Here is a 54,023-nt window from a genome sequence, read left to right as displayed (position 1 = left end):
TCCTTCGCGGACTGGTCCTTCCTGCCGCAATGGGGCAGCGTGGCGGACCTCAGCCTGGAGTCCACCCTCCTGGGCGGGCCCGTCGCCATGCCCCTCACGCTGTCCCCCACGGGCGGCACCCGGCTGTTCCACCCGCAGGGTGAGATCGCAGTGGCCCGCGCCGCCCGCTCGGCCCGGGTCCCCTACGGACTGGCGCATCTGAGCACCACCACCATGGAGGATGTCAGCGCGGCCACACCAGGCCTGCGGCGCTGGTTCAACATGGAGCCGATCGGAGACCGCGGGCTGCTGGACGCAGTGCTGGAACGGGTGTCCCGGGCCGGGTACGAAGCGCTTCTGCTGAACGTGGACTGCCGGGGCATCGGCCACCGGGAGCGGGACTACCGCAACGGATTCACCGCTCCTCCGTCGATCAAGCCCCGCACCGTGGTCGAGGGGCTTCTGCACCCTTCCTGGTCCCTGGGCTTCCTGCTCAACGACGCCATCGCGTTCCCCAATCTCGATGCCGAAGTTCCCGAAGGCCCCTTGGCGAGTACACCGGACATGTGGCGGACCCTTCTGGCCGGCTCCTACGAGCCCACGGACTGGAACGACATCGAGCATCTGAGGTCCCGCTGGGACGGACCGATCGTGTTGAAGGGATGCGTCAACCCGGACGACGTGGACCGGGCCGCAGGGATCGGCATCGACGCCATCCAGGTGAGCAACCACGGGGGCCGCCAATTGGACCACATGGCCTCGCCCATGGACGTCCTCCCCGAACTGGTGCGGCGCGCGGACGGACGGCTGGAGCTGATCGTCGACGGCGGTGTGCGTCGCGGCTCGGACGTCATCAAGGCGATCGCCCTGGGGGCCGATGCCTGCTCGATCGGCAGGCCGTACCTCTACGGCCTGGCCGCCGCGGGCGAGGCCGGCGTGGCCCACGTCCTCAACCTCTTCGCCCAGGAGATGGAACGGACCATGACGCTCCTCGGAGTCGCCAGCATCGCCCAACTGCACGCCGACGGCCCGGCTCTCATCCGACACCGTGCCGAGATGTTCGAGCGCAGCACCACGCCGGCAAGGCCTCGGATCGCCGCCGTTCCCGACGAGCTGAGGAGCAGGGCATGAACACCTCGATCATCCCCGTGCAAAGGCCGGGGTCGCGGAGGCCGGGGTTCCGGCGAGTGCTCGCAGCAGCAGCCACGGCAGCCGTCGTCATGGCAGCCTCCGCCTGCAGCCAGACCGGCGCAGCGACGTCGTCCGCTTCGGCGGGCGCCATCACCACGGAGGTACCGCCGCTCGCAGTGGACTCCGCGGCCGCGGCCCTCCTGCCGCAATCCGTGAAATCCTCCAAGACGCTCCGCGTGGCCATTCCGACCAACGAACCGCCGACGCAGTTCTACCAGGAGGGCACACAGAACATGGTGGGGCTCAACCCCGACGTCGCACGACTCCTGGGTCAGGCACTGGGCGTTCAGGTGCAGATCGACGTGGCCAACTTCGACTCGATCATCCCGGGCATCGCTGCCGGGCGCTATGACGCCACCGTCTCCTCCATGTCCCCCACCGCCGAGCGCGGCAAGGTTCTGGACTTCGTCGATTACGCCCAGTTCGGCAGCGGCGTGGCTGTTCCCCAGGGCAACCCCCTCGGCCTGAACGAGAAGTCGCTGTGCGGCAAGAAAGTCGGGTTCCTCACCGCCTCCTACCAGCTGCGCACCGACGTCCCGAAGTTCGACGAGGCCTGCCTCGCAGCAGGCAAGGAGAAGATCCAGAGCAACGAGTACCAGGACACCCGCCAGGCGATCTCAGCGCTGAGCAGTGGCCGCCTGGATGCAGTGCTCGCGGACTCGCCCATTCTCAACTATGCGGCCACCCAGAATCCGGCAATCCAGATCGGGGCCAGCTACGACGTCGCAGAGGTCGGGATCGGGGTGGCCAAGGGCGAGAACCTGGTCAAGGCCGTCGCCAAAGCCATGCAGACGGTACTCCGCAGCGAGGCGTACGGCGCCGTGCTGAAGAAGTACGGCCTCTCCACCAGCGCCATCCCCGACGCACGAGTCAATTTCTTCCAGTGAGCGTGATCGATATGAATGTGAACCCCGCGGTCCCCGCAGACCCGGAGCAGCTGAACGCCGGCGACAAGCCGACAGCTTTGAGTTCCGGCCGGGGGCAGCCATCAGCCAGTTCAGCCTCGGAGCCACCGTCCGAAGCCATTCCGGTCGTCCCTCTCCGGCATCCGGGCCGGGTGGCCATGGCGGCGATCCTGCTGATCGTCGCCGCCCTGGCGGCCATGGACATCGCAATGAACCAGCGGTACCACTGGGACGTCGTCGTCTCCTTCCTCTTCGCGCCGCAGATCATGACCGGAGCGGGTCTGACCCTGCTGCTCACGGTGGTCTCCATGACGGTCGGCATCGCCCTGGGCACAGGTCTGGCGGTCATGAGGCTCTCCGCCAACCCGGTGCTGAGGACCATCAGCCGCGCCTACATCTGGTTCTTCCGCGGGACTCCCCTGCTGGTGCAATTGATCTTCTGGTACAACATCGCCGCCCTGTACCCCGTGATCGCCCTCGGTCTGCCCTTCGGCGGACCCTCCTGGGTGATCGGCTCGGCGAACGTCCTCATCACCCCATTAGGGGCGGCTCTGCTGGGGCTTTCGCTCAATGAGGCGGCCTACATGGCCGAAATCATCCGCGGAGGCATCTCCTCCGTGGACAAGGGTCAATACGAGGCGGCCAGGGCCCTCGGCATGAAGAAGGCGACCCTGATGCGCCGGATCATCCTGCCCCAGGCCATGCGAGTCGTGCTGCCGCCCACCGGCAATCAGATCGTTTCGATGCTGAAGGGAACGTCCCTGGTCAGCGTTCTGGCCATCTCCGATCTGCTCTACTCCGCACAGATCATCTATTCCGGCAACTACCAGACCATCCCGCTGTTGATCGTGGCCAGCCTCTGGTACCTGGCACTGACCACCGTGCTCAGTTACTTCCAGGGGCTCCTGGAGAAGCGCTACGGCCGGGGTTTCGAACTGTCCGCCGGAACCCTCCGGCGGAGGAAGAACAAGAACAGGAGCGCGTCATGAGCACAGCCATGGTGACAGCCCGCGGAGTGCGCAAGAGCTTCGGCCCCGTGGAGATCCTCAAGGGCATCGATCTGACCGTGGAACGCGGTTCCGTCACCTGCCTGATCGGCCCCTCCGGCTCCGGGAAGACCACCTTCCTGCGATGCATCAACCACCTGGAGAAGGTGGACGCGGGGCGCCTTTCCGTGGACGGCTCCCTGGTCGGCTACGTGGAACGCAATGGCAAGCTCTACGAGATGAGGGAGGACCAGACGGCCCAGGCCCGTCTGGACGCCGGCATGGTATTCCAGCGGTTCAATCTGTTCCCCCACATGAGCGTCCTGGACAACATCCTCGAAGCCCCCCTCCGTGTTCAGAAGCGGCCACGGGCAGAGGTGCTGAAGGAAGCCCGGGTACTCCTGGACCGTGTCGGACTGGGCGACCGAGGGCATTCCTATCCTCAGGAGCTCTCCGGTGGTCAGCAGCAGCGGATCGCGATCGCCCGAGCACTGGCCATGAAGCCGAAACTGATGCTCTTCGACGAACCGACCTCGGCCTTGGACCCCGAACTCGTGGGCGAAGTGCTCGACGTCATGAAGCAGCTCGCGGAGGCCGGAATGACCATGGTGGTGGTGACCCATGAACTCGCTTTCGCCCGGCAGGTCAGCGACCAGGTGATCTTCATGGACCAGGGCGTCGTGGTCGAGGCCGGGCCGCCGGAGCAGGTGCTCGGCGCGCCCAGGCACGAACGGACCCGGGCCTTTCTGTCCAAGGTCCTTTGACTCGCATTTCAGAACAGGCCACCCCGGTGGCCGGAGAGATATTCATGACGAAAAAGACATTCCGGACGGTGAACGCTCCCGTCCCGTCCGGCCCTTACTCTCAGGGCGTCGAGGCCAACGGCTTCTACTTCACCGCGGGCCAGACTCCGCACGACCCTGTCACTGACTCGCTCGTCGGAGAAAGCATCGAAGAGCAGAGCGAGCAGGCTTTCCGAAACCTGAGTGCGGTCCTCGCCGCCCGGGGCCTCGATCTTTCCCACGTGGTCAAGGCGACAGTCCATCTGCAATACCCGGAACGGGATTTCGAGGGCTTCAACGAGGTCTACCGACGGCTCGTGCCCGAGCCTCACCCGGCCCGGACCACCGTCGGATCGGTGCTGGGCGACTTCCTGGTGGAGATCGACGCGATCGCAGCTCTGAAGTCCTGAAGCTCCGGCGACCGGGAAACCGCTCGTCAGACCGCTTCGACGAGCGATTTCTCAGAGCTCGACACCGACCCCGCCACGCGGCGTCGTGCATCGAGGCTCGCAACGACGATCACGAGCAGACCCAGCACCGTGATGCCCGCCCCGATCCAGATCGGCGAGGTGTACCCGAGCCCCGCCGCGATGCCGAGTCCGCCGGCCCAGGCGCCCAGCGCATTGCCCGCATTGAAGGCGGCGATGTTCGCCCCCGAGGCGAGGGTGGGTGCCTGGCCGGCATGGTTCATGACCCGGCTCTGGAGCGCCGGAACGGTGCCGAAACCGAAACCACCCACCAGGAAGAGCGCGACGACGGCGGCCGGCGGCCAGGCCGCGAAGAGGCCGAAGAAGACGAGTGCCAGGATGAGCGCCACGGTGAAGCCGATCAACGTCCTGTCGATGGAGCGATCCGCCAGGCGTCCGCCCAGCCAGTTGCCGATCACGAGTCCTACGCCGAACAGCACCAGGAGCCACGGCACGGCCCCTTCCGGGAAGCCGCTGACCTGGGTGAGCGTGTAGGCGATGTAAGTGAACGCCCCGAACATGCCGCCGTACGCGAGGACCGTGGTCAGCAGAGACAGCCACACTTGCAGGGAACGGAACGCCCGCAGTTCGCTACGCAGACGCACGTGCTGTTCGGCGCCGCGGGTGGCCGGAACCAGCAGTGCGATGCCCGCGAAGGCGATCACCCCGATGGCCGAGATCACCCAGAAGGTCGAACGCCAACCGAATTGCTGGCCCAGGAAGGTGCCGAAAGGAACGCCCAGCACATTGGCCGCGGTGAGACCCGTGAACATGAGGGCGATGGCGCCGGCCTTCTTCTCGGGAGCCACGAGGCCCGCCGCGACCACCGAGCCGATGCCGAAGAAGGCACCATGGCAGAGCGCGGCGAGGGCTCGGCCGGCCATGGCCAGGCCGTATCCGGGGGCGAGGGCCGTGAGAGCGTTGCCCGCGATGAAGAGGACGAGGAGGCCCAGCAGCACCTTCTTCCGAGGCAGTCGCGTGGTGGCCGCCGTCAGGCCCAGGGCACCCACGACGACGCTGAGCGCGTAGCCGGTGATGAGCCACCCGGCGGTGGTTTCGCTGACGCCGAAGTCGGCCGCCACTCCGGGAAGCAGGCCCATGATGACGAATTCCGTGAGGCCGATGCCGAAACTTCCGACGGCGAGGGCCAGCAGCCCGAGGGGCATGAGGGTTCTCCTGTAGACTTGAGAGATAGTTGCAAGCGCGCTCTATTGCATGAACGACATAATATTTGCACATGCAAATATAAAGCGCAAGCAACTATCCGTTCAGTCGTGTCAGAAGAAGGAGATCGCAGTGGGCATCGCTGACGACGCCGTCGAGATCCGCGCACAAGGCTGGCGCACTCTCGCCGCACTGCACGGGTTGATCGAATCCGAGCTGGAGAAGGCTCTGAGCGCCGCCGTCGAGCTGTCAGTGGTGGAGTACACCGTGCTGGATGCCCTGAACCGGCAGGACGGGTGGCATATGCGCATGCAGCAGCTGGCGCGCGCCGCGGCTCTCAGCCCGAGCGCCACCACACGCCTGGTCAATCGCCTGGAAAACCGTGCGCTTCTGACCCGGGTGCTCTGCGCCGACGACCGCCGTGGCATCTACACCGAGCTCACTGCCGCAGGCCACGAACTCTACGACCGGGCGAAACCCGTCCACGACAAGACCCTCGCCGCCGTCCTGGAAGAGGCATCGGCGCAGGCCGAATTGGCCCCGATGGTCAAGGCCCTCCGGCTAGGCGGGCCTTAACGCATCGACTGCTCCGCAGTTGTCGTTTTGAGGGCTCAAAACGACAACTGCGGAGCAGTCGATGCGTTAAGGCCCGGCTAGCGGCCGCGGCGCTCGTTCGACGCCGGGGCGGAGGCACGGCGCGGGCCCTTGCGGGGCGGACGGCCCGAACCGGAGTTCTGACCGCCGGAGCCGAAGGAGCCGCCGGAGGTGCCACCGGTGGTCGAGGACCACACGGGAGCGCTGCCGGCGCGGGGCGCCGAGGACCGCTGAGCCCCTGACCGCTGAGCCGAAGAACGCTCGCGCGAACCCGCACGCTCGCTGCGCTCACCACGAGCGGCACGCTCGCCGCGCGGCGCATTGTGTTCCGGACGGGTCTGGCCGGAACGATCGCTCCGGGAACCGGCCGCACCACGTTCGGGGCGGGCCCCGTCACGGCGACGGCCGCGCCCACCCTCTGAGGCCGGAGCCTTGGCAGTGTCCGCCGTCGAGCCCTGACGGGTGCCGCGCTGGCCGGAAGCCTGCGCGGAACCGCCCTGGCCACCACCACGACGGGCCCGCTTGCGCTGGGCGTTGGCCCCCGTGGAGGTGCCTCCGCCCTGCTGCGGGGCCTTGGCCGCAACGGCGGCTGCGCGAGCCGCGGGCTCGACGACGGCAGCCTGCTCGCCCACGAAGTCCCGGATCTCGGTCGAGCCGGGAGCCACCGGGGTGAGCGGGGCCTTCACGCCGGCGGCGCGGAGGAGCTTCTGCACCTCGGAGCGCTCCTCCGGCAGGACCAGGGTCACCACGGTGCCCTCTGCGCCGGCGCGGGCCGTGCGGCCCGAACGGTGCAGGTACGCCTTGTGCTCTGCGGGTGGATCGACGTGGATGACCAGTTCCACCTCGTCCACGTGCACGCCGCGGGCAGCGACGTCGGTGGCCACGAGCACACGGACCTCGCCGGAGGAGAACTCCGCCAGGTTGCGGTCACGGGCGTTCTGCGACAGGTTGCCGTGCAGATCCACCGCGGGGATGCCGTTCGCGGTCAGAACCTTGGCCAGCTTCTTGGCGGCGTGCTTGGTCCGGGTGAACAGCACGCGCTTGCCGGTGCCGGATGCGAGCTCGTTGATCAGGAGCTTCTTGGCGTCCTTGTCCTTGGCCAGGAACACGTGGTGCTCCATGGTGGTCACGGCGGCCTTCGGCGCGTCCACGGAGTGCGTGACGGGCTTCTGCATGTAGCGGTTGACCAGCTTGTCCACGCCGTTGTCCAGAGTCGCTGAGAACAGCAGGCGCTGACCACCGGCCGGGGTCGCATCCAGGATGCGGCGCACCACGGGAAGGAAGCCCAGGTCAGCCATGTGATCGGCCTCGTCGAGCACGCTGATGCTCACCTGATCCAGTGACACGATGCCCTGTTTCATGAGGTCTTCCAGACGGCCGGGGCAGGCGATGATGATGTCGACGCCAGCCGCCAGGGCCTTCTCCTGACGGGCCTGGGAGACACCGCCGTAGATGACGGTGGTGCGCAGACCGAGGCCTTCCGCGAGGGGTGCCACGGTGCGGTCGATCTGGGTGGCCAGCTCACGCGTGGGGGCCAGCACCAGGCCGCGCGGCTTGCGGGCACCGGAGGCACGGCGCTGCCCGGCATCGGTGGCGAGGCGGGTCACCAGCGGGATGGCGAAGGCGAGCGTCTTGCCGGAGCCGGTCTGCCCGCGGCCCAGCACATCGCGCCCGGCCAGGGTGTCCGGCAGGGTCTTGATCTGGATGGGGAAAGGTTCGGTGATGTCCAAAGAGCCCAGCGCAGAGATGATCTCGGCGGGCACGCCCAGGGAGGCGAAAGAAGTCATAGGGGAAGTCCTCAAGAACTGTGGCCCAGAGCAGTGTGCCTAGGGCAGCAGGCTCCACGCAGTGGGCGTAGGCCAGACGTTCTAGTCTATCAGTGCCCGGGTGCGGGGTGCGATCAGCACCATCGCGACCCCGCAGACCACCGTCACCGCGAAGAGTCCCGCATACGCTCCGCCGAGCCCTCCGAGGGCGGCGAACACCAGACCCGAAATGGCCACACACAGGGCGTTGCCCAGCGAATCGGCCATGGCCAGCGCCGAACTGTTGAAGCCCTGCTCCCCCGGCCGGGACAGTGCCAGCACCATGACGCTCAGGCGCGGGAACATCAGACCCATGCCCGCGCCGCCGAAGAGCCAGACGGCGATGAGCACCCAGGCGGGTCCCTCCAGCAGGATCACCACGAAAATGCCCGTCACCACGCAGAACACCAGGGCTGACCCGATCCGGACCGCGCGATGATGCGGCAGTCGCGTGGATCCCAGCCGCCCCTGAATGCCGGAGGTGACGCCCCACGACACGGCACTGCAGGTCAGGGCGAGGCCCGCGAAGGACGGTTCGAAGTGGTAGACCTCGTAGAGCACCTTCGGCAGGTAGACCTCGGTGCCGAAGAAGGCCGCCGATCCGATGGCGCGGGTCAGCACGACACTGGGAAGCCCTCGCTGAGCCGACAGCGTTCCGCGCGGAATCAGGGGCCGCACCGCGAAGAGGCAGAGCGCGATCATGGCCAGCGCGAGAACCCAGCCCACCGCCGGGATCCCCGAGCTGAGGTTCAGACCCATGACGGACAACGCGGCCAGCACCGCCCAGAGCAGGCGTCCCCACGGATAGGGTGCGACGGCGGTGGGCAGCTCATGCTTTTCGTTGAGTCTCCGCAGCGCCGGGACCAGTCCGAGCAGCGCGGGGATGACCAGCACCAGCACCCCGAGGAAAACCCAGTGCCAGCTCGCCACCTGAGCGACAAGGCCGCCGATGTACGGGCCGAGGATGGAGGGCAGGACCCAGGCCGCTGCGAACGCCGCGAACATCTTGGCGTGCAGATCCGCCGGGAACACCTTTCCCACCAGGACCGTCAGGGCGACGCCGTTGGCCCCGCCCGCGAACCCCTGCACGATGCGGCCCAGCACCAGCAGAGGCATGGTGGGAGCCGTTCCGGCGATCACCAGGCCGAGGGTGAAGAGGCCTACGGAGGCGTAGATGGCGCCCACGGGGCCGCGCCGGTCGGACCAGCTGCCGGACAGGACCATGCCGATCACGCTGGCCGCCATGGGACCCGCGAAGGCGAGGGCGTACAGCTCTTGTCCCCCGAGCTCTTGCGCGGCGACGGGCATGACCGTGGTGACGGCCATCGACTCGAAGGCGTTGAACACCACGAGCGCCAGGAGTCCGAGGGTGGTCAGAAGGTACGGCGGGCTGAAGATGCCGTGGTGGGGAGCGGCGGCGGAATGCACAGAACTATTGGACTGCCCCCGGGAACCACCCGCCAAGACTGGGATCCACTTGTCCAGTCAAGCGAACATGGGTGCACAAACGAACCGGGTCCCAGGCGGTTCCGCACCTCCGCGAGAAGCCAGTTGAGCACAGTGCGGAGCCTCAACACTGTGCTCAACTGGCTTCTCGCGGAGGGGGCTCAGACCCGGCGCGTGGATTCCCTCAGAATCACCTGGCCCTGGATCGGATCGGCAGTCCCGCCCAGGGCGACCCGCGCCGCCGCAGCCCCGATCTCCTCGAGCGGGAGACGGGCTGTCGAGAGCCCCGGCTGGAAGTCCTGGAGAGTCTCGATGTCGTCGAATCCGGCCAGGCCGTAGTCCGTGGGCGCGTGCAACCCGCTCTCGCGCAGGGCCGCGGCGACGCCCATCGCCATCCTGTCGTTGGCGGCGAACACCACGGGCCACTCGCCCGCGGATATCTCCTCCCGGAGCAGCGCGGCAAGCTCACGGCCCGCAGTGAAACCGCCCTCACGCCCGAACATTCCTCGATGCATCGACCTTTCGCGCACCCCACGGCGGGAGAGGGCCTCCCGGAAGCCCCGCAGTCGCTCGTCCGAGGTGAGCAGCCCCTCCGGCCCGCCGAGCAGATGAAAGGACCGGGCGCCGTCGTCGAGCAGCGCCGCAGCAAGGTCTCCGGCCAGCGCGGCGTGCGGAATCTCCAGCACACTGTCGCGCTCCGTGAGCGAGCGGCCGAGCAGCACCAGCCGCCCGTCATTGCGCAGATAGCGCTCGGCCTCCTGCCGCAAGGCCTCATTGTCGCCCTCAAGCCCGGCTCGCTCATGGCGGCTTCCGACGAGTACGACGGCGTCCGCGCGCCGGGACGCGAAGACCTCCAGGGCGGCACGTTCCTCCGCCGGGCCTCCGTCCGTGCCGGCCAGCAGGAGGGTGCGCCCTTCCGCCTGGGCCACGCGCTGGACCCCGCGGGCGATGGAGGAGAAATAGGGGTCCGCGATGTCGTGGACGATGAGGCCGATGAGGCCGCTGCTGGACCGCGCCAGGGCCTGCGCCTGGGCGTTGGCCACGTAGCCGAGCGCCTGGGCCGCATCCCGCACGCGCTCCGCCACGCCGGCGCCGGGCGTCCGGGCCGAGCCGTTCAGGACACGGGAAGCCGTGGCCAGGGACACCCCGGCAAGCTGCGCCACCTGGCTCAAGGTCACTGCACCCACGGAAATCCTCCTTCGTCGCTGGCATCATCTCATGCCGGAAACCTTTCGGAAAGCGCTTGCCAAGGCGAGAGGCCTGCGTCACACTAAGATTCGGAAAGCGTTTTCCGAACCGCCCGGACCAGACCACAGGAGAGCCGATGACCACCACCCGAACCCTGCGCATCGCCATGAACGGCATCACGGGCCGTATGGGCTACCGCCAGCATCTGCTGCGTTCCATCCTGCCGATCCGCGACGCCGGCGGCTTCCTCCTGGACGACGGCACCCGCGTGCAGGTGGAGCCGATCCTGGTGGGCCGCAATGAGGCCAAGATCCGTGAGCTGGCCGAACTCCACAAAGTCGGCGAGTGGTCCACCGATCTGGACGCCGTCATCAACGACCCCACCGTGGACATCGTCTTCGACGCGTCCATGACCAGCCTCCGCGCCGCCACCCTGAAGAAGGCCATGCGCGCCGGCAAGCACGTGTTCACGGAGAAGCCCACGGCGGAGACCCTGGAAGAGGCCGTCGAGCTCGCCCGGATCGGCCGGGACTCCGGCGTCACCGCCGGCGTCGTGCATGACAAGCTTTACCTCCCCGGCCTGGTCAAACTGCGCCGTCTGGTGGACGAAGGCTTCTTCGGCCGCATCCTCTCCATCCGCGGCGAGTTCGGCTACTGGGTGTTCGAAGGAGACATCCAGGCCGCCCAGCGCCCCTCCTGGAACTACCGCAAGGAGGACGGTGGCGGGATGACCACGGACATGTTCTGCCACTGGAACTACGTCCTGGAAGGCGTCATCGGCCCGGTCAAGAGCGTCAACGCCAAGACCGCCACCCACATCCCCACCCGCTGGGATGAATCCGGCCGCGAGTACAAGGCCACCGCGGATGACGCCTCCTACGGCATCTTCGAACTGGAGACCCCGGGCGGCGACCCGGTGATCGGCCAGATCAACTCCTCCTGGACCGTCCGCGTCTACCGCGACGAACTCGTGGAGTTCCAGGTGGACGGCACGCACGGTTCCGCCGTTGCCGGCCTGAACAAGTGCGTGGCCCAGCAGCGTGCCCACACCCCCAAGCCCGTGTGGAACCCGGACCTGCCCGTCACCGAGTCCTTCCGCAGCCAGTGGCAGGAAGTCCCCGCCAACGCCGAGCTGGACAACGGCTTCAAGCTGCAGTGGGAGGAGTTCCTGCGCGACGTCGTCGCCGGCCGCGAACACCGCTACGGTCTGCTCTCCGCCGCCCGCGGCGTGCAGCTGGCCGAACTCGGCCTGCAGTCCAACGCCGAGCGCCGCACCATCGACATCCCGGAGATCGTGCTCTGATGGCCACGCTGACCCTTCCCAGCCCGGACGGCGGCTGCTACGAGCGCACGCTCCGCCCCGCCACCGCGTGGGCCAAGCCGTCCACGCCCCTGAGCGCCCGGCACGCCTACGCCGCGGCCCACGTCATCCCGCTCACGACGGCGGACAACACCCCCGGCGCTCCCGCGGCACTCGATTGGAACGCCACTCTGGCCTACCGGCACGAACTCTGGTCCTACGGCCTGGGCGTGGCCGACGCGATGGACACCGCTCAGCGCGGCATGGGCCTGGACTGGGCCGCCACGCAGGAACTGATCCGGCGCAGCGCGCAGGAGGCGGCCGACGTCGTCGGCTCCGGTGCGCCCGCACTGGCCGGCAAGACGGTCCGTGATCTGCTCGCCTGCGGCGCCGGGACGGACCAGCTGGATCCGGCCGCGGTGCCGGAGGGCGAAGCGGGGCTCGCCGTCGTCCTGGACGCCTACCGCGAGCAGCTGGCCGTGGTGAGTGGCTCCGGTGCCAAGGTCATCCTCATGGCGTCCCGTGCGCTGGCGCGGGTGGCACGCGGCCCGGAGGACTACCTGCGGGTCTATTCGACCCTGCTGCGGGAGGCCACCGAACCGGTCATCCTGCACTGGCTGGGCACCATGTTCGACCCGGCGCTGGCCGGGTACTGGGGGTCTGAGGACGTTTCCGAAGCGACGGAGACGTTCCTGGGCCTGATCCGCTCACATCCGGGGAAGGTTGACGGCGTCAAGGTGTCCCTGCTGGATGCCTCCCACGAGGTGTCCCTGCGTGCCGCATTGCCCACGGGAGTCCGGCTCTACACCGGTGACGATTTCAACTACCCGGAGCTGATCGACGGGGACGGCGCGCACCACTCGGACGCACTGCTGGGCATCTTCGCGGCCATCTACCCGGCGGCGTCGGCGGCGCTGCAGGCGTACGACGCCGGGTCGCCGGCCGAGGCGCGCGCGTTGCTGGATTCGACGCGTGAGCTGGGCAGACACATCTTCAGCGCGCCGACGTTCTACTACAAGACCGGCATCGCGTTCCTGTCCTGGCTGAACGGCAAGCAGCCGGGCTTCCAGATGGTGGGCGGTCTGCACTCGGGCCGATCCGTGCTGCATCTGGTGCGGACGCTGGAGCTGGCGGACGAGGCCGGGCTGCTGCTGGACCCGGAGCTGGCCGCAGAGCGCATGTCCGGATTCCTGCGCGTGAACGGAGTGGTTCTGTGAGCGACTTTTCCCGCCTGTCCCTGAACAGTGCCACCACCAAGAAGTGGACTCTGCAGCAGGTCGTGGACGGCTGCGTCCGCGCCGGCATCCCGGCGGTCGGCCCGTGGCGGGACCGCGTGGCCGAGGCGGGGCTGGAGAACGCCGCACGGATGATCCGCGACGCCGGTCTGCGCGTCTCCTCCCTCTGCCGCGGGGGCTTTTTGACGGCCGCCGACGCGGAGGGCCAGGCCGCCGCCTTGGAGGACAATCGGCAGGCGGTGCTGGAGGCCGTCGCGCTGAGCACCACGGAACTGTTCCTCGTGGTCGGCGGGCTGGCCCCGGGCGAGAAGGATGTCCTGGCGGCGCGGCAGCGCGTGGCGGACCGGCTCGCGGAGCTGGTGCCGTTCGCCGCCGACCACGGGGTGCGCCTGGTCCTGGAGCCCCTGCACCCGATGTACGCCGCGGACCGGGCGCTCATCTCCACCCTGGGCCAGGCCTTGGACCTCGCGGCACCGTACTCCACGGAAGCCGTGGGCGTGGCCGTGGACACCTTCCACGTGTGGTGGGACCCGGAGCTGAAGGCCCAGATCGCGCGGGCCGGCCGCGAGGGCCGGATCGCCTCCTACCAGGTGTGCGACTTCAACCTCCCCATCGCGGCGGACGCCCTGCTCTCCCGCGGCATGATGGGCGACGGCGTGATCGACTTCGCCACGATCGGCGGCTGGGTGCGGGACGCCGGGTACACAGGGGACATCGAGGTGGAGATCTTCAACCAGGAGATCTGGGACGCCGACGGAGACGAGGTCATCGCCACGATGAAGGAGCGGTACGCGGAGCTGGTCCTGCCCTACGCCTAGGCTGCCGCATCTCCTCCCCGCGAGAGGGCACTTAATCACAGTGCGGGCGCATTGGACCGTGATTAAGTGCCCACTCGCGGGGACCTTGCCCGCACCCGGCCTGCGAAGATCACGGACACCAAGGCCACGCAGGCGGTCAGCGCGAACACCCCGACGAACGCACCGCCGGCGGCCAGCACGTGGAAGACCAGACCGGTCGCCGCGAGTGAAAGGGCCGCCCCCAGCGAGTCCGCCACGTTGGAAGCGGAACTGTTGAAACCCTGATTGCGCGGTGTCGAATACGCGAGCACCAGCACGCTCAGCCGCGGGCTCATCATGCCCATGCCACCGCCGGCCAGAAGCCAGGCCAGGATCAAGGTGAGCGGCGGCAACCCTGCCAGGGTCGCCAGCAGGATGATGATGATCGACACCGCGACGAAGGCCGAGCCCAGCCGCACGAACGCCGCATCGCCCAACCGGCCCGCGAGTCTCCCCTGAACCGCCGAGCCGGTGGACCAGGCGACGGCCGAGCAGGTCAAGGCGAGGCCCGCCGTCGACGGCTCGAAGTGGTACCGGTCCATCAGCACATACGGCACGTACACCTCGGCCCCGAAGAACGCGGCGGCGGCCAGGAACTTCATGAGGATCACCGCGGGCAGCCCCGTCCTGCCGCGGAGCACCCCTGCCGGCAGAAGCCTCCGGACTGCAAGCAACGCCAGGACCACCGCCGCGAGCGCTACGAGCCAGGACCACTGGCCCGTCTCGACCGAGAGGTTCAGCCCCAGAACAGCCAGCGCAACGACGACGGCGAGTGCCACCCGGGTCCCGGTGCTGCGGGTGGCCGCCGGGTCGAGCTGCTCGGCTGGCGTGGTGGCAGCAGCCGGCGCGGTGGCCGCGGCTGCTGCCGCGCCGTCGTCGTCGGTCCTCCTGTCGGCCAGCCGACGCAAAGCGGGAAGCAACATCGCGAGCGCCGGGACCACCAGGAAGACGACGCCGAGGAACACCCAGTGCCAGCTAAGGTACTGTGCCACGAGGCCCGCGCAGAACGGCCCGACCATGGACGGGACCACCCACGCCGCAGAGAACGCCGCGAAGATCTTCGGGTGCAGCGCGGCGGGATAGGCGCGGGCGACCAGGACATAGAGCACCACGTTGATGGCACCGCCGCCCAAACCCTGGATGAGGCGTCCCGCGAGGAAGACGGGCATCGACTGCGCGAGCCCCGCCACGAGCAGTCCGAGCGCGAAGACCCCCACCGAGGTGAACAGCGGCAGGGCGGGCCCGCGCCGGTCGGTCCAGGCACCGGCCAGCACCATGCCGACGACGCCGCTGGCCAGCGGCCCGGCGAAGGCGAGCGCGTACAGCGCACTGCCATCCAGGTCTTTCGCGACGAGAGGCATGACAGTGGTGACCGCCATCGACTCGAAGGCGGCCAGGAACACCAGGGCGCAGGCACCCAAGGTGGTGAGGAGATGTTCCGGCGCCAGGACGCCTCGTGGAGCGCTCCGGCCCGGTGGGGCCGGCTTGCGCGCGTCGACGTCCGAGGTGTGAGTGGATTCCATGGCCCTGACGCTACGACCTCAACTATGGTTGAGGTCAAAACCGTACGACGTCGGGAAGAGGACATGCCACAGATACACGGAGGCAAGCGTCACGAGCTGAGCATCGGCGAACTCTCGGCACGCAGCGGAGTCCCCGCGTCAGCCCTGCACTTCTACGAGCGTCAGGGGCTGCTGCACGCGGGCCGGAACAGCCTGAACCAGCGCCGGTACACCCGGGACGCCTTGCGACGAGTGGCTTTCATCCGGACCGCCCAACGCGTGGGCATGGCGTTGAAGGAGATCCAGGCGGCCCTGGATTCGCTGCCGGAAGGGCGCACTCCGACCAAGCGGGACTGGGCCCGGCTCTCCGGGCTGTGGCGGGAGGAACTCGACGCGCGGATCGCCGCACTGACCCATCTGCGCGACGATCTGGACTCCTGCATCGGCTGCGGTTGCCTCAGCCTGAAACGCTGCGCACTTCAGAACCCTGACGACGAACTGGGGCAGCGCGGCAGCGGTCCGGTCCTCTGGAGCTGAGCTTTCCGCCCTCCTCTCCTCCGCGAGTGGTCACTTAAGCACAGTCCGGCGGGCTGACACTGTGCTTAAGTGACCACTCGCGGAGGAGGAGGCGGGGTCCATCCTGATTCCAGGACCTCTTTGACTCGGTCCACGTAGTTCTGAAGATGTTCCAGCTCGTGGGAACGCTGCGGGGTCATCGCCCGGTCCCACTCCCGGCTTCCCGACCCACCACGGATGCCCGCCTCAAGCAGCGTCCCGCACTCCGTCGTCGTCAGCCGTTGGAAGTAGCGGTCTTCCGGGTTCACCGTGCCCCAGCCACGGAGCAGAACCCACTGTTCGGGAACCAGTTCGACGATCACCGAGACCGAGGAGTACTCCCTCCCGTGGCGTTTCAACACCTGAACGTGCATCTCCCCGACCCCGCGCGACGTGCCGGGAATCCAGGCCGCGTGGAGCACCCCGGGATCACACAGCGAGGCGTACTCCGGGTCCGAGATCAGCTGCCAGACCGTGCCCCGCGACGCCGCGATCTCGCTGGACACCGCCAGTTCGGCGACTCCGGAGTCGACTTCGAAGCTGTTGCGCTTCCACCATTTCCCCATGATGGAGAAGGTACACCTCCCTTCCCCTCCGCGAGTGGTCACTTAAGCACAGTCCGGCGGGCTGACACTGTGCTTAAGTGACCACTCGCGGAGGAGAAGGCGGGGTCTGAAGCCGACGGACCGCGAGCGCCGTCCAAGCCAGGAGCAGGGCGGCAGCGACCCAGAGGCTCGCAAGGCCCGTGAACCGGTAATTCACGGCACCGGCCACGGCGCCGAGCGCGATCATGGCCCACAGGGTGAAGTACCGCAGCCACACCCCGTGTGGCTCGGCCCGGGTCAGGGCAGCAGCGAAATGCTGTCCCGTCTTCACCAGGGTCCCGGTCATATACGTCAGGGCGATGCTGACCTCGCCGTTGCGCGTGTAGGAGGTGTTCACCACGCCCATCGCCATCGCCAGCAGTGGCGGCACCGCGGCCTCTGCCGAAAGCGACGGAAGGAGGGCCGCGACGGCGATCAGCGCCGTCGTCGTCGCCAGTACGCCCGGCAACCTCCGCTCCCCAGCGCGCCGGAAGACGAGCGTGCTCAGGACCACCCCCAGGCTGAAGAAGCCGATCAGTCCCAGCGCCAGCCCCGCGCCCGTGAGCGAACCGTGCATCAGATCGGAGCTGGCCCGCGTGGTGTTGCCGCTCATGAAGGAGACGAAGTAGCCGCCCAGGTGGATGTACGCCACCGCGTCGATGAAACCGGCGACGGCGGATAGCCCTCCCGCGTAGAGGACGCCGCGCCAGGGCAGGGATGCAGCCACTCGCGGCCTTTCCGTCAGAAGGATGGACGGTCTCAGCGTAGCGCCCCACAGGCCCCGGATCCTGGTCACCGTCCTTCTCCTCCGCGAGTGGTCACTTAAGCACAGTCCGGCGGGCCGACACTGTGCTTAAGTGACCACTCGCGGAGGAGGTGGAGCGTTCGCGGGTCACTAGGATTTGGAGACATGACTCTCGCACCTGGAGGACGGGGCCCGGGACCTGACCCGGCCGGGCAGCCCCTTCCGGCGCCCTCATCGAAGACCCGTCAGCTCCTCTGGCTCGCGCTGACGGTGCTTCTCGGAGTGCCCCTGCTCCTGGCGGGCTGGATCGCGCTGATCTTCCTGGCGGAGCAGCTGGGCTGGGATATCGGCCCGAATCAGATCTTCGCGTGGGAGATCGCCGCCCTGGTGGCGTTGCTCCTTTGGCCGCTGGCGATCCGTGGCTCGCTGCGGCAGTTCTGGCACAACCGGGGCAGACGTCCGGACCAGGTCGCCGAGTGGGGTTCCGAACCCACCGCGCCCGTGCCGACGGTCCCCCTGAACTGGGGGCAGCGCCTCGGACGGGTGCTGGTCATGTTCCTGGGCGGTGCCGGTCTCCTCGCCATCTGCGGGCCCCAGGAGGTCTCGCTCCTGGTGCTCCACGCCCTGGGGGCGGTGAGCGTCGGGCCGAATTCCCTGTGGAAAGCACTCCAGCTGGTCACGTTCCTTCTGCTGCTGGCGTTGCTCCTGCCCTTGATCGCCCTCACCGAACGCTCACTCCGCAAGCACCCGAAGGGCAGCCAGGGGCGCTTCCGTCTGGAGGTTCAGCAGCACTGGTATCTGGCAGCTGTCACGGCCTGGGTCATCTGCGTGGCGATGGGGTTGATGTTCTCCTGGCTGATCCTCGCGTATCTCTGAGCCGCCCCTGCCGCCTCCCTACGGCGTCCCGCTCAGCGCCGCCCGGACGTTGATCACTTTGCCCTGCTGTCCAGCGGGAAGCCCTGAAACCGCACCGCCGGTCGCCGCCAGATGCGCGGCGAGCTGATCCACCGTGGGCGTAGCGCCGAACTTCTGGCGCAGCACCGCGAAGGCCCCCGCCACCTGCGGGGACGCGAAGGACGTACCCATGACGTAGAACGTCCCCGAGCTCTTCCAGGGCAGCAGGACCCCGTCCCGGGTGGTGGCGTTGCCCTCGCCGACCGGCGCGTAAAGACGGGTGGACGGCCCACGGTTCGAGTAACTGCTCAGGGTTCCGGGTGAGACGGCGGAAGTGGCACCCACCGTGATCACGTTGGCGCCGCAGTTCCAGGTCCCCACACCGGCCAGTCCGTCATTGCCCGCCGCCATGACCACGGCGATGCCTTTGGCCTTCAGTCGTCCCGCCACCGTGTCGATGGCCTGTCCCAGGCCGGTGCAGCTCCCACCGGAACTCAGCGGAGCGCCGGACACCGACAGGTTGATGGCGGCGATCCGGCCTTTGAACTGGGCCGATTCGCTCCCGACAGCATCGATCCAGTTCAGCGCGTTGACCACCGATTCCCCGGACCAACCGAACGAGTCGTTGACACCGGTGGTGGTTCCGCCGCCCACCTTGACCTGCACGACTTTGGCGCCCACGGCGGCTCCGGCCGTGGAGACGATCGTGTAGGAGCCGTCGCTGTTCAGCTCCCAGCGTTTGCCCGCCTGCCCCACCGCCGCTCCCGCCGTGGCGGTGCCGTGATAGTCGTGGCAAGGGGTCCCCGCGGAAGAGACGCAGGCGGGGTTCGGCGTCGAGCTGCCGGGCAGCGTGCTGAAGTACGACGGCGTCGCGTACAGGTAGCTGCTGCTGATCTGGTTGGTGGTCTGACACAGATTCGGCCACGCCGTCTTCGGTGCGTCGAGGCCGAAGCAGTACTCGCCGGCCACCTTCGAGAGGCCTGCGGAGTCCTTCATCAGGGAGTTGCCCGAGGTGAACGCGCCGTCGATGTCGATGACGATCTGGCCGGTCCCGTCGAACACGGCACCCTGGGCGTCGAGGTATCCGCCGTCCACTTGTCCACCGAGATTGACGGCGATGTTCGAGCGGTTCCAATCCACATTGGGCGGCGCGGCAATCGCAGGTGCAGACAGGCCGAGCGACAGCAGGGCCACAGTGCTGGCGATGACGGACAGGGGACGAAGATGTTTCCTCATGAGTTCCTCCGAGACGGCGCGGTGATGGTGCAGCAGTGATGTGACGCCCGGATCCCCCAAGGACATGAGGCGCCACTTGCAGCTTATTGCCGTCGGTGGATTAAAGCTCCTGTCAGGCCGAATTCTTATTCCACGAACCTGCGCCGCCCCGCAAGGTAACCGAACACGGCCCCTGCGAGGGAGATGCCCAGGAAAACCCACCCGGCCAGGGTGAAAGCGCCGGTCAGCTGATGCGTCCAGGAGACCATGAGCGTGCCCACGGAGCCGACGCCGTACCCGACGCCCTGCATCATGCCCGAGAGCCGGGCCGCGGTGTGCTGGTCCCGGGTGCGCAGCATGATCATGGTCAAGGCGACCGCCGTCAGCGCCCCTTGGCCCAGCCCCAGCAGGGCGATCCACGCCCAGATCCCGCCGATCGGCCCGAGGATGCTCAACGCGAAGCCGGAGCCGGTCATGAGCGCGAGCACCATGTTGATCACCCGCTGATCCCAGAACTTCGCGGCGAGCGCGGGGGCGATCAGCGAGCCCAGCATCTGGAGCAGGATCGAGACGGACACCATGACGCCGGCGGCGCCTCCGTCGATCCCCCGCTCCCGCAGCACGGGAGCAAGCCAGGCGAAGACACTGAAGGAGCTCATCGCCTGCAGGACCATGAACAGCGTGACCTGCCAGGCGACCGGCGACCGCCAGACATTCGCACCTTCGGCGTCGACGCTCTCGCGGTGGTGTGGCGCGCTGAACGCCAGCGGGGCGAAGAGGAGCACGACGACGGCGGCCGGCACCGCCCAGAAGATCAGCGCCGTCGTCCACTGGCCGCTGAGTTCGAACAGCGGGTAGGTGAATCCGGCGCCGAGCGCTGCGGAGGCGCAGATCGCCGTCGTATAAAGCCCGCCCATGAGCCCGAGGCGGTGCTGGAAATCGCGCTTGACGACGGTGGGCAGGATGACGTTGCAGAGAGCGATCGCGGCACCGCAAAGGGCCGTGCCGAAGAGCAGGAGCGGCAGATGCCCCAAGGTTCCGAGCTCGGTGGGCCGGATCAGGAGACCCGCCGTGAGCACCACCATGGCACCGAAAAGAACCCGCTCCGCTCCGAAACGCCGGGCCAGCACCGGTGCGAGAGGCGCGAAGATACCGAGCAGGGTGGCCGGAACCGTGGTCAGGGCGGTGACGGCCCAGTCCGGGAGGCCGGCGTCGGCGCGGACTTCACTGAGGATCGCCGCGAAGCTGGAGAAGACCGTGCGCAGATTCAGCCCGATCAGAACCAGGCATACACCCAGGAAGGCGAGGCGCATGCGGGTGGATCCGGGTGTCAAGGTCTGGGTCTGCACGATATCCATTGTGGTCTCCCCCGCCGAAACAGCCAGTTTCCCGCGAAACAGTGTGTTTACTACACGGCTTCGCGGCAAGCCCACTGTTTCGGCGGGCGGCGGCGCGGAATAGCCGAGTCCCGGGACGGTGCGGGGCCGGACGACTCTTTCTGTCAGTCCTCACCGGTACCCTGGAATCGATGAACGGCACAGACTCTCCCGACCCCTCGAACGCCTCTGAAACCGCTCCCGGTCCAGAGCCGCGTGCCCCGCACCACCCTGTCACGGAAGGCAGTCAGGCCTCCTTCGGGACGTACCGGCGCAATCCGGTGAGTTTCGTGCGCCGAGGCACGCGCCTGCAGGGCCGGCGCCAGACCGCCTGGGACGAATACTCCGGCAGTTGGGCGGTGGATGTCCCTCGTCACGTCGCGGACACCTCGGTGCATCCGGACTATGTGTTCGACGCCGAGGCCACCTTCGGGCGCAAGGCACCGCTCATCGTGGAGATCGGTTCCGGGCTCGGCGAAGCAGTCACGCATGCCGCGGCTGAGCACCCCGAGTGGGACTTCCTCGCGGTGGAGGTCTACACACCTGGACTGGCGAACACACTCATGAAGATCGTCTCAGGTGGCCTCACGAATGTCCGGGTGGTCCAGGCGAACGCACCAGAAGTACTGGAGAACATGCTCCCCGCCGGTTCCGTCCACCAGGTCTGGGTGTTCTTCCCGGATCCCTGGCACAAGGCCAAGCACCACAAGCGACGGCTGATCCAACCCGCGTTCGCCGAGCAGGTGGCACAGGCGTTGGAGCCCGGAGGTCTGTGGCGGATCGCCACCGATTGGTCCAACTATGCTGTCCACGCCCGCGAAGTACTGGACGGCTCCCCCGACTTCCAGAACGTGCACGACGGCGAACGTGCCGGATCAGAAAGTCCGCTGACCCAGGTGTGGGCCAGCGGAGTGGAGACCGTCGTGGGCGGCGCCCCCGTGCGGGAAGGCCGCGCACCGGTGAGCACCACTCATACCGGCCCCAACGAGGGTGTGGACGAAGTGGGCGGCTGGGCACCCCGTTTCGAGGGCCGCACCCTGACAAGTTTCGAACGCAAAGCCCTGGAGGCCGGGCGTCTGGTCTTCGAACTCACCGGAAAGAAGAAGTCATGAGTGAACCCGCCGTCGTCGTTGCCGAAGAAACGGCCCCTGAGCAGCAGTCGGGCAGCGACGCTGTGCTGTGCGAGGACGGTTTGCTGCGCCCGGTGTGGGCGGCGGCGGACGGGCTGATGCGCGCGTACTACGACACCGAGTGGGGCATGCCTGTCCGGGATGAGCAGGGATTGTTCGAACGGATCTCGCTGGAGGGCTTCCAGGCGGGGCTCTCCTGGGCCACCATTCTGAAGAAGCAGCCCGCGTTCCGGGAGGCCTTCGCGGACTTCGCACCGGACGCCGTCGCGGCCTTCACGGACGACGACGTGGAGCGGCTCATGGGAGACGCGGGGATCGTCCGGAACCGGGCGAAGATCCTGGCCACCATCGCGAACGCCCGCGCCACCGTGGCACTCCGGGAGGAGGGCGGATTGGTGGACTTCGTCTGGTCCTTCCGCCCTGCCACGACGCCCGCACCCCGCACTCTTGCGGAGATCCCGACCGTTTCAGAGGACTCCAAGGCCCTGTCGAAGGCCTTGAAGAAGAAGGGCTTCAACTTCGTAGGCCCCACCACCATGTACGCACTCATGGAAGCCATCGGCATCGTGGACACGCACCTGGTGGACAGCCACCGCCGCGGGACCTCCGGGGTGTGGCCAGCCGTCAAGGAATAGGAGAAACAGCATGTCCGCAGCACTGACCCGCGTGGTGGTCTCCGTCCGCGCCCTGGAACCTGCCCTGGCTTTCTACCGGGACCTTCTCGGTCTTCCAGCCGAGCTCTCCCCAGGTTTCGCGATGCTCCGGGCGGACAACGGGGTGGAGGTGTTCCTGCACGAGCGGGAAAGCGAAGCCAGCGATCTCTCCGTCGCCGCCACCTTCACACTTCCTGGCCTGGACTCGGTCTGCGAGAGGTGGGCCGGCCAGGGTGGGATCGTGGTGGACGCCGCGGAAACGCGCCCCTGGGGCGACCGGATGGCCGTGGTGCGCGACGCCGACGGCCACCTCGTGTGCCTGATCGAAACGCGCTGAGCATCGTCTAAGACGCCGAAGGCCGCCCGCGGACGAAACGTCCAGCGGGCGGCCTCACGTCACGAAAGCGCGGCGCGCCCCGGTGCCGCTGCGGGGTCTAGGAACGACGCTTGGTGACGAATCCCCAGATCAGCAGCACGATCAACGAACCGCCGATCGCCAGCAGCCACGAACCGAGCGACCAGAAACTGTTGATCCCGGTGTGGAACAGGGCGGAGCCGATCCAACCGCCCAGCGCCGCACCGACGACGCCGAGGATCAACGTGGTGAACCAGCCGCCACCCTGACGGCCCGGCATGATGGCCTTGGCAATGGCGCCGGCGATCAGGCCGAGCACGATCCATCCGATGAAACCCATGGATTCTTCTCCTTGTGGTGAGTAGTGGTCCCGGCTGTTCTCAGCCGAGGCGCGGCGCTGGTGCATCCGCAAGATTCAGGTGGCCCGGGTCCTGCCGGGCCGGCGCCGACACGTCGAAGCGGACGTGCCGGCGGACGAAAGACGTTCCCAGAACCGTCTCCATGTCCGGGATGAGCCGATCCTCCACGAGGCGCATCGCCTCCACCGGATCGGCATCCGAGCGGAGTGTGTATTTGGCGTAGAGCACCGGTTCTTTGGCGCTGCCGCCGATCCGCACCCCGGCCGCGCTGACGGTGGGGTGGGACGTGGCCGCACTCTCTGCGGCTTTGGCGATCACCCCCGTCTCGATCTGGGTCATCGCACCTCCTGAACTGTCGCTGTGGTACCTGAAGGCGTGTGCTGCAGGCTTCTTCGGCAGGGCCGCGAGAATGATCCAGAGCGCCAGAAGCACCACGACCGCGGACGCCACGACGACGGCGACCGCCGCTTGCTCCCCACGCCACGGCGCCAAGCCGCCCGGGCCGTCCGTCGGGCTCACGCCCAGTCCTGCCGTGAGCTGCCGTCCGAGCAGCAGCGAGACCGCCAATGCGGCGAAGATCAGCGCCACCACCACGAGTAACACCCGTTGCCGTGGCCCGTGCGTCTTCCACATCAGTTTTCTCCCTTCCTGAGCACCTGGACGTGGACCTGCGGCGTGCGCCTCAAAGGCAGGCCGTTCACGACTGTCTCCGCCCGCCGTCGTACCTCCGAACGGATCTGCCCCGCCTCCCGCACCGGAGTGCGGACGACGACGCGCACCGTCTTTTCGCCGGCGGTCACCGAGGCTGAGGAGACGCCGTCGGCGCGCTCCGCGGTGGAACGCACCAGTGCCGCGAGCCCGGCCGAGGCCAGAACCGACTCCGCACCGGCATCCCGGTCGTCGCTCTCCAAGAGGAGCGTGGCCCGCCCGCCGGGCAGCACCGCCGCCAGCAGCATCGCGAGTGCCAGCACCGCCAGCACGACGGCGGCGACGGTCCAGGTTTCTGCACCCCACGAGGCGTGGCCGAGTTCTTCGAGCCATCCTTGGACCGGATCCGGCCACGACCCGGTGGACAGCCGCGCAGCCCCGGCCCAGAGGCCCAGACAACCGGCTGCCAGTAGGAGCAGAGCCACAAGCAGCAGGGCTACTGTGCGCGCCGGGCGCACATGCCAGAAACGCTTCACAAGAGCCTCCTTCGCTCGTTCGGATCCTCCGGGTGCAGCCAGGTGACGGTGATGTCCACCTGAGTCCGGGTGACGCCGGCGTCGCGTCGCAACCGGGCGTCCACGTGACGACGGACCGCCTCGCAGGTGCTTTCGAGGGGTGCGGGATAGCGCAGCCCCAGGTCGAGCCGGACCACCGCGGTGCTGCCGAGCAATTCGACCTCGGCTTGCGGACGGCGGTCGAAGTCCCTGCGCTGTGCAACCCCCAGAACGCCTCCGGCAGCGGCCCCGACGCCGTCGATCTCGCGGGCCGCCTGCGCGGCGATCTTCGCGAGGACGGCCGCGGGGATGCGCGTGTTCCCGCGTTCCGGGACGTTCATCGCCTCCGTGCTGATCTCCTGTTGAGTCATGGGGCTCACCTGCGGCGTTGCTTGAGGAATCCGCTCACATCGGTGCGGTTCTGCAGCACCCATCCGACGCCGCCACCCACCAAGGTGAAGAAGGCGACGACGATCAGCTGGGTGAACGAACCGAACGCGATGATCAGGCCGATCACGATGCCGGCGGCCAGACCCCAACGTGTTGCATTCATGCTCACTCCTTCTACAGCAGCTCGATGGACGATGGGACGAAGCCCCCAAGAGGCGATTCGTCCCGGAGGATCACTTCAGTTCGTCGCGCGTGGAGTCGGCGGCGGTGTCGTCGTCGTCCTCGGGCAGATGCACATCGGAGACGTCCACGTTGACCTCGATGACCTCGAGTCCGGTGGCCCGCTCCACGGCCGAGATGATGTTCGCGCGGATGTCCTGGGACACCTCGACGATGGAGAACCCGTATTCCACCACGATGGTGACGTCGATGGCGGCCTGCTGCTCGCCCTTTTCGACGTTCACGCCACCGGCGGTGTTGGCGGAAGCTCCCGGAATCCGCTCCGCGATGGAGTTGAAGGTCCGGCGGGCCGCATTGCCCATGGCGTAGACGCCGGGCACTTCGCGGGCCGCGATCGAGGCGATCTTCTGCACGACCCTGTCCTCGATGGTGGTCTTGCCGTGGTCGGTGTGCAGCGGGCCCGAAGGGCGGGTCTCCTGCGACTCGGTGTTCTGCGCTGCTTCGCGCTTGGCCTGGCGTTCCGCTTCCTCGCCGGTGGGCTTCACGACGGGGCTGGCATTCTGGGACATGGTCACTCCTTGCTTCTCAGTCTTGCTGTCGAAAACGCTGGACACAGAAGAAGACGGAGCGGGCCCGTGATTCGTCACGCGGATTCGTTGTGATCTGCATCACGGCAATGTTCGGCATCTGCGACCCCGCTCCCACTTGAGTCCATCCTCCCTTAGGCTGGCCACATGTCACAGGGGCCTCCCGAATCGCTCATCCCCTGGGTGGGCCGCGCTCAAGAGGGAGACCCGGAAGCGTTCGAGCAGCTCGTCATACGGTTGACGGGCCCACTGCGAAGCTTCGCCCGTGGCATGCTGGGGCACTGGGCCGAAGCCGAGGACGCCGTTCAGGAGGCCTGGCTCCGCATCTGGCGCCGACTTCCGCACCTGAAGGACCGTGCAGCGTTCTCCGGGTGGGCCTACTCGATCACCCGCAATGTATGCCTGGACAGGATCCGGGCCCGGGATAAGCTCAAAGCCGACTCCTTGGACGCCCAGATCCTTGAACTCGCCGCCCCGGACCACGAACGCCCTGACACCCAAACAGAACGCCGCCTCGAACTGGAGCAGGCCTGGAAGAGGATCGCAGCGCTTCCCATGGCGCAACGGGAGGCATTCCTTCTCGTCGCGGTCCACGGCCTGAGCTACGAGGAAGCCGCCCTCGCCATGGGCACGGCACCGTCCACGCTACGTGGCCGGCTGGCCCGAGCTCGGGCGGCCCTGAGTCACGACCCCGGAGAGGAGGGGAGGTCATGAGTTCACTGCCGTGCGGACGAACCGCGGATGAGATTCTCCAGAATCTTGACGGTCCTCCCGACGCGCACGAAGTCCAATGCCCCTGGTGCCACCAAGAGCGGGCGCGCTTGAAGGACCTGGACGTGAAGCTCGCCGCCCTGCTGCGTTCGCAGGACACCGAGGATCCGAGCAGCGACGAAACCGCCATCGACACGGTGATGCGAGCCATCCGCGAGAACCTGCGGCCGCTAAGGAAGACCACCGCCAACTCCGCAGCCTCAGGAGCCATTCTGGAGGTCACCTCACTGGACCTCGCCGACGCGGTCCGGAACGCCTTCGGAGGAATGCGGGAGATCCAGGTGAACTACGTCGACGTCCGCCCCGAGGATCGCAGCGCACCGCACCGCAAGTGGAGGGCGGAGTGCGCCGTCAGCGTCACGCCGGACAGCGATCTGGCTTTCGTCGAGGGGACGGTGGTCCGGAATGTCGCGCAAGGCATCCGGACCCTGGTCGAAGCGGAGCGCCTCACCGTCGACGTGACGCTGGAGGACGTCCACGGAGGGACGCTGCGGCGCACCGTGCTCGACTCATGACCCGCTGAGGGCCGGGCCGCGTCAGGCGTGCTCAGCCTCATAGCGGACCTTGAGAGCGCCGCGCTTGACCTTGAGCTCCAGGATCCGGACGTCCTTCAAATCGCCCAGCGCGGCGACGTGAGTGCCGCCGCAGGGCTCGCTGTTCACGCCTTCGATGGTGACGGTGCGATGCCCGGCGTCGTCGGTCTCGGCAGTGACCGTACCGCCGACGGCCAGCACGGCGTCGAGCGCGGCCTGCAGTTCCGCACGGACCGCGTCGCGGAGTTCCGGGGTCGCAAGTTCCGCCTCGAGTCCTTCCGGGTTGAAGTCCAGGCGGGCCTGCCCCGGGTAGTGACTGTGCCCCGCACTCTGCCACCCGCGCGCCTCACCCAAGTGACCCAGGACGTGGCCGGCGGTGTGCAGCGCGGCATGGCGTTTGCGCAGTTCAGGATCGACGGCGAGGGATGCTGTCGCACCCGTCTGCGGAAGCACTGAGCCCTCTTCGGCGGTCAGGACCACGAGTCCGTCATCCGTGCGCGACGGCGTCACGGAGATTCCGTTCACCGTCCCCTCATCCGAGGGCTGACCACCGCCCTTGGGATGGAAGATGTTCGGACTCAGGGCGACCCACGGCCCGTCGGCCTCCTCGCCCGCGGCGATGACCGTGGCCTCTGCGGCGAAGAGGTAGGTGTCGCGGTAGTAGGCCTGGTCCTGAGCGGTCTGCGCAGCGGTGGAAGTCATGGTTTCAGCATAGGGGTGGTCTGCGGCCCACGCCGCTAGTTCTCCCCCATCGCCGCATTGAAGCGGTCCACCATCTGAGCGAAGGACTCCAGATCGACATTGTCCCAGTCTTTGAGGCGTTCCTTCATGATCTCGTTGAGCAATCTGGCCGAGGTTTCCAGTGCCGCCTCGCCCGCCGGAGTCAACATCAGCGCCTGGCTGCGCGCCGTCGATCCCGGTTCGACGGCCCGCATGAGACCGAGCTTGCCCAGGGCAGCGAGCTGCCGGGAGACGGTGGAGCGGTTGAGCTCGAAATGAGCCGCCATGTCCACGGCCCGGCATCCCGGATGCGTCCGGATGTATTCGAGCATCGAGTGATCAACCGGGGAAAGGGCCTGATTCGACCGCCGCAGCCGCGCACTCCCCCGGCGGCTCACCGTGGTGAGCCCGGTCTGGATACGGGCGATGGCCGCGTCGTGCTCGGCATGCTCCTGCTCTGGTGACCCCATAGGCACCAAGCCTAGTGCCGCCCTCCCAAGGCGGGGTCATTCGGGGTCGGGTGGAACGCCGACATGCGGCTCGAAGTGACCTCGCGTTTCAATGTTGCATAATGCAACTATCTCATCTAAAGTGTTTAGCGAACCTAATCTTCTTGAGATGCAACCGTCAGGAACACATGTCCACGCACCGCCTCCCCGCAGTCAAACCCCTCACCCCGCAGAAATCCCGCTTCTGGCCCAGCGGAAAGAGCTGGGGCAGCATCCTCCTCCACCTGCTCATCCCCCTCGTCATGGGCGCAGGCATGGCCTTCGCCTACCTCGGAGGCTTCCATGCCCCCGCTCCCCACAACGTCCCACTCGCCGTCGTCGGCACAGGGCCCGAGGCGAAGGTCTTCGCGCAGACCCTGAACGACAAGGGCGACGGCAAACTTCAGGTCTCCACTCTCGCCACCGAGGCGGATGCCCGGCAGCAGATCATCGATCAAAAGATCACCGCCGCCTACGTCCCGTCCAAGGACCACGCGACCCTGATGGTGTCCAACGCCTCCAGTCAGGCGGGCGCCGCAACCGCCGAGGAGGTCTTCCTCCCGATCGCCTACCAGCAGCACCTGCCCGTGGACGTCCAGGACGTCCGGCCCGGCAACGAGAACGACCCCGCAGGACAGGCCCTCTTCTTCATGCTCGTGGCGATGAGCGTCGGCTCCTACGCCAGCGTGATCGCCCTGGCCGCAGCGACGGCGAAGCTCAGGGTGGGCGTCCGGCTCCTGACCGCGGCGGGCGTCGGCCTCGTGATGTCAGGCATCAGCACGCTGGTGGCAGGCCCGGTCTACCACGTGCTCAGCGGCAACGAATGGGGCATCTGGCTCATGGGAGCCCTCTACTCCTTCGGCATCGTGACCGTGGGGCTCGGGCTGCACCCGATCCTGGGCAAATGGACCACTCCGGCCTTGACCCTGCTGTTCGTGATGTTCAACTTCACCAGCAGCGGCGGCGTCTTCCCATCCTTCCTGTCCCCGGCGTTCTTCTCCGGCCTGAACACCTTCTGGAACGGGGCCGCCTGGCTGACCTCAGCCAAGGACCTCACCTATTTCCCCGGCGCGCAGTTCGGCTTCGAGGGCCTAAAGCTCGCCCTCTGGGCCCTGGTCGGAGTGGGCTTGGTGCTCGCCACTCACCTGGCCACGGTGAAGAAGCGGCAGTTGGCGGATGACACGCTTCCCATCAGCCGCGAGGAGGAGGAATCCTCCCTGGTGGCCGCGGGCTAGCTCCCGCTCGCCTCGCCGAACGCGGGGTCACTTGGGGCCCGATCCAAGGCTTGGATCGGGCCCCAAGTGACCCGCGTTCGCCCGCACGGGACATTCAGGCGTCCGGGACGCGGATGATCTTCTTCTGGACAGCCGCCGTGATGGCCGCGGTCCTGTTGTCCACACCGAGTTTCGCGTAGATGTGCACCAGGTGGGTCTTCACCGTGGCCACGGAGATGAACAGGCGACGTGCCAAGGCCGTGTTGGACAACCCGGTGGCGAGCAGTTCGAGGATCTCCACCTCACGGGCGGACAACTGCGGAACGGGATTCTGCAGACGTCCCACCAGACGGGCCGCGACCTCGGGCGCGAGGGCGGTCTCCCCGGCCGCCGCGGAGCGCACCGCCGCACGAATCCTCTGCGATTCCGCGTCCTTGAGCATGTACCCGCTCGCTCCTGCCTCCAGGGCACTCAGGATGTCCGAGTCGCTGTCATACGTGGTCAGAACCAGCACAGGAACCGGTTGGACACCGGCGTCACCGCCACGGATCGCCCGCGTGGCACTGACACCGTCCATCCCGGCGCCCATCTGCAGATCCATGAGCACCAGATCCACCGGATCCCCCAAGGTCTGCCGTCGGCGAAGTTCGTCCAGCGCGGCTCCTCCGTCCGCCGCCTGGGCCACCACCTGGATGTCCGGCACCGTTCCCGGGTCCTCCGAAGGATCCTCCAGCATGGCCTTCAATCCGGCCCGCACCACCGGATGGTCATCAACCAACAACACCCTGATCACGAGGTCTCCTCCTCCCTCACCGCGGCGGGCCGAGCGACGGCGTACCGTTCCGGCACCCTGATGGCCACCACCGCTCCTTCGCCAGGCGCCGATTCAAGCACCACACCGCCACCCAGCGCCAGCAGGCGGCTGCGCAGCAAGCCCAGCCCCAGCCCGGCACCCGGCACCGGCGTTTCCGGATCGAACCCGACGCCGTCGTCGTAGACGTCCAAGGTGAGCTCGTCCTCCAGAAACCCCAGAGTGAGCACCGCGCGCGTGGCATGCGCATGCCGCAGCACATTGGCCAACGAGGCCTGAGACGCACGCAGCAGAGCCTGGGACAGCTCTGCGGGCACCTCACGAGGGTCTCCGCTGAGTTCGAAACGGACCTCCAGGGGTTCTCCGGCCGCCTGTGCCTGCCGTTGCGTGTCCGCGCACAGGGATCTCAGCATGTCCGGCAGCTCCGTCCCAGCAGACGTCCCCGGCGAACGCACGAAATCCCGCGCCTGCTCCAGGGCGGCCGACGCCGTGTCCTCCACGACCCGTAGGCGCTCACGGGCGGATGTCAGGTCTCCGCTGTCCAGAGACCGTTCCGTGGCCCGGCTCATGAGAACGATCGAGGAAAGACCCTGAGCCAGGGTGTCGTGGATCTCGCGAGCCAGACGGGCCCGTTCGGAGAGGACCCCGGCTTCCCGCTGACTCGCCGCCAGCTCGGAGCGCGTGGCCCGCAGCACCTCCGCCACCCGGCGCTGTTCCTCGGCCTCGCGGTACAGGGCCTGATAGCTCAAGCCCGTGATGACCGCGAATACGGCACCGAAACCGGGGCCGATCACCAGGGCGGCGTTCACCGTGCCGTCCGGGGTGTGCAGGATGAGCGCCACGACCAGAGCGGCCGTCGTGGCCACCACGGCGAGCAGCCCCCAGCCTCGCGGCAGAAGATGCAATTGCAGGAAGAAGAGCGGGAACGCCAGCCACGCGAAGTCCGCGGAAAAGAACAGCAATGCAGCCCACAAGAGGACGACGGCGCCGAGCCAGACGCGCGCGTACGGCACCGGGTCGAAGCGGCTCGCGTCCAGGGCATGCCGCTTTTCCGCCGCAGTGCCCCCCAGATAAACGGCGGCGAGCAGCACCGCGAGAGCAAACACGAGCGCAGCGGCGGGCGTCGGCGTGCCGCCGAGCGAGAGCGCGTACCGCACGACACCCAGCAGCAGAAGGGCGGCGAATCCCAGATGCAGACTGACCCGCAGCACGCGCAGGATGAGCTGCGTGCCCTGCGCAGGGGCGCGGAAGGCACGCCCATCCGCCGCCGTGAGCGGTCCCGTCGTTCCGCCGTCGAGTCCCATGCTTCCAGCCTAGCGAGGGGGTCCGTCAGGAAATCCGGATTCCCAGGCTCCGGCGATCAACCGATCGGTTGATTTTGCGCTCAACCGCACCGCTTCCGGGGTTCAACCGCACCGCCGATGTCCGGAACGTCGCGGCGCGGGAGGCTGGAGGTACGCCAGAAATCCAGGCCTTCCAGGAGAGACACACCATGTTCCTCGCACTCCGCGACATCCGTTTCAGCGGCGGCCGCTTCGCCCTCATGGGCGGGGTCGTCGCACTCATCACCGTCCTGCTCGTCATGCTCTCCGGCCTGACCGCCGGGCTGGCTCATCAGTCCACCTCGGCCATCGGCGATCTCCCCGCAGGCCGCGTCGTCTTCGGTGCACCGGGGAACGGCACCGCGAAAGCCAGCTATTCCGACTCCGAAGTCAGCCCGTCCCAGGCCGCGGCGTGGTCCAAGGACGCCGGAAGCACGGCCATCCCGCTCGGCATCTCCCAGGGGAAGCTCCGCTCCGGCAAGGCCTCCGGCGGCGCGATTTCCGGCGCAGGCTCCACCGCCGACGACGCCCGCACCACCAACGCGGCCTTCTTCGGCTCGGACACGATGGACGGGAAGCGCCTCTCCCCCACGGATCTCAGCCCCGGTCAGACCGTGCTCAGCGAATCCCTCGCCACAGCGCTGGATCTTGCTCCGGGCGGTGTGCTGAACAGCAACGGCAAGGATCTGACCGTCAAGGCCGTGGTGCCCGACGAGTGGTACTCGCACCAGGCCGTGGCCTGGGTGGGCCTCAGCGACTGGCAGCAGATGAACCGCGGCCGGGCCGCCACCGCGCTGGTGGCTCCCGGCGTCGATCCGGCCGCCGCGGACCGGGCGGACCGGGCGACGGGGATGGTCAGCGTCGAACGGAACGCGAGCTTCCAGGCCCTGGAGTCCTTCAAGAGCGAGAACGGATCGCTGCTGCTCATCCAGGCGTTCCTCTACGGCATCTCCGCACTGGTGGTCGGCGCGTTCCTCAGCATCTGGACCGTCCAGCGCACCCGCGACATCGCGGTCCTCAAGGCACTCGGCGCCACCCAGGGCTACGTTCTGAAGGACGCCCTGGCCCAGGCCGTGATCGTGCTCCTGGCCGGCACCGTCCTCGGCGCGGCAGTGGGCGGCGTCGGCGGCTGGTTCGCCTCGCAAGCGGCTCCGTTCGTGCTCGGCCCGGCCACCATCGCCCTGCCTGTGGTGGGCATCGTCCTGCTCGGCCTGGCCGGTTCCGCGCTGGCCGTCCGCAAGGCCACCCGGGTGGATCCCCTCCTGGCCCTCGGCGGCAGCTGACCCGCCGCTCTCACCCACTTCCTCACGACCTCAGGAGAACCATATGACCACCACCCCAGCACTCGTTCTCGACTCCGTCACCGTCGAATATCCCGATGGCTCCGGCACCATCACCGCCCTCGACCAGGTGTCCCTCACCGTGAACCGCGGCGAGTTCCTCGCGCTCACCGGCCCCTCCGGCTCCGGCAAATCGACGCTTCTCTCGGTGGCCGCCACCCTGGTCTCCCCCACAGCCGGGCGGGTCCTGGTGGACGGGGAAGAAGTGCAGGAACTCGGGCTCGCCGGACAGGCGAAGCTGCGCCGCACGGCACTGGGCATCATCTTCCAGCAGCCGAATCTGCTGCCGTCGCTGACCGCCGTCGAACAGTTGCTGGTGACTCAGCACGTGCGCGGCTTCGGCGGCCGCGCGGCGCGTACGACGTCGGAGGCCCGGGCTCGCGAGCTGCTCGCCGCCGTCGGGCTGGCAGGGCAGGAGGGGAAGCGTCCGCATCAGCTCTCCGGAGGCCAGCGGCAGCGCGTCAACATCGCCCGGGCGCTCATGGGCGAGCCGAGCGTGCTGCTGGTCGACGAACCGACCGCCGCCCTCGACGCAGAGCGCAGCCAGGCCGTGGTGGAACTGCTCGGACGGATCACCCGGGAATTCGGCACCGCGACCGTCATGGTCACGCACGATCTGGAATTCGTAGACCGCTGCGACCGCGAGGTGCACATGCGCGACGGCAAGCTCAGCGAGTCCGTCCCCGCCTGAACTGTGCCCCACCGGATATGGAACGCGGGGTCACTTAGAGCCCTATCTGGGCCCTAAATCGGGCCCTAAGTGACCCCGCGTTGGGGGTCAGGCCCTGACGAGCTCCGCGGTGGCCTCGGCGATGGCCTGTTCTTCGTTGGTGGGGATCACCAGAACCGGAATCCTGGATGCCTCGGTCGAGATGACCCGGGGCTCCTTGGACCGCGCGGCGTTCAACCCGGCGTCCAGCTCGATGCCCAAGGCGCCGAGTTGCTCGCAGACCAGGGCTCGGAACGGTGAGGAGTTCTCGCCGATCCCGGCAGTGAACACCACGGCCTGCGCCCCTCCGACGGAGACGTGATACGCCCCCACGTACTTCGCCAGCCGGTAGGCGGCCACCTCCAGCGCACGCCGCGCGCGCACCGGGTCGACGCCGGCGGAGGCACCGCCGTCGTCATCCTCCGTGCTCTCCGAAGCCTCCACCAAGGTACGCATATCGTTCGATCCGCCCAGCCCCAGCAGACCGGACTCGCGGTTGAGCAGCGCGTCCAGGGCGTCCGCGTCGAGCCCCTGACGGCCCAGGAACACCAGGATGGACGGGTCGATGTCCCCGGACCGGGTGCCCATGACCAGGCCCTCCAGCGGGGTGAAACCCATGGACGTGTCCACCGACTCGCCGCCCTTGACGGCCGTCGCGGAGGCGCCGTTGCCCAAGTGCAGGATGACGCCGTCGAACTCCTCGGCCGGCTCGCCCAGCAGCTCAGCCGCCCGGCCCGCCACGTATTGGTGGCTCGTGCCGTGGAAGCCGTAGCGACGGATGCCGTGGTGCGTGTACAGCCAGTCGGGGACGGCGTAACGCCAGGCCTTCTCGGGCAGGGTGCGATGGTACGCCGTGTCGAACACGGCGACCTGCGGCAGAGCGGGCCACTTCTCGGTGATCGCCCGGATACCCAGCACCGCCGCGGGATTGTGCAGCGGAGCCAGGGGGTTCAGCCGTTCGATGGCCCGGGTGACCTCGTTGTTGATCAGCACGGGCTCAGCGAATCGCTCCCCGCCGTGCACCACGCGATGCCCCACGGCGTCGACCTGACGGTCGCCCAGCACCTCCTGCAGCCGCGCGGCCACGAGTTCCAGTGCGGCACCGTGGTCCGGCACCACGGCCGGGGAGTCGCCCTGCGGCAGGCCGATCCGTTCCACAAGGCCCTCCAGCAGCACCTCCCCTGCATCGACGTCGCGTACTTGGTACTTCAGCGAGGAGGATCCGGAGTTGATGACGAGGACGAGCATTCAGTTCTCCTGAGGGACGACGACGGACGGTGCGGCCACACTCTGCGCAGCCACACTCTGCGCGGTCACACTCTGCGCCTGGACCGCCGTGATGGCCACGGTGTTGACGATGTCCTCCACGGTGCAGCCGCGGGAGAGATCATTGACGGGCTTGTTGAGACCCTGCAGCACGGGGCCGACGGCCACCGCTCCGGAGGACTGCTGCACGGCCTTGTAGGTGTTGTTGCCGGTGTTCAGATCCGGGAAGATGAACACCGTCGCCTGGCCGGCGACGTCGGAGCCCGGAAGTTTGGCCGCGGCGATCGAGGCGTCCACCGCGGCGTCGTACTGGATGGGGCCCTCGACGGCGAGCTCCGGCGCGCGCTCGCGCACCAGTTCGGTGGCGGTACGCACCTTGTCCACGGTGGCCCCGCTGCCGGAACCGCCGGTCGAATAGCTGAGCATGGCGACGCGGGGATCCACGCCGAACTGCCGAGCGGTGTCCGCGGAGGCCAGGGCGATGTCCGCGAGCTGCTCCGCGGTGGGCTCGGGGTTCACGGCGCAGTCACCGTAAGCCAGGACCCGATCCTGCATGAGCATCAGGAACACGGAGGACACGATCGCCACCCCGGGCCTGGTCTTCACGAACTCCAGCGCCGGGCGGATGGTGTGCGCGGTGGTATGAGCGGCGCCGGAGACCATCCCGTCCACGATGCCGAGCTGAACCATCATGGTGCCGAAGTAGCTGACGTCCAGCATGGTCTCCATGGCTTTGGCCAGGTCCACGCCCTTGTGAGCACGCAGCCGGGCGTATTCGGCCGCGAACCGCTGCCGCAGCTCGCTCGTGGCCGGGTCCACCAGCGCGATGCCGTCCAGGCTGACGCCGTGGGCAGCCGCAAGATCGCGGACCGCGGCCTCATTGCCCAGGACGGTCAGATCGCAGACGTCCCTGCGGCGCAGGATCTCCGCGGCCCGGAGGATCCGCAGATCCGTGCCTTCGGGGAGGACCACGTGGCGGCGGTCCGCCTGCGCCCGGCCGATCAGCTCGTGCAGGAAGCGCAGGGGTGTCATGGTGGCGGGGCGCTGAAGGTTGAACCGCTCGAAGATCTCCTCCTCATCCACCTGACGGGACCATTCACCGAGCGCGGATGCCACCTTGCGGCTGTTGCCCGTGGAGATCTCGCTGCGCACTGCGGAGACGGCGGTGGCCGTGTGATAGGTGTCCTCCGGATGAGCGAAGAACGGGAACGGTGCACCGGCCAGGAGGGGAAGAATATGGGGATCCGGCATGAGCCCACCGCTGAGCACCACTCCGGACGGAACCGGGAAGTCCGGGGACTGGGTGGAGGCGAGGACTCCGGCCAGGATATCGGCCCGGTCACCGGGCGCGATCACCAGGTCCCCCGGTTCCAGTGCACCGATGAAGTTGCCGAGGCTCATGGCCGCGACCTTGACCCCGGCCACTTCGCGCTCCATGTCAGCGGTACCGGCGAGCAATTGCAGCCCGAGCGCCTGGGAGATCTCGCCGGTGGTGGGCCGCGCCATCTCGGGCCGTTCCTCCAGGACGTAGACGGGCCGTTTGGCGTGCCCGGGACGGATCGCGGCACGGACCGCGTCCACCTGCTCAGGGTCGGCGCGATTGACCATCACCATGAGAAGGTCCGCGTGCACCTTGGCGAGTTCGGCGCGGACGACGTCGACGCCGTCGGCGATCTCCTCCGGGGTGAGCCCTTGCCCGCTGACCACGGCGACGACCGGGCAGCCCAGGTCCTTGGCGAGCTGAGCGTTGAGGTCGAACTCGACGGCGGAGTCGGAACCGGAGAGGTCTGAGCCCTCCACGATCACCACGTCGCAGAGTGCCGAGACCTCGCTGAACGCCTCGACGCAGCGAGTGTTGATCTCTTCGCGACGGCCTTCGGCGACCAGCCGACGGGCTTCCTTGAGCGTCAGCGCGGCGCGGGACACCTGGGGTTCCAGACCATAGCGACGGCGCATGAGGCGCACCATGGGATCGGTGTCCGGGTCATCCCCGGGAACCACCGGACGGAAGTAGCCGATCCTGCCGGCCCTCCGATACAGGGCTTCTGCCAGGCCCAGTGCGACGACGGACTTGCCGGAGCCGGTGGACGTGGCGGTGACGTAGATTCCTGTGAACATGGCGCTCCTGAGGTTGTTCCGCCTCCATCCTTCCACCGTGGCGCGCCGCCGCCCATAAGCTGGGTCACGTTCTGAGCGCGGAGTCAGATAAAGCCCGATCCGGGACGGTCATCGGGCGCTGAGTGACCCCGCATTGTGAACGAGGGAAATCTCAGTGCACCAAAAAGTGCATTATGATGCACTCATGACGATAGATGCCGACACCCTGGCCGCCGCCATCGGCGCACGGGTCCGCCAGGAGCGCCAGGCCCATGGCTGGACCCTGGATCAGCTTTCCGAAACCGCGGGCATCAGCCGTCGCATGCTCGTGAACGTTGAGCAGGGCGCGGCCAATCCGAGCATCGCCACCTTGCTTCGCCTCAGCGACGCCCTCGGCGTCGGCCTGCCCGCCCTCGTGGAGCCACCGCAGAGCCACGGCGTCAAGGTCATCCGCAGCGGCGACGGCGCCGTGCTGTGGACCGGCGAGCACGGCGGCCGCGGTGTGCTGATGGTCGGCACGGCCTCCCCTGATGTGATGGAACTCTGGGACTGGGTCATGAAGCCCGGCGAAAGCCTCAGCAGCGAGCCTCACGCGCCCGGCACCAAGGAACTTCTCCACCTGATGTCCGGCGAACTCACGGTCACCGTTTCCGGGGAGCCTCACGTCCTGGAAGCCGGTGACGCTTTCAGCTTCAGCGGCGACGTCGAGCATTCCTATGCCGCCACCGGCCCGGAGCCCGCCCGCTTCGCCATGTCCGTCTTCGAGCCCGGAGTCGGAGCGGGACATCACCGGTCGGCAGGTGCGCCATGGGTCTGATCCCCACCCGGAATGCGGCCTTGCCGCCATGGCTTCCGGCCATCGTGGCCATGTTCTCGGCCCAGTTCTGCTCGGCCCTGTCCATCGGACTCATCGAGCTGATCGGTCCGGCGGGGACGGCCTGGCTCCGCCTGTGCATGGGAGCACTGATCTTCCTGGCGATCGCCCGCCCACCCCTGCGCTCCGTGCGGCGACAGGACATCGTTCCGCTGCTCGGTCTCGGGGCCGCGTCCGGCGGGATGATCGTGTTCTACATGGCCGCGATCGATCGCATTCCCCTGGGCACGGCCGTGGCGATCGAGTTCATGGGACCCCTGGTGGTCGCCGCCGTCCGGAGCCACGCCTTGCGCATGGTGTTCTGGCCCGTCCTCGCCCTCGCCGGCGTAGTGCTGCTGACCGAGCCTTGGCACGGGCAGGTCGATCTTCTGGGCGTGGGGTTCGCCGTCCTGGCGGGCATCTCCTGGGCCTGTTACATCCTGTTGACCCAGAAGGTGGGCGACCGGTTCTCGGGACTCAGCGGCCTGTCCATGACGGTGCCGGTCGCCGCCGTCGTGACCTCATTCGTGGGCATTCCGCAGGCGGCCGGGCAGATCAGCTGGGGCGTGCTGGCGGCGGCGTTCGGGCTGGCCCTCATGGCGCCGGTGCTGCTCTTCGCCCTGGAGATGTACGCGATCCGACGAATGACCGCCACCGCGTTCGGCACCCTGATGGCCCTCGAACCGGCGTTCGGGCTGCTGCTGGGCCTGGCCGTGCTGCATCAGGTGCCGAGTGCGCTCCAGGTGACGGGAATCGTCCTGGTGGTCCTCGCCGCAGCAGGAGCGCAACGCGGCGGCACCAGGACCTCGCGACCCGAACCCGTCGCGGTGCCGCTCGACTGAAGCCCCCGAACCGACCGACCCAGCCGAGTTGCCCCGGCCACCCGAACTGCCCGAACTGCCCGAACTGCCCTGGCCGAGTCCGCTATCCAGGTCCGCCCCACTCGCCGAGTCCGCTATCGGGGGCGTGAATCCGCTGCCCCGGGTAGCTGACTCACGCCCCCGATAGCGGACTCGGCAGGCGCGATGAGGCAGGTCCAATGGGGCAGACGCGACGAGGCAGGCTCAACGAAGGGCAGGCCAGCGCGGCGAGCGGGCTGCTGATGCGAGTGGCCCTGCGGTCACGGGAGTCGTCGTCGTAGGCTTGAAGCATCGGCCGAGCCCAGAAGCCACGGCCGGAATTCACTCGACGAAACCCGCACTGGAGGCTCAGACATGTTGTTCAGCAAAAAGGGCGACGACGCCGCACTGGCCAAGCTCCGCGAAGCCCCCGCACCGTATGCGGAGATCGGCGAGCGCCTGCACGGCATCATCCGGGAGAACGCTCCGCAGCTGGAGCCCGTGGTCCGCTGGGGGCTCCCGTTCTACGTCCGGAACGGCGAGGACATCTGCTACATCAAGACCGGCAAGGACTACATCGCGTTCGGCTTCGGCGAGTCGGTCAACCCCGCCCGCCAGGAGGGCGCGAACATGCACCCCATCGTCTGGAACATCACGGCGCTCGACCCCGGGACCGAGGCCACGATCAGCGATCTGGTCCGCAAAGCGGTCTCCTGACGCATCCTTCTGCGGACGACGGCGGGCCGCCGCGAACCACGTACGCGAGTGGGCACTTGTTCACAGTGCGGAGCACCCACACTGTGAACAAGTGCCCACTCGCGTACTGGGAAGAGACCCTCAGGCCTTGACGGATGCGGCTTCCAGCTCGTCCTCGTCGATCTCCTCGATCTCGACGGCGGCCACCACCTCGAGGCTTTCCGGGCGGACCATGAGCGCCTCGTCTTCAAGCTCGATCATCAGGTATTCCTCGCCATCGGCCACGAAGTGCCAGGCGAGCACCGTCTCGGCCTCGTAGACGAAGTTCGGGTCGCCCAGGGTGATCTTCTCCAGTTCCACCTCGGCCACATCGCAGAGTTCACGGATGATGATCTCGAAATCGGGCATGTCCTCGACGGCGGCGGCTTCCGCCTGAGCCCGACGGTCCTCGAGGTCTTCGACCGTGGTAAGCCGTTCGTCGATGACAGCATCCAGACCTTCCTCGTCGACCACCTTGAGGGTCTCCAGGCCACGGAGCCAGGCGGCGTTGAGGGCCATGATGTCCTCGGTCTCAAGAAGGCTCTCGAAGTCGTTGTCAAGCTCCTCCTGAGCCAGCACCGCGTCACTGACCTCGGAACCTTCGTCTTCGGCGTCGCCGTCCAGGTACGCTTCCTCGTCCGTCTCGGAGAGTGCGTCGAAGGCCGCGGCGGTGCGGTTGAAGAGGTCGAGGTGACCCGTGGCGCCCATGGCGGCAAGCCCGGCCCGGACGTACTCGTCGAGGTCTTCGCGCTCCTCCGCCGTGAAAACGTACTGGGCGAAGCCGCCGCCCAAGGCCTGGGTCAGGTAGAAGTCCACGTAGTAGCTGCGGAGCGCATCCGCGGAGATCTCCCCTTCACCGAGGAGTTCCTGATACATGGCGTTGACGACGGTGACGTTTCCGTCCACCACCTCATCGGGGCCGCCCTCCAGGGCTTCCTTCAGCAGGACGACGGGAAGCTGCGTATCGGTCATGATGATCCTCACTCGAGAAGTCCACGGGACACTTCCGACCGTACGCGCAGTGCCTGGGCGCGACCGGTGAGGACAGGTCAAGGGCGGGTGAACCTTGGGTGAACGGAGCCCGGGGCGCGCTGCGGCGGCTCCACACCTCCACTCCCTCGAGATCCACGGCCCCTCCACCACCGGACCAGGGCGGTCACCGAGAGCCTTCCCGCGGCGGCCGGGAACAAGAGCACGACGGCGCCCAGACCGAGCATCACCGGATACTGGACGATCAACTGATCGCTGAGCCAGTACGAGGCGAGCACCAGCAAGGACGCCGCCCCGGTCCACCTGCTCAGGAATCCGGCACACAGCAGGACGCCCAGGAGCGCCTCCGTGCAGGGAACAGCGATGCCCGCCAAGGCCGGGGTCGCCCCGATGGTGTGGGCCAGCAGCTCCGCATACCAGGAAGGAACGCGGCTGTTCCCGGCCGTGCTCTGCACCACCAGGCCGATGTCAGCGGCGCCGAACCCCGAGGCGAACTTCGTGCGGGCCTCCCCGAGCCACAGCACCCCGACGGCGATCCGCACCGCCGCGGCGGCCAGCGCACCGGCGCGGGCCGCCGTCGTCATCGTTCTCATGTCAGCTTCGCCGCCCCGAACACTGCCTTCGCCTTATCGCAGTGGATGACGACGTCGGTGTAGCCGCTCGCGTCGATGCCGTTCAGGGAGAACGTCTGAGAGGCGGCGTCGAACTTCACCGGAGCGAGCTCCTTGCCCGCGGTGACGGCCGACTCGTCGGTCCCATGAGTGAGATAGACGTGCAGATCCGGCCCCTGGTCCGAACTGAAGCCGGAGAGCATCAGTTCGCCGCCGCTCAGCGTGGCGGATCCGGAGACCTTCTTACCGTTCAGTCCGGCGAACATCCCGCTCCGGGACGCTGCGGAGGAGTCGTGCATCATGCCCATGGACGGCGAAGCCGACATGCTCGGGCTCATGGACGACATGCCGCTCTCAGAGGGTGCGGAGGAAGTCGAGGAAGGACTGCCGCAGGCCGCCAGGCCGAGGCCCGCGGTGGCCAGGAGGATGGATCCGAGTACCAGTTTTCGCATGATGACTCCTTCTCGTCGGTGCGGCGTGTCCGCACGGGCTGCCGCCACGACCGGCGACTCCTTCACCGTAGGAATTCAGAGAGGCGCTCCGGCCAGTCCTGTCAGAGCTGTAAGGAATCGGATCACGCGAAGTGCCCGCTGATAGCCTCCTGGCATGAATACGAGCCCCCGGATCCTGGTGGTGGAGGATGACCGGACCGTCCGCACCGTGGTGAACGACTATCTGAGCGGGCAGGGCTTCTCCGTGACCGCCGTGGACAACGGTTCCGAAGTGCTGGCACGCTTCGCGGCCGAACGCCCCGCACTGGTGGTGCTGGACCGGATGCTGCCCGGGCTCAGCGGCGACGAGGTCTGCCGCGCCCTGCGAGCGACCTCGGACGTGCCCATCATCATGCTCACCGCCCTGGACGCGGTCCCGGACCGCATCGCGGGCCTGGAATCGGGGGCCGACGACTACCTTGCCAAGCCTTTCGCCCTGAAGGAACTCAAGCTGCGGATCGAGGCTTTGCTGCGCCGCTCCCGGCAGGCCGGGGCGGCCCCGTCGGAGTTCGGGCTCGGCCCCTTCCGGGTGGATCCCGCGAGGCGGCATATCCGGCGTGATGGCGTCCCGATCCCCTTGACCACCCGCGAATACGAGCTCTTCCTCTATCTTCTGAACAATCCTGGCCGCACCATCAGCCGGGACGAGATCCTCCGTGAGGTCTGGCAATGGCAGTTCGGCGACCCGTCGACCGTGACCGTCCACATCCGCCGCTTGCGGGAGAAGATCGAGGAGGACCCCCGTTTCCCGGTCCACCTGAAGACCGAATGGGGTTCGGGGTACCGGTTCGACCTTCGCGGAGGTGAGGGATGATCGCGTTTCCGGACTTCTTGCAGATCGTCCTGACCACTCTGGTCATCACCCTGTTCGTCGCGGCCCTGGAAGCACTGCTGATCCGTTTCTCCCGCCGGGCCTCGGTCGCATCGCGCGGATTGATCGTGACCGCGGGCGCTCTGGCCTCGGTGGTGCTCTCCGTTCTGGTCATCTCGACGGAAATGTACCTCTCCGGGCATGACACCCTGATCCTGCTCTGGGTGGTCTGCGCGTCGGCGGTGCTCTCGCTGCTGGCGTCGTGGCTGGTGGGCCGCGGCCTCGCGAGTTCGCTTGGGGGCTTGCGACGCCGGGCCGGAGAGCTGGGCACCGGAACCGAACCTCATGAACCGGGCCCCGCCGAACGGGATGCCCCGCGTGAGATCCGGGAGGTCTCCGAGCAATTGGCCGACGCTTCCCGCCGGCTCACCGCAGCCCGCACTGAGCTCAGGGAGCTGGAGGAGACCCGGAGCCTGTTCTTCGCCTGGGTGACGCACGATCTGCGCACTCCGATCACCGGGATCCGCGCCCTCGCCGAGGCCTTGGACGAGGGCACCGCCGTGGACCGGGCCGACTACCAGCGGCAGATCCTGAACCAGGCGGACCGGGTGAGCCGCCTGGTGGACGATCTCTTCGAGCTGTCCAAGCTGCAGACCGGCACCTTCCGGCTCCACTACGAGGAGGTCGATCTGGCCGATGTCGTGTCAGACGCCGTCGCCGATCTGATGCCCGCTGCCGCCGCGCGCTCGGTGATGGTCAGCGGCGCGGACGTCAGCGCCGTCGTCGCCCGCGTCGACCCGCATGCGGTGGGCCGCGCGGTGTCCAACCTCCTGGCCAACGCCATCCGCTTCGCCCCGCAGGGTTCCTCCGTCACCGTGACGGTGAGCACCGACGACGGCGCGCTGGCGCGGCTGAGCGTGCGGGATCGCGGGCCGGGGGTCGCCGTCGCCGATCTGGGCAGGATGTTCGACGCCGGCTGGAGAGATCTCTCCGCCGAAGGCGCCGGACCAGGCGCCGGCTTGGGGCTCGCGATCGCCAAAGGCATCGCAGAGGCCCATGGAGGCCAGGTGGAGGCCCAGCTCAGCGAGCCGGGGTTGGAGGTGTCGCTCCGTCTGCCGGTGGGCGGGGCCTAGCGGGCGAGCTCCAGTTCTCTGCTGGACCGGCGTTCCCGGAGCTGCATCCAGCCGACCCCGAGAACGATGAGCAGCCCGAGGACGGCGGCCACGGGGCCGTCACCCCAGCCCAGCCCGCCGACGGCGGTGTCCTTGCCGGACCAGTCGGCGAAGGAGGCACCGAGCGGGCGGGTGATGACATAGGCGGTCCAGAAGGCCAGGGTCGCATTCAGTCCCGCCAGACGGTGGGCGATGCCGGGGATCGCGAACAGCACGGCGAACACCACGCCTGCCGCGAAGAACCCGAGCCCCGCCGTGTAGGCCAGCAGGTCACCCGCCGCGGTGCCGAGCGCGAAGGTCGCCAGCACGGCCGCCCAGTAGAAGAGCTCCCGCCGGCCACCGGTGATGCTGTGGATCGACAACGTCCCCTCGCTCCGGCGCCAGGCCCAGAAAACGAGCGCCAGAACGCAGGCGAAACCGAGCGTGGACACCAGATAGGGCACCCCGAGGACCACATGGATGACATCCGCCGCCATGGTTCCGAAGACGGCGACCATGGTCACCGCGAGCCAGTAGACCCACGGGATGTAGCGCCGGACCCGGAGCTGGGCGGCGAGCGCCACGGCGAACACCAGGAAGGACACGATGACCGCGAGATAGGGGTCCACGCTGGTGACGAGGAAGTCCGAGGCCGATTCGCCAAGGGCGGTGGTGAGAAGCTTGACCACCCAGAACAGGACCGTGACCTGCGGGACTTTCCGCAGCACGGACGAACGCATTTCCACCACAACAGGCACCTCTCGACTCCAACCGGCTCATGAACCGTAAGGCGACAGGGTGGGAAATGGCTGGGGACAGGCTGTGAAGTGGCGGAGTCAGCCCTCTGTGACGAGAATTCCGGACTGGAGAGCCATCTGGACGGCCAGTTCCCGGACCTGAGATTCCGCAAGAGTCGCACCGCGGAGCCCGTTGACCGCCGTGAAGGTCTGCGCGTCCAGGCCTCGCAGGTCCACGTCCGTTGCCGAGAGGTCTCTGCTGTCCACTTCCTCGGCACGGCAGCCCTGGAATGCCACGCGCTTCAACGTGGCAAGGGGCACGTCCACGGTGCGCAGCTGACAATCGATGACCTTGACGTCCTGGGCTTTGGAGCCGGAGAGACCCAGGTAGTCGATCCGGACGTCCCGGAGTTCCAGGCTGTCGACATCGGCGCCGGACAGGTCCAGCGTGCCGATCCGTCCGCCGACCAGGCGGACCCGCCGCACTCCGGCGTTCCGCAACACCAGTTCAGTGGCCCGCAGGTCCTCGATATCGACGTCGGCCAGCGTGGCACCGCTCAAGTCCAGACGGTCCACTGTGACGTCCCGCAACACGCACTCGCTCAGATGAGCGTGGCCGGCATCGACGTCCCCGCTGAGGCCCAGGACGACGCTCTCGGAGATCTCGTCATACCGCTTCAGACCATCGATCTCACCAAGAGCCGGGGGAAGGTCCGGTTCCGAGACCCTGGGTGCCGCCGTGCGTGCTTTCCGCCCTGTCTGTGCCATGCGTTCAGGCTATCGCTCCCCTCTGACAGGCCGAGCGCTTTCCGCCTCCCGCGGATTCGGCCTCCCCGTCCCGCCGGCCCATGTCCCGGGGGGACGGGGCACCGGAGCAGACTCACTGTCCGGGACCCGGCGCCGGGGAACTAGACTTAGCAAGATGGCCACTTCGCAGGCCCAGGAGCGTCTGGGCACCCTCGCCGAGCGCTTCAGCGAAGCCAGTGCGGAGCGCGGCTACGAGTATGCACGCCAGGAGCGCGTGTTCAACCTGGTGTTCGGACGGACCACCGGTCTGCTCACCGGCAGGGTCGAGGGCTCCCGCTCATACCGCGCCGTCGCCAAGCTCCAGCAGCAAGGGGATTCCTGGCGCTGCCTCACAGCTCTCTGCGACTGCCCGGTACGTCAGGACTGCAAGCATGTCGCGGCGCTCCTCTTCACCGCACAGGATCGTGGTCTTCTGGACTCCGACGACGCCGTCGCCTCCCGCCGTCGCGGTCCCGCACCGCTTCCCAACACGACGGCAGCCGCCGCGTCCCCGGCGCGGAGCCGCGCGATCGGCCAGTCCTCCTGGGAGAAGGCCCTGACGCCCCTCCTGCCGGAAACCGCAGGACCGTCGCCTTCCGCCCCTGCGCCGCAGCTGGCGCTGCTCTTCGAACTGACCGAGCCGCGCCCCGCCGTCTCCCGCGGCGGCCGGATCTACAGCCCCGCCGAGCCCGCCGGTCTGCGCGTCCGTCCGCTCTCCATGGGCGCACGCGGCAAATGGATCAAGAGCGAGGTGGCCTGGACCAACATCAACTACCTCAGCTACTACCGCAAGTTCGCCCGGGAACAGACGGATGCTCTGGCCGAATTCCTGGAACTGTCCCGGCTGCCCGGCCAGCACGCCGGGAACCAGCCGGGTCAGTGGCTCGAGCTCTCCCAGTACAACGGCCGGCACCTCGCCCAGGCCCTGGTCGATCTGGCGGCGAAGGGGATCGCGCTCATCCAGGATCCGGACCCCCGCTCGCCCGGCGTCCGCCTGGAACGCGAACACGCGTCGCTGGAACTCACGGTGGACCGGCGCGACGACGGCGGCCTGGACATCGCGCCCCGGCTCGAGGCGCACGGCCGGGCAGTGGATCTGCGGCAGCTGCACTTCACAGGCACACCCACCGCACTGGCTTTCCACACGGGGCCTGCCACTCCGGGAGGTTCCCCGGACGGCACGCTGGTGCTGATGCCCCTGGCCCCGGCAAGCACTGAGCTGGTGGCGTTCGCACGGGCGGCGGAACCGGTACACATCCCCGCCGAGGACGAGGAGCGCTTCCTCAGCGACTTCTACCCTCGGCTGCGGCAGGGCGCGGCCGTCGTCGCGGCATCGGACGAGGTGCAGCTGCCGACCATCGGCAAACCCGTGCTGTCCCTCCTGGCCAACTACCGCAAGGACCACCGCCTGGATCTGCACTGGGAGTGGCATTACACCAACAACGGCAAGCAGATCTCGCAGCCGCTGATCCTTGACCCCGGAGATGCCGGGTACCGGGATGAGCGCGGCGAACAGCGGATCCTGACCTCGGTGGGCAAGCCCTGGGACCTGATCCCCGCGCTCGCCTCGGAACCGTCCCTCGGGCGGGACGGCGCCTGGACTCTGCCGAGTCTGGCACCCACCGCGGTCCTGCACGGCATGGACACCGTGGCATTCACCGAGGAGCTCTTGCCTCAGTTGCGAGACCTCCCGGATGTCGAGGTCGACGTCAACGGCGTGGTGCCCGACTACCGCGAAGCCGTGGAAGCGCCCGTGGTGCACGTCTCGACCCTGGACAAGGACGACCGCGACTGGTTCGGCCTGGAGATCGTGGTGACCCTGGAAGGCGAGCAGGTCGCCTTCGGCCAGATCTTCTCCGCCATCGCCTCCGGCCAGACCCGCATGGTCCTGCCCAGCGGCAAGCATTTCCCCCTGGACACCCCGGAGCTCCAGCAACTGCGGGAGCTGATCGAGGAGGCCCGGGCCCTCTCGGACCGGCCCGGCGAGGAATTGCAGATCAGCCGCTTCCAGGTGGGGCTGTGGGAGCAGTTCGCCGCGATCGGCGTCGTCGAGCAGCAGGCGAAGGAGTGGCGGCGCAGCGTCACCGGGCTGCTGAACGTCGAGGACTCCACCCAGGATCTTGAGGCGCCGAGCGGTCTCAACGCCCAGATGCGCCCCTACCAGCTCCAGGGTTTCCGCTGGCTGCGCTTCCTCTACGACCACCGGCTGGGTGGCGTGCTCGCCGACGACATGGGTCTCGGCAAGACCCTGCAGACCCTCGCACTGTTGTGCTCGCTGCGTGAGGATCCCGCGCGGACTGCCACGGACGACGGCGGGGCAGGCAAGGAGGCGACGGCGGAGGACGGTGGCCTCGCGCCGTCGTCGGCCGGCACCGAAGCACCACGGCGCGCACCGTTCCTGGTGGTCGCGCCCAGCAGCGTGGTGTCCAACTGGGCGATGGAAGCGGCGCGCTTCGCTCCGGGGCTGAAGACCGTGGCAGTGGCCGAGACCTTCAAGCGCAGTGGCCTGGACCCTGCGGAAGAGTTCGCCGGGGCCGATCTGGTGGTGACCTCCTATGCCCTGTTCCGCCTTGAGCTGGAGCGGTATCAGAAGCTGGAGTGGGACGCCTTGGTGCTGGACGAGGCGCAGTTCGTCAAAAACCACCAGTCCAAGGCGTACCAGGCCGCCCGGAAGCTGAACGCTCCGTTCAAGCTGGCCATCACGGGCACGCCTCTGGAGAACAACCTCATGGAGCTGTGGGCGTTGCTCTCGATCGTGGCGCCGGGCCTGTTCCCGAGCCCGGGGAAGTTCGCCGAGTACTACCGCAGGCCCATCGAAGTGCACGGACATCCGAAACTGCTGGCCAAGCTGCGCCAACGGATCCGGCCGCTCATGCTGCGCCGCACCAAGGAACAAGTGGTCAAGGAGCTGCCGCCCAAGCTGGAGCAGGTCCTCACCGTGGAGCTGAACCCGCGGCATGCCAAGGCGTACCAGACGCATCTGCAGCGCGAGCGGCAGAAGATCCTGGGGCTGCTGGAGGACGCGAACAAGCACCGTTTCACCATTTTCCAGTCGCTGACGCTGCTGCGGCAGCTGGCACTGGATCCTTCGCTCGTGGACCCGGAACTCGCCGGGGTGCGCTCCAGCAAGCTGGATGTCCTGTTCGAGCAGCTGGAGGACGTCCTGGCCGAGGGGCACCGCGCCCTGATCTTCAGCCAGTTCACCGGGTTCCTGGGCAAAGTGCGGGAGCGGCTGGATGCCGCCGGCGTGCAGTACGCGTACCTGGACGGGGCCACGCGGCAGCGCGCGGAGGTGATCAAGTCCTTCAAAGAGGGCGACGCCCCGCTGTTCCTCATCAGTCTCAAGGCGGGCGGTTTCGGTATCAACCTGACCGAGGCGGATTACGTGTTCCTGCTCGACCCCTGGTGGAATCCGGCCAGTGAGGCCCAGGCCGTGGACCGCGCGCATCGGATCGGGCAGGACAAACAGGTCATGGTGTACCGGCTGGTGGCCAAGGACACCATTGAAGAGAAGGTCATGGTGCTCAAGGCCAAGAAGTCCAAGCTCTTCGACTCGGTGGCGGGGGATGAGGCGCTCGCCTCCACGCACCTGAGCGCCGAGGATCTGGCGGGCCTGTTCCGGGAGTAGCCCGTCTTCTCCTCCAACGCGGGGTCACTTAGGGCCCCTTCTCCGGGGGATATCGGGCCCTAAGTGACCCCGCGTTGGATGACCGCGAGGACCCTACCGCGCTCCGGGCCGCGGGCGTAGCCTGAAAGGGCAGCTTCACGCGTCTGCCAAGGAGGAACCATGACGGACTTCCGCAGTTACACCGCAGAAGAACGGGCCAGCTTCGTCGCCCCTGCCTGTGAGATGTGCGGCCAGCACCGCCACGTGCGCTGGGTGGCGGTCGACGGCGGTGACCCGCCCCGCTGGACCCCTCGCGATGCCGGGTGCAGCAACGAGGCCTGCACGGGGTACCGCTCGTAGTCTTCACGCACCGTCGGCCTCCGGGCCGGAACACAATTGCGCCCTGTTGTGCTTTGCGCGCCCCAATTGGGGCGCGCAAAGCACAACAGGGCGCAAAAATCCGTGGCCCGGGTTGAAGGTCCTAGCCTCAGCCGCGCAGGGCGGCGAGCTCCGCGGCGGCAGTCGCCGCCGGCGTCGTGCCGTCCGTCAGCTCCACGATCTCCCGGCTCAGTCCCGGCTGGTGAAGCACCTCGGCGAGGAAGGCTGCCACGTTGCCCCGGCGCACGTCTCCGTAGGCGACGGCCGGGCCGGCGGTGACCAGACCGTCGCCGGCCTCGTCACGCAAGGTCCCGGGACGGACGATCACCCAGTCCAGATCGGTTCCGGCCAGGTGGACATCGGCGTCCTTCTTCACGCGCATGTAGTGCTCGAACGACTGGCTCGGGGATTCCACGCCACGTCCGGCGTCGGGGAAGACGGAGACGAGCACGAACCGCTTCACCCCCGCCAGGGACGCCGCGGCCGCCGCCTTCTCAAGCCCTCGCCCGTCGATCGCCGTGGTCTGTTCCTGCCCGGTGCCATGGGCACCTGCCGAGAACACGACGGCGTCGTGGCCCGCCAGATGAGCCGCCAGCGTCTCCACCGAATCCTTCACGAGGTCACCGAGCACGGACTCAGCCCCGCTCTGGATGACGGTCTCACTCTGCTCCGCACTGCGGTGCATACCGGTGACCTGGTCACCGCGCGCCGTCAGGAGCCCCGACAGAATGCGTCCGATGCCGCCTGCGGCACCGATCTGGAAAACCTTCATGCTTCTCCCCTCCGGATTCCGGCTCAGCCGATGGTCGCGACGTCGATCACGAAGCGGTAGCGGACATCGGACGCCAGGACGCGCTCATAGGCCTCGTTGACCTTCTCGGCACCGATCACCTCGATCTCCGCCCCGATACCGTGTTCGGCGCAGAAGTCGAGCATCTCCTGGGTCTCGCGGATCCCGCCGATGTTGGAACCGGCCAGCGTCCTGGCACCGCTGATGAGGCTGAAGATGTTCAGATCGAGGGGCTCGCCGGGAGCTCCCACGCACACCATCGCGCCATGCGGCTTCACCAGGCTCAGGTACGAACCGAGCGGGATCTTCGCGCTCACCGTGTTGAGGACGACGTCGAATTGACCCTTCAGATCGCTGAAGGTGCTCTCGTCGCTGGTCGCGTAGTAGTGGTCGGCGCCCAGACGCAGACCGTCCTCCTGCTTCTTGAGCGACTGGGAGAGGACGGTGACCTCGGCACCCATGGCGTGGGCCAGCTTGACGGCCATATGTCCCAGCCCGCCCAGCCCCACGATGGCGACCTTCTTGCCGGGCCCGGCACCCCAGCGGCGCAGCGGGGCGTACGTGGTGATTCCTGCGCAGAGCAGCGGCGCCGCGACGTCGAGCTCCAGCGCGTCCGGGATGAGCAGCGTGAAGGCGTCGTTGACCACCACGTGCGTGGAGTAGCCGCCCTGGGTGATGGTGCCGTCGCGGTCGACGCCGGCGTAGGTGCCGACGCTCCCGTTCAGGCAGTCCTGCTCCTGGCCGTTGAGGCACTGTTCGCACTCACGGCAGGAGTTGACGAGACAGCCGACGCCTACGCGGTCGCCGACGGCGCGCGTGGTCACCTCTGACCCGACGGCGGCGACGATTCCGGCGATCTCATGGCCGGGCGTCAGCGGATAAGGGACAGGGCCCCAATCGCCGCGTACGGCATGGATGTCCGAGTGACAGATGCCCGCGTACTTGATGTCGATCAGGACGTCATGCGGGCCCAGTTCCCTGCGCTCAACGGTGGTGAGGACAAGCGGCTCGGTGGCGGATGGCGCGGCGAGAGCGGCAACGGTGGTCATGGAGGACTCCTTCGCAATGGGTGGTGCGTCCTGGAAGGGAACCGGCGAGGCCCCTCGAGCATTCCCGTGAGGCCTGATTCCGTCCCGTTCTTCCACTCTAGGCCGCGACGGCGACGGAAGGGAGGCCCTGTCGGGGCACCCCTCGGCGGCGGCCGTACAGGGGTTCGACGCCATGAATCTCGGCCTTTCGGGAATTACTTGGCCGAACAAGTAGTTAAGCCAATCGTCCCAATATGACGCCACAGGATGACATGCGGTCCGGACAGTGATCTGCCGCAGCTCCAGCCGTCATCGCCAACCCTGAGAAGGAGATCATGAGCACGCATCTGAAGAAGGGCCTGCTGTCGGCCGCCGTCGTCACCTCCCTGATGTTCGGCAGCACCGCGGCTCTCGCCGCACCAGCCCGGCACAGCAGTGCCCCCAGCACCGAAGACGCCCTCACCGCCCTCGCGGACAGCCTCGCCTGGAAGGACGGCACGCTCGCCACCTATTCGGAGGTCAGCACCAAGGTCAGGGCCGCCATCGAGGAGCTGGACCGCTCCGCCCGGCCCATTCCGCAGAAGCCCGGCTACCGGGCGTCCTTGCAGCGCTTGGAGCAGGAGTCGGACTACCTCGCACAGCTGGCCGGACAGCCCGGGTACGCCAACGGGGTGCTGGATTCCGTGATGTTCCTCAAGGGTTCCCTGGCGGAGTGGAAATTCGCCGTCGAGCAGATCCGCGACGGCCTCTACGAACGGAGCACGGTCCGCCCGGCGACGCCCGGTGTCAGCACCGCCCCGGAGGTCGGACCTCGCACAGCAGCCGGGACCGTCTTCCAGGACCTCGGCGGAGGGCCGGACATGGTCGTCATTCCCACCGGCAGCTTCACCGCCGGAGCCACAGACGAGGAGCAGTCGGCCTGGGATGTACCGGCCAATCGCCGCGACTTCGAGACTCCGCGTCGCACCGTGACCATCAAGGAGCACCTGGCGTTCGGCCGGACCGAGGTGACCGTGGGCCAGTTCCGTCAGTTCATCCGCGAAACCGGCTATCAGCCGCGCGGCGGCGCCCGCTGGTGGAACCCCGCAGACCCGTCCGCCATGGTCTTCAACCCGGAATTGAGCTGGGACAGCCCCGGATTCCCGCAGAGCGAGAATGACCCCGTGGTCGCCGTGACCGTCGCCGACGCGAAGGCCTACACCGCGTGGCTGTCCGCCCGGACCGGCGAAAGCTACCGGCTTCCCACGGAGGATGAGTGGGACTTCGCAGCTCACGGCGGAGCCACCACCCCGTTCTTCTTCGGCGAGGACCTGAACCACGCCGATGAATACGCCAACACCTTCGACAAGTCGTCCAAGGCGACCAACGGCTTCGGCTGGGACAACACGCCCGTGGATGACGGATTCCCGTACACGGCGCCCGTTGCGTCGTTCAAGCCGAACGGTTTCGGTCTCTACGACGTGACCGGCAATGCCCGCGAGTTCGTGGCGGACACCTGGCTCCGGGATCTGAGCGGCGCCAGCAACGACGGTTCGATCCACCGTGGACCGGCGCCGTTCCCGGTGCTGCGGGGAGGGGCTTGGAACTACCAGCCGCAGAATCTGCGCCTGGCCTACCGAAGCGCCTACTTCAGCTCCGAGACCGCGACGAACATGTTCGGCTTCCGCCTGGTCCGGGATCTCTGAGCAGCTCCCGGCCCTGAACCGATAGGCCCTTGAAACGGGAAGAGTCCCGGCATCGCATGAAACGATGCCGGGACTCTTCAGTGTCGTGAGTCGCTCCGCGCCCCATACCCTTCCCGGTTCAGGGCCGCCAGACCACCACGGCCTGGCTTCGCGGGCCGGGCCGTTGGCCGCGGGCCAGCGAGACGACGTCGCCAGCGGCCACACCGGCCGCGAAGATGCGGGCCTCGGGGACCGAGGGGCGGCGTTCCAGTTCCTGGGTGAGTTCCCGGACTCGCGATTGCAGCGCGGCCACTTGGTTCTCCAGTTCGAGAATGCGTTTGATGCCCTCCAGCGAAACACCCTCCTGGGAGAGCCGCTGGACCTCACGCAGACGGTCGACGTCGCGCTGGGAGTATCGCCGCGCCTTACCGGGCGCCCTGCTGGGCGAGACGATGCCCAGACGGTCGTACTGACGCAAGGTCTGCGGGTGCATCTCGGCCAACTCGGCGGCAACCGAGATCACGAACAGGGGCTGGTTCACATCGATCGCCATGCTTCACCTCCTAGAGTGCGGCGCGGACAGCCAGTCCGGCCCGGGGGTCCTCCCCCTCGGTCGCGGCAGCGAACGCCTCGACGGCCGCCTTGGCGTCGTCGTCCAGTTTCTGGGGTACGACGACGTCGACCGTCACCAGCAGATCGCCGGCCTCCTTGGAGGTCTTCACGCCGCGGCCCTTGACGCGCAGCGTGCGACCGCTCGGCGTTCCGGCCGGCAGCTGCAGCTTGACGGTGTCGCCCTCCATGGTGGGCACTTCGATCGTCCCACCGAGCACGGCCTCGTCGAAGCTGACGGGGACGTGGATCCGGATGTTGTTTCCGTCCCGCTTGTAGAACGGGTGTTCCTTGACGTTGACCGTGATGATCAGATCACCGTTGCCCGCCGCGCCGGGGTTGCCCTTGCCGCGCTGACGCACCTTCTGGCCGTCCTTGATGCCGGCGGGGATTTTCACGTCGATGACGTTGCCGTCCGGCTCGCGGAAGCTGATCGTGGTGCCCTGGATGGCGCCCTTGAAGGAGATCGAGGTGCTGGCCGTCCGGTCCGAGCCCTTGGTGGGTGCCTGCTGGAAACCACCGAAACCGCCGCCGCCTCCGAAGAGATCGGCGAACTCCGGCGGGATGCCGCCCGCTCCGCCCCGGCTCCTGGCTCCCTGCTGGTTGAAGATGCCGCCGAAGAGGTCCTCGAAACCACCGGCCCCGCCACCCGCGTGGCCGCCCGGTGCGAAGCGAGCCCCGCCGCCCATGGCGCGGATCGCGTCGTACTGCTGGCGGTCCTCCGGGTTGGAGAGCACCGAGTTCGCCTCGGTGATGTCCTTGAACTTCTTCTCCGCCTCGGCGTCCCCCGCATTGGTGTCCGGGTGGTACTTGCGGGCGAGCTTGCGATACGCCTTCTTGATATCGGCGTCGGACGCGTCCTTGGCGACACCAAGGATCTTGTAAAAGTCCTTTTCAACCCAGTCCTGGCTGGCCAAGGGCGTTTCCTTTCCTGTCTAAGTCTTGAAGTGGCGGGGGGGGGGGGGGGGGGGGCGCCCCCCCCCCCCCCCCCAAAAAAAACCCCCCCCCCCCCCCCCCCCCCACGGCCCCCCGCGCGGGGGCGTGGACCCCCACCCCCCCCACCCCGA

Annotated in this window: 57 protein-coding genes (1 of these 57 running past the window's edge); 27 read left to right on the top strand and 30 right to left on the bottom strand. The window is 67.9% G+C overall.

The window, feature by feature from the left end; genetic code table 11:
- The 5 genes in view from ACIPXZ_RS16485 to ACIPXZ_RS16465 are tightly spaced (at most 44 nt apart) and all read left to right on the top strand, a layout consistent with a single transcriptional unit that may run on beyond the window.
- Positions 1-1,110 carry the 3' portion of an alpha-hydroxy-acid oxidizing protein gene (locus ACIPXZ_RS16485; RefSeq protein ID WP_400596303.1) on the top strand. 192 nt of this gene lie to the left of the window's left edge, so the window shows 1,110 of its 1,302 coding nt (coding positions 193-1,302); the start codon falls outside the window, past its left edge; it ends in the stop codon at positions 1,108-1,110.
- Complete coding sequence (locus ACIPXZ_RS16480) at positions 1,107-2,057, top strand: ABC transporter substrate-binding protein (protein ID WP_400596300.1); 951 nt, start codon at positions 1,107-1,109, stop codon at positions 2,055-2,057. Before ACIPXZ_RS16485 ends, ACIPXZ_RS16480 begins: the two co-directional genes overlap by 4 nt.
- Before the next feature lie 11 nt (positions 2,058-2,068).
- On the top strand, positions 2,069-3,064 hold the full coding sequence (locus ACIPXZ_RS16475) for an amino acid ABC transporter permease (RefSeq protein ID WP_400596298.1): 996 nt from the start codon (positions 2,069-2,071) through the stop codon (positions 3,062-3,064).
- On the top strand, positions 3,061-3,825 hold the full coding sequence (locus ACIPXZ_RS16470; RefSeq protein WP_400596296.1) for an amino acid ABC transporter ATP-binding protein: 765 nt from the start codon (positions 3,061-3,063) through the stop codon (positions 3,823-3,825). The genes ACIPXZ_RS16475 and ACIPXZ_RS16470 overlap by 4 nt, the downstream gene beginning before the upstream one ends.
- A gap of 44 nt (positions 3,826-3,869) precedes the next feature.
- The gene (locus ACIPXZ_RS16465; protein WP_400596294.1) at positions 3,870-4,253 is read left to right on the top strand and encodes a RidA family protein; all 384 of its coding nucleotides are present in this window, start codon (positions 3,870-3,872) and stop codon (positions 4,251-4,253) included.
- A gap of 26 nt (positions 4,254-4,279) precedes the next feature.
- Here ACIPXZ_RS16465 and ACIPXZ_RS16460 read toward each other — a convergent pair whose 3' ends face one another.
- Positions 4,280-5,476 carry an MFS transporter gene (locus ACIPXZ_RS16460; RefSeq protein ID WP_400596292.1) on the bottom strand — a complete coding sequence of 399 codons (1,197 nt, stop codon included), beginning with the start codon at positions 5,474-5,476 and terminating at the stop codon, positions 4,280-4,282.
- 130 nt (positions 5,477-5,606) lie between these two features.
- Between ACIPXZ_RS16460 and ACIPXZ_RS16455 the strand changes: the two genes are divergently transcribed.
- A complete protein-coding gene (locus tag ACIPXZ_RS16455; RefSeq protein WP_400596290.1) occupies positions 5,607-6,050 on the top strand; it encodes a MarR family winged helix-turn-helix transcriptional regulator in 444 nt (147 codons plus the stop codon).
- Positions 6,051-6,127: 77 nt separating this feature from the next.
- On the opposite strand, the gene ACIPXZ_RS16450 is transcribed toward ACIPXZ_RS16455, so the two are convergent.
- The 3 genes from ACIPXZ_RS16450 to ACIPXZ_RS16440 form a co-directional block, all read right to left on the bottom strand.
- Positions 6,128-7,855, bottom strand: coding sequence for a DEAD/DEAH box helicase (locus ACIPXZ_RS16450; RefSeq protein ID WP_400596288.1), 1,728 nt, complete (start codon positions 7,853-7,855; stop codon positions 6,128-6,130).
- Positions 7,856-7,936: 81 nt separating this feature from the next.
- Positions 7,937-9,301 carry an MFS transporter gene (locus ACIPXZ_RS16445; RefSeq protein ID WP_400596286.1) on the bottom strand — a complete coding sequence of 455 codons (1,365 nt, stop codon included), beginning with the start codon at positions 9,299-9,301 and terminating at the stop codon, positions 7,937-7,939.
- Between the two features lie 179 nt (positions 9,302-9,480).
- The gene (locus tag ACIPXZ_RS16440) at positions 9,481-10,506 is read right to left on the bottom strand and encodes a LacI family DNA-binding transcriptional regulator (RefSeq protein WP_400596284.1); all 1,026 of its coding nucleotides are present in this window, start codon (positions 10,504-10,506) and stop codon (positions 9,481-9,483) included.
- 137 nt (positions 10,507-10,643) lie between these two features.
- On the opposite strand from ACIPXZ_RS16440, the gene ACIPXZ_RS16435 reads away from it, so the two are divergent.
- Genes ACIPXZ_RS16435 through ACIPXZ_RS16425 form a run of 3 tightly spaced genes read left to right on the top strand, consistent with a single transcriptional unit; the run spans position 10,644 to position 13,860 of the window.
- Positions 10,644-11,810: a Gfo/Idh/MocA family protein gene (locus tag ACIPXZ_RS16435; protein WP_400596282.1), complete on the top strand. Its 1,167-nt coding sequence runs from the start codon at positions 10,644-10,646 to the stop codon at positions 11,808-11,810.
- Positions 11,810-13,024, top strand: a complete 1,215-nt coding sequence (locus ACIPXZ_RS16430; RefSeq protein ID WP_400596280.1) for a dihydrodipicolinate synthase family protein — start codon at positions 11,810-11,812, stop codon at positions 13,022-13,024. The genes ACIPXZ_RS16435 and ACIPXZ_RS16430 overlap by 1 nt, the downstream gene beginning before the upstream one ends.
- A complete protein-coding gene (locus tag ACIPXZ_RS16425; RefSeq protein ID WP_400596278.1) occupies positions 13,021-13,860 on the top strand; it encodes a sugar phosphate isomerase/epimerase family protein in 840 nt (279 codons plus the stop codon). Before ACIPXZ_RS16430 ends, ACIPXZ_RS16425 begins: the two co-directional genes overlap by 4 nt.
- 62 nt (positions 13,861-13,922) lie before the next feature.
- Here the strand turns inward: ACIPXZ_RS16425 and ACIPXZ_RS16420 are convergent, their stop codons facing one another.
- Positions 13,923-15,401 (bottom strand): MFS transporter, encoded by a 1,479-nt coding sequence (locus ACIPXZ_RS16420; protein WP_400596276.1) that lies wholly within the window; start codon positions 15,399-15,401, stop codon positions 13,923-13,925.
- Positions 15,402-15,464: 63 nt separating this feature from the next.
- On the opposite strand from ACIPXZ_RS16420, the gene soxR reads away from it, so the two are divergent.
- Positions 15,465-15,917, top strand: a complete 453-nt coding sequence (gene soxR / locus ACIPXZ_RS16415; RefSeq protein ID WP_400596274.1) for a redox-sensitive transcriptional activator SoxR — start codon at positions 15,465-15,467, stop codon at positions 15,915-15,917.
- Positions 15,918-15,982: 65 nt separating this feature from the next.
- On the opposite strand, the gene ACIPXZ_RS16410 is transcribed toward soxR, so the two are convergent.
- Both ACIPXZ_RS16410 and ACIPXZ_RS16405 read right to left on the bottom strand, forming a co-directional pair.
- Positions 15,983-16,501 carry a hypothetical protein gene (locus ACIPXZ_RS16410; RefSeq protein ID WP_400596272.1) on the bottom strand — a complete coding sequence of 173 codons (519 nt, stop codon included), beginning with the start codon at positions 16,499-16,501 and terminating at the stop codon, positions 15,983-15,985.
- A 73-nt stretch (positions 16,502-16,574) separates the two neighbouring features.
- Entirely contained in the window at positions 16,575-17,246 is a 672-nt protein-coding gene (locus tag ACIPXZ_RS16405) for a YoaK family protein (protein WP_400596270.1), read from the bottom strand.
- Positions 17,247-17,429: 183 nt separating this feature from the next.
- Here ACIPXZ_RS16405 and ACIPXZ_RS16400 point away from each other — a divergent pair, with 183 nt between their 5' ends.
- Complete coding sequence (locus tag ACIPXZ_RS16400; protein ID WP_400596269.1) at positions 17,430-18,140, top strand: hypothetical protein; 711 nt, start codon at positions 17,430-17,432, stop codon at positions 18,138-18,140.
- Positions 18,141-18,158: 18 nt separating this feature from the next.
- Here the strand turns inward: ACIPXZ_RS16400 and ACIPXZ_RS16395 are convergent, their stop codons facing one another.
- Together ACIPXZ_RS16395 and ACIPXZ_RS16390 are read right to left on the bottom strand one after the other, a co-directional pair.
- On the bottom strand, positions 18,159-19,394 hold the full coding sequence (locus ACIPXZ_RS16395; protein ID WP_400596267.1) for a S8 family serine peptidase: 1,236 nt from the start codon (positions 19,392-19,394) through the stop codon (positions 18,159-18,161).
- A 125-nt stretch (positions 19,395-19,519) separates the two neighbouring features.
- Entirely contained in the window at positions 19,520-20,686 is a 1,167-nt protein-coding gene (locus ACIPXZ_RS16390; protein ID WP_400596353.1) for an MFS transporter, read from the bottom strand.
- A gap of 215 nt (positions 20,687-20,901) precedes the next feature.
- Here ACIPXZ_RS16390 and trmB point away from each other — a divergent pair, with 215 nt between their 5' ends.
- From trmB to ACIPXZ_RS16375, 3 genes are read left to right on the top strand one after another with little or no spacing between them, the layout of a single operon-like run.
- Positions 20,902-21,861, top strand: coding sequence for a tRNA (guanosine(46)-N7)-methyltransferase TrmB (trmB, locus tag ACIPXZ_RS16385; protein WP_400596265.1), 960 nt, complete (start codon positions 20,902-20,904; stop codon positions 21,859-21,861).
- The gene (locus ACIPXZ_RS16380; protein WP_400596263.1) at positions 21,858-22,514 is read left to right on the top strand and encodes a DNA-3-methyladenine glycosylase I; all 657 of its coding nucleotides are present in this window, start codon (positions 21,858-21,860) and stop codon (positions 22,512-22,514) included. The genes trmB and ACIPXZ_RS16380 overlap by 4 nt, the downstream gene beginning before the upstream one ends.
- Before the next feature lie 10 nt (positions 22,515-22,524).
- On the top strand, positions 22,525-22,869 hold the full coding sequence (locus ACIPXZ_RS16375) for a VOC family protein (protein ID WP_400596261.1): 345 nt from the start codon (positions 22,525-22,527) through the stop codon (positions 22,867-22,869).
- 97 nt (positions 22,870-22,966) lie between these two features.
- On the opposite strand, the gene ACIPXZ_RS16370 is transcribed toward ACIPXZ_RS16375, so the two are convergent.
- From ACIPXZ_RS16370 to ACIPXZ_RS16345, 6 genes are all read right to left on the bottom strand, one after another.
- Positions 22,967-23,227, bottom strand: a complete 261-nt coding sequence (locus ACIPXZ_RS16370; protein WP_400596259.1) for a GlsB/YeaQ/YmgE family stress response membrane protein — start codon at positions 23,225-23,227, stop codon at positions 22,967-22,969.
- Between the two features lie 40 nt (positions 23,228-23,267).
- Complete coding sequence (locus ACIPXZ_RS16365) at positions 23,268-23,879, bottom strand: hypothetical protein (RefSeq protein ID WP_400596257.1); 612 nt, start codon at positions 23,877-23,879, stop codon at positions 23,268-23,270.
- A complete protein-coding gene (locus ACIPXZ_RS16360; protein WP_400596255.1) occupies positions 23,879-24,430 on the bottom strand; it encodes a DUF6286 domain-containing protein in 552 nt (183 codons plus the stop codon). The genes ACIPXZ_RS16365 and ACIPXZ_RS16360 overlap by 1 nt, the downstream gene beginning before the upstream one ends.
- The gene (locus ACIPXZ_RS16355; protein WP_400596253.1) at positions 24,427-24,819 is read right to left on the bottom strand and encodes an Asp23/Gls24 family envelope stress response protein; all 393 of its coding nucleotides are present in this window, start codon (positions 24,817-24,819) and stop codon (positions 24,427-24,429) included. Before ACIPXZ_RS16355 ends, ACIPXZ_RS16360 begins: the two co-directional genes overlap by 4 nt.
- A 5-nt stretch (positions 24,820-24,824) precedes the next feature.
- Complete coding sequence (locus ACIPXZ_RS16350) at positions 24,825-25,001, bottom strand: hypothetical protein (RefSeq protein WP_400596251.1); 177 nt, start codon at positions 24,999-25,001, stop codon at positions 24,825-24,827.
- A gap of 70 nt (positions 25,002-25,071) precedes the next feature.
- The gene (locus ACIPXZ_RS16345; RefSeq protein ID WP_400596249.1) at positions 25,072-25,587 is read right to left on the bottom strand and encodes an Asp23/Gls24 family envelope stress response protein; all 516 of its coding nucleotides are present in this window, start codon (positions 25,585-25,587) and stop codon (positions 25,072-25,074) included.
- A 165-nt stretch (positions 25,588-25,752) separates the two neighbouring features.
- Between ACIPXZ_RS16345 and ACIPXZ_RS16340 the strand changes: the two genes are divergently transcribed.
- Positions 25,753-26,319 (top strand): RNA polymerase sigma factor, encoded by a 567-nt coding sequence (locus ACIPXZ_RS16340; RefSeq protein WP_400596247.1) that lies wholly within the window; start codon positions 25,753-25,755, stop codon positions 26,317-26,319.
- Complete coding sequence (locus ACIPXZ_RS16335) at positions 26,316-26,891, top strand: hypothetical protein (RefSeq protein WP_400596245.1); 576 nt, start codon at positions 26,316-26,318, stop codon at positions 26,889-26,891. The genes ACIPXZ_RS16340 and ACIPXZ_RS16335 overlap by 4 nt, the downstream gene beginning before the upstream one ends.
- A 21-nt stretch (positions 26,892-26,912) precedes the next feature.
- Here the strand turns inward: ACIPXZ_RS16335 and ACIPXZ_RS16330 are convergent, their stop codons facing one another.
- Both ACIPXZ_RS16330 and ACIPXZ_RS16325 read right to left on the bottom strand, forming a co-directional pair.
- On the bottom strand, positions 26,913-27,611 hold the full coding sequence (locus ACIPXZ_RS16330; RefSeq protein WP_400596243.1) for a hypothetical protein: 699 nt from the start codon (positions 27,609-27,611) through the stop codon (positions 26,913-26,915).
- 35 nt (positions 27,612-27,646) lie between these two features.
- The gene (locus tag ACIPXZ_RS16325) at positions 27,647-28,099 is read right to left on the bottom strand and encodes a MarR family winged helix-turn-helix transcriptional regulator (protein WP_400596241.1); all 453 of its coding nucleotides are present in this window, start codon (positions 28,097-28,099) and stop codon (positions 27,647-27,649) included.
- 167 nt (positions 28,100-28,266) lie between these two features.
- Here ACIPXZ_RS16325 and ACIPXZ_RS16320 point away from each other — a divergent pair, with 167 nt between their 5' ends.
- Positions 28,267-29,352, top strand: coding sequence for an ABC transporter permease (locus ACIPXZ_RS16320; protein ID WP_400596239.1), 1,086 nt, complete (start codon positions 28,267-28,269; stop codon positions 29,350-29,352).
- A 94-nt stretch (positions 29,353-29,446) separates the two neighbouring features.
- Here the strand turns inward: ACIPXZ_RS16320 and ACIPXZ_RS16315 are convergent, their stop codons facing one another.
- The gene (locus ACIPXZ_RS16315) at positions 29,447-30,124 is read right to left on the bottom strand and encodes a response regulator (protein WP_400596237.1); all 678 of its coding nucleotides are present in this window, start codon (positions 30,122-30,124) and stop codon (positions 29,447-29,449) included.
- Positions 30,121-31,446: a sensor histidine kinase gene (locus ACIPXZ_RS16310; RefSeq protein WP_400596235.1), complete on the bottom strand. Its 1,326-nt coding sequence runs from the start codon at positions 31,444-31,446 to the stop codon at positions 30,121-30,123. Before ACIPXZ_RS16310 ends, ACIPXZ_RS16315 begins: the two co-directional genes overlap by 4 nt.
- 188 nt (positions 31,447-31,634) lie before the next feature.
- Here ACIPXZ_RS16310 and ACIPXZ_RS16305 point away from each other — a divergent pair, with 188 nt between their 5' ends.
- Together ACIPXZ_RS16305 and ACIPXZ_RS16300 are read left to right on the top strand one after the other, a co-directional pair.
- On the top strand, positions 31,635-32,747 hold the full coding sequence (locus ACIPXZ_RS16305; RefSeq protein ID WP_400596233.1) for an ABC transporter permease: 1,113 nt from the start codon (positions 31,635-31,637) through the stop codon (positions 32,745-32,747).
- Positions 32,748-32,790: 43 nt separating this feature from the next.
- Positions 32,791-33,495 (top strand): ABC transporter ATP-binding protein, encoded by a 705-nt coding sequence (locus ACIPXZ_RS16300; RefSeq protein ID WP_400596231.1) that lies wholly within the window; start codon positions 32,791-32,793, stop codon positions 33,493-33,495.
- Between the two features lie 87 nt (positions 33,496-33,582).
- Here ACIPXZ_RS16300 and ACIPXZ_RS16295 read toward each other — a convergent pair whose 3' ends face one another.
- Entirely contained in the window at positions 33,583-34,761 is a 1,179-nt protein-coding gene (locus ACIPXZ_RS16295) for an acetate/propionate family kinase (protein WP_400596229.1), read from the bottom strand.
- A complete protein-coding gene (pta, locus tag ACIPXZ_RS16290; RefSeq protein WP_400596227.1) occupies positions 34,762-36,897 on the bottom strand; it encodes a phosphate acetyltransferase in 2,136 nt (711 codons plus the stop codon).
- Positions 36,898-37,081: 184 nt separating this feature from the next.
- On the opposite strand from pta, the gene ACIPXZ_RS16285 reads away from it, so the two are divergent.
- From ACIPXZ_RS16285 to ACIPXZ_RS16275, 3 genes are all read left to right on the top strand, one after another.
- Positions 37,082-37,693, top strand: a complete 612-nt coding sequence (locus tag ACIPXZ_RS16285) for a helix-turn-helix domain-containing protein (protein ID WP_400596225.1) — start codon at positions 37,082-37,084, stop codon at positions 37,691-37,693.
- Positions 37,684-38,571, top strand: coding sequence for an EamA family transporter (locus ACIPXZ_RS16280; RefSeq protein ID WP_400596223.1), 888 nt, complete (start codon positions 37,684-37,686; stop codon positions 38,569-38,571). Before ACIPXZ_RS16285 ends, ACIPXZ_RS16280 begins: the two co-directional genes overlap by 10 nt.
- Before the next feature lie 372 nt (positions 38,572-38,943).
- Positions 38,944-39,285, top strand: coding sequence for a DUF1801 domain-containing protein (locus ACIPXZ_RS16275; RefSeq protein WP_400596221.1), 342 nt, complete (start codon positions 38,944-38,946; stop codon positions 39,283-39,285).
- Between the two features lie 120 nt (positions 39,286-39,405).
- On the opposite strand, the gene ACIPXZ_RS16270 is transcribed toward ACIPXZ_RS16275, so the two are convergent.
- The 3 genes from ACIPXZ_RS16270 to ACIPXZ_RS16260 all read right to left on the bottom strand — a co-directional run bounded on the left by ACIPXZ_RS16270 (position 39,406) and on the right by ACIPXZ_RS16260 (position 41,356).
- Positions 39,406-40,275, bottom strand: coding sequence for a hypothetical protein (locus tag ACIPXZ_RS16270; protein ID WP_400596219.1), 870 nt, complete (start codon positions 40,273-40,275; stop codon positions 39,406-39,408).
- Positions 40,276-40,352: 77 nt separating this feature from the next.
- On the bottom strand, positions 40,353-40,886 hold the full coding sequence (locus ACIPXZ_RS16265; protein ID WP_400596217.1) for a hypothetical protein: 534 nt from the start codon (positions 40,884-40,886) through the stop codon (positions 40,353-40,355).
- Positions 40,883-41,356 carry a DM13 domain-containing protein gene (locus tag ACIPXZ_RS16260; RefSeq protein WP_400596215.1) on the bottom strand — a complete coding sequence of 158 codons (474 nt, stop codon included), beginning with the start codon at positions 41,354-41,356 and terminating at the stop codon, positions 40,883-40,885. Before ACIPXZ_RS16260 ends, ACIPXZ_RS16265 begins: the two co-directional genes overlap by 4 nt.
- Positions 41,357-41,510: 154 nt before the next feature.
- Between ACIPXZ_RS16260 and ACIPXZ_RS16255 the strand changes: the two genes are divergently transcribed.
- Both ACIPXZ_RS16255 and ACIPXZ_RS16250 read left to right on the top strand, forming a co-directional pair.
- Positions 41,511-42,209, top strand: a complete 699-nt coding sequence (locus tag ACIPXZ_RS16255) for a response regulator transcription factor (protein WP_400596213.1) — start codon at positions 41,511-41,513, stop codon at positions 42,207-42,209.
- Positions 42,206-43,339, top strand: coding sequence for a sensor histidine kinase (locus ACIPXZ_RS16250; RefSeq protein ID WP_400596211.1), 1,134 nt, complete (start codon positions 42,206-42,208; stop codon positions 43,337-43,339). The genes ACIPXZ_RS16255 and ACIPXZ_RS16250 overlap by 4 nt, the downstream gene beginning before the upstream one ends.
- Here ACIPXZ_RS16250 and ACIPXZ_RS16245 read toward each other — a convergent pair.
- Complete coding sequence (locus ACIPXZ_RS16245) at positions 43,336-44,115, bottom strand: hypothetical protein (protein ID WP_400596209.1); 780 nt, start codon at positions 44,113-44,115, stop codon at positions 43,336-43,338. The genes ACIPXZ_RS16250 and ACIPXZ_RS16245 overlap by 4 nt on opposite strands.
- Before the next feature lie 78 nt (positions 44,116-44,193).
- On the bottom strand, positions 44,194-44,862 hold the full coding sequence (locus ACIPXZ_RS16240) for a pentapeptide repeat-containing protein (protein WP_400596207.1): 669 nt from the start codon (positions 44,860-44,862) through the stop codon (positions 44,194-44,196).
- Between the two features lie 154 nt (positions 44,863-45,016).
- On the opposite strand from ACIPXZ_RS16240, the gene ACIPXZ_RS16235 reads away from it, so the two are divergent.
- Together ACIPXZ_RS16235 and ACIPXZ_RS16230 are read left to right on the top strand one after the other, a co-directional pair.
- The gene (locus ACIPXZ_RS16235) at positions 45,017-48,508 is read left to right on the top strand and encodes an SNF2-related protein (RefSeq protein WP_400596205.1); all 3,492 of its coding nucleotides are present in this window, start codon (positions 45,017-45,019) and stop codon (positions 48,506-48,508) included.
- 159 nt (positions 48,509-48,667) lie between these two features.
- Positions 48,668-48,847, top strand: a complete 180-nt coding sequence (locus tag ACIPXZ_RS16230; RefSeq protein WP_400596203.1) for a hypothetical protein — start codon at positions 48,668-48,670, stop codon at positions 48,845-48,847.
- A 127-nt stretch (positions 48,848-48,974) separates the two neighbouring features.
- Here the strand turns inward: ACIPXZ_RS16230 and ACIPXZ_RS16225 are convergent, their stop codons facing one another.
- The gene (locus ACIPXZ_RS16225; protein ID WP_400596201.1) at positions 48,975-49,637 is read right to left on the bottom strand and encodes an NAD(P)-binding oxidoreductase; all 663 of its coding nucleotides are present in this window, start codon (positions 49,635-49,637) and stop codon (positions 48,975-48,977) included.
- A gap of 23 nt (positions 49,638-49,660) precedes the next feature.
- The gene (locus ACIPXZ_RS16220) at positions 49,661-50,704 is read right to left on the bottom strand and encodes an NAD(P)-dependent alcohol dehydrogenase (RefSeq protein ID WP_400596199.1); all 1,044 of its coding nucleotides are present in this window, start codon (positions 50,702-50,704) and stop codon (positions 49,661-49,663) included.
- 314 nt (positions 50,705-51,018) lie between these two features.
- On the opposite strand from ACIPXZ_RS16220, the gene ACIPXZ_RS16215 reads away from it, so the two are divergent.
- Positions 51,019-52,368 carry a formylglycine-generating enzyme family protein gene (locus ACIPXZ_RS16215; protein ID WP_400596197.1) on the top strand — a complete coding sequence of 450 codons (1,350 nt, stop codon included), beginning with the start codon at positions 51,019-51,021 and terminating at the stop codon, positions 52,366-52,368.
- A 118-nt stretch (positions 52,369-52,486) separates the two neighbouring features.
- Here the strand turns inward: ACIPXZ_RS16215 and ACIPXZ_RS16210 are convergent, their stop codons facing one another.
- Both ACIPXZ_RS16210 and ACIPXZ_RS16205 read right to left on the bottom strand, forming a co-directional pair.
- Positions 52,487-52,900 (bottom strand): heat shock protein transcriptional repressor HspR, encoded by a 414-nt coding sequence (locus ACIPXZ_RS16210; RefSeq protein WP_400596195.1) that lies wholly within the window; start codon positions 52,898-52,900, stop codon positions 52,487-52,489.
- Between the two features lie 10 nt (positions 52,901-52,910).
- Positions 52,911-53,873 carry a DnaJ C-terminal domain-containing protein gene (locus tag ACIPXZ_RS16205; RefSeq protein ID WP_400596193.1) on the bottom strand — a complete coding sequence of 321 codons (963 nt, stop codon included), beginning with the start codon at positions 53,871-53,873 and terminating at the stop codon, positions 52,911-52,913.
- Positions 53,874-54,023: the final 150 nt, after the last annotated feature.

The organism is Arthrobacter sp. NPDC090010, assembly GCF_044748305.1.
Classification (GTDB): Bacteria; Actinomycetota; Actinomycetes; order Actinomycetales; family Micrococcaceae; genus Arthrobacter_E.
The sequence above is the reverse complement of the archived record's forward strand: the minus strand, read 5'-3'. Positions and strand labels throughout refer to the sequence as shown.

Bases quoted from the DNA above. Each gene is read 5' to 3' on its own strand.
- ACIPXZ_RS16300 (WP_400596231.1), top strand. From the start codon at position 32,791: ATGACCACCACCCCAGCACTCGTTCTCGACTCCGTCACCGTCGAATAT.
- ACIPXZ_RS16280 (WP_400596223.1), top strand. From the start codon at position 37,684: ATGGGTCTGATCCCCACCCGGAATGCGGCCTTGCCGCCATGGCTTCCG.
- ACIPXZ_RS16335 (WP_400596245.1), top strand. From the start codon at position 26,316: ATGAGTTCACTGCCGTGCGGACGAACCGCGGATGAGATTCTCCAGAAT.
- ACIPXZ_RS16305 (WP_400596233.1), top strand. From the start codon at position 31,635: ATGTTCCTCGCACTCCGCGACATCCGTTTCAGCGGCGGCCGCTTCGCC.
- ACIPXZ_RS16370 (WP_400596259.1), bottom strand. From the start codon at position 23,227: ATGGGTTTCATCGGATGGATCGTGCTCGGCCTGATCGCCGGCGCCATT.
- ACIPXZ_RS16260 (WP_400596215.1), bottom strand. From the start codon at position 41,356: ATGCGAAAACTGGTACTCGGATCCATCCTCCTGGCCACCGCGGGCCTC.
- ACIPXZ_RS16350 (WP_400596251.1), bottom strand. From the start codon at position 25,001: ATGAATGCAACACGTTGGGGTCTGGCCGCCGGCATCGTGATCGGCCTG.
- ACIPXZ_RS16410 (WP_400596272.1), bottom strand. From the start codon at position 16,501: ATGGGGAAATGGTGGAAGCGCAACAGCTTCGAAGTCGACTCCGGAGTC.
- pta (WP_400596227.1), bottom strand. From the start codon at position 36,897: ATGTTCACAGGAATCTACGTCACCGCCACGTCCACCGGCTCCGGCAAG.
- ACIPXZ_RS16295 (WP_400596229.1), bottom strand. From the start codon at position 34,761: ATGCTCGTCCTCGTCATCAACTCCGGATCCTCCTCGCTGAAGTACCAA.
- ACIPXZ_RS16435 (WP_400596282.1), top strand. From the start codon at position 10,644: ATGACCACCACCCGAACCCTGCGCATCGCCATGAACGGCATCACGGGC.
- ACIPXZ_RS16250 (WP_400596211.1), top strand. From the start codon at position 42,206: ATGATCGCGTTTCCGGACTTCTTGCAGATCGTCCTGACCACTCTGGTC.
- soxR (WP_400596274.1), top strand. From the start codon at position 15,465: ATGCCACAGATACACGGAGGCAAGCGTCACGAGCTGAGCATCGGCGAA.
- ACIPXZ_RS16255 (WP_400596213.1), top strand. From the start codon at position 41,511: ATGAATACGAGCCCCCGGATCCTGGTGGTGGAGGATGACCGGACCGTC.
- ACIPXZ_RS16210 (WP_400596195.1), bottom strand. From the start codon at position 52,900: ATGGCGATCGATGTGAACCAGCCCCTGTTCGTGATCTCGGTTGCCGCC.
- ACIPXZ_RS16450 (WP_400596288.1), bottom strand. From the start codon at position 7,855: ATGACTTCTTTCGCCTCCCTGGGCGTGCCCGCCGAGATCATCTCTGCG.
- ACIPXZ_RS16480 (WP_400596300.1), top strand. From the start codon at position 1,107: ATGAACACCTCGATCATCCCCGTGCAAAGGCCGGGGTCGCGGAGGCCG.
- ACIPXZ_RS16365 (WP_400596257.1), bottom strand. From the start codon at position 23,879: ATGTGGAAGACGCACGGGCCACGGCAACGGGTGTTACTCGTGGTGGTG.
- ACIPXZ_RS16275 (WP_400596221.1), top strand. From the start codon at position 38,944: ATGTTGTTCAGCAAAAAGGGCGACGACGCCGCACTGGCCAAGCTCCGC.
- ACIPXZ_RS16240 (WP_400596207.1), bottom strand. From the start codon at position 44,862: ATGGCACAGACAGGGCGGAAAGCACGCACGGCGGCACCCAGGGTCTCG.
- ACIPXZ_RS16355 (WP_400596253.1), bottom strand. From the start codon at position 24,819: ATGACTCAACAGGAGATCAGCACGGAGGCGATGAACGTCCCGGAACGC.
- ACIPXZ_RS16220 (WP_400596199.1), bottom strand. From the start codon at position 50,704: ATGACCACCGTTGCCGCTCTCGCCGCGCCATCCGCCACCGAGCCGCTT.
- ACIPXZ_RS16420 (WP_400596276.1), bottom strand. From the start codon at position 15,401: ATGGAATCCACTCACACCTCGGACGTCGACGCGCGCAAGCCGGCCCCA.
- ACIPXZ_RS16380 (WP_400596263.1), top strand. From the start codon at position 21,858: ATGAGTGAACCCGCCGTCGTCGTTGCCGAAGAAACGGCCCCTGAGCAG.
- ACIPXZ_RS16470 (WP_400596296.1), top strand. From the start codon at position 3,061: ATGAGCACAGCCATGGTGACAGCCCGCGGAGTGCGCAAGAGCTTCGGC.
- ACIPXZ_RS16310 (WP_400596235.1), bottom strand. From the start codon at position 31,446: ATGGGACTCGACGGCGGAACGACGGGACCGCTCACGGCGGCGGATGGG.
- ACIPXZ_RS16230 (WP_400596203.1), top strand. From the start codon at position 48,668: ATGACGGACTTCCGCAGTTACACCGCAGAAGAACGGGCCAGCTTCGTC.
- ACIPXZ_RS16460 (WP_400596292.1), bottom strand. From the start codon at position 5,476: ATGCCCCTCGGGCTGCTGGCCCTCGCCGTCGGAAGTTTCGGCATCGGC.
- ACIPXZ_RS16325 (WP_400596241.1), bottom strand. From the start codon at position 28,099: ATGGGGTCACCAGAGCAGGAGCATGCCGAGCACGACGCGGCCATCGCC.
- ACIPXZ_RS16270 (WP_400596219.1), bottom strand. From the start codon at position 40,275: ATGACCGATACGCAGCTTCCCGTCGTCCTGCTGAAGGAAGCCCTGGAG.
- ACIPXZ_RS16390 (WP_400596353.1), bottom strand. From the start codon at position 20,686: ATGCGCCTCGCCTTCCTGGGTGTATGCCTGGTTCTGATCGGGCTGAAT.
- ACIPXZ_RS16400 (WP_400596269.1), top strand. From the start codon at position 17,430: ATGACTCTCGCACCTGGAGGACGGGGCCCGGGACCTGACCCGGCCGGG.
- ACIPXZ_RS16475 (WP_400596298.1), top strand. From the start codon at position 2,069: ATGAATGTGAACCCCGCGGTCCCCGCAGACCCGGAGCAGCTGAACGCC.
- trmB (WP_400596265.1), top strand. From the start codon at position 20,902: ATGAACGGCACAGACTCTCCCGACCCCTCGAACGCCTCTGAAACCGCT.
- ACIPXZ_RS16430 (WP_400596280.1), top strand. From the start codon at position 11,810: ATGGCCACGCTGACCCTTCCCAGCCCGGACGGCGGCTGCTACGAGCGC.
- ACIPXZ_RS16285 (WP_400596225.1), top strand. From the start codon at position 37,082: ATGACGATAGATGCCGACACCCTGGCCGCCGCCATCGGCGCACGGGTC.
- ACIPXZ_RS16225 (WP_400596201.1), bottom strand. From the start codon at position 49,637: ATGAAGGTTTTCCAGATCGGTGCCGCAGGCGGCATCGGACGCATTCTG.
- ACIPXZ_RS16215 (WP_400596197.1), top strand. From the start codon at position 51,019: ATGAGCACGCATCTGAAGAAGGGCCTGCTGTCGGCCGCCGTCGTCACC.
- ACIPXZ_RS16375 (WP_400596261.1), top strand. From the start codon at position 22,525: ATGTCCGCAGCACTGACCCGCGTGGTGGTCTCCGTCCGCGCCCTGGAA.
- ACIPXZ_RS16465 (WP_400596294.1), top strand. From the start codon at position 3,870: ATGACGAAAAAGACATTCCGGACGGTGAACGCTCCCGTCCCGTCCGGC.
- ACIPXZ_RS16345 (WP_400596249.1), bottom strand. From the start codon at position 25,587: ATGTCCCAGAATGCCAGCCCCGTCGTGAAGCCCACCGGCGAGGAAGCG.
- ACIPXZ_RS16320 (WP_400596239.1), top strand. From the start codon at position 28,267: ATGTCCACGCACCGCCTCCCCGCAGTCAAACCCCTCACCCCGCAGAAA.
- ACIPXZ_RS16235 (WP_400596205.1), top strand. From the start codon at position 45,017: ATGGCCACTTCGCAGGCCCAGGAGCGTCTGGGCACCCTCGCCGAGCGC.
- ACIPXZ_RS16265 (WP_400596217.1), bottom strand. From the start codon at position 40,886: ATGAGAACGATGACGACGGCGGCCCGCGCCGGTGCGCTGGCCGCCGCG.
- ACIPXZ_RS16395 (WP_400596267.1), bottom strand. From the start codon at position 19,394: ATGAGGAAACATCTTCGTCCCCTGTCCGTCATCGCCAGCACTGTGGCC.
- ACIPXZ_RS16330 (WP_400596243.1), bottom strand. From the start codon at position 27,611: ATGACTTCCACCGCTGCGCAGACCGCTCAGGACCAGGCCTACTACCGC.
- ACIPXZ_RS16340 (WP_400596247.1), top strand. From the start codon at position 25,753: ATGTCACAGGGGCCTCCCGAATCGCTCATCCCCTGGGTGGGCCGCGCT.